At 36.0% G+C, this 46,302-nt stretch carries 44 protein-coding genes, 1 tRNA gene and 1 pseudogene (1 of these 46 cut by a window edge); 22 read left to right on the top strand and 24 right to left on the bottom strand.

Annotated features, from left to right (window positions below; genetic code table 11):
* Together BD809_RS13440 and BD809_RS13445 are read right to left on the bottom strand one after the other, a co-directional pair.
* A protein-coding gene (locus BD809_RS13440) for a 7-carboxy-7-deazaguanine synthase QueE (protein WP_148783502.1) crosses the window boundary here: on the bottom strand, nt 1-393 show its 5' portion. Its footprint begins 237 nt before the window's first position; only the first 393 of its 630 coding nucleotides appear in the window; its start codon is at nt 391-393; its stop codon lies off the left edge, out of view.
* A gap of 61 nt (nt 394-454) precedes the next feature.
* On the bottom strand, nt 455-910 hold the full coding sequence (locus BD809_RS13445; RefSeq protein WP_148783503.1) for a RidA family protein: 456 nt from the start codon (nt 908-910) through the stop codon (nt 455-457).
* Between the two features lie 109 nt (nt 911-1,019).
* Here BD809_RS13445 and BD809_RS13450 point away from each other — a divergent pair, with 109 nt between their 5' ends.
* The 10 genes from BD809_RS13450 (at nt 1,020) to BD809_RS13495 (ending at nt 9,485) form a co-directional block, all read left to right on the top strand.
* Nucleotides 1,020-2,549 carry a helicase HerA-like domain-containing protein gene (locus BD809_RS13450; protein WP_148783504.1) on the top strand — a complete coding sequence of 510 codons (1,530 nt, stop codon included), beginning with the start codon at nt 1,020-1,022 and terminating at the stop codon, nt 2,547-2,549.
* 6 nt (nt 2,550-2,555) lie between these two features.
* A complete protein-coding gene (locus BD809_RS13455; protein WP_148783505.1) occupies nt 2,556-3,125 on the top strand; it encodes a hypothetical protein in 570 nt (189 codons plus the stop codon).
* An 8-nt stretch (nt 3,126-3,133) separates the two neighbouring features.
* Nucleotides 3,134-3,502 carry a cupin domain-containing protein gene (locus BD809_RS13460; RefSeq protein ID WP_148783506.1) on the top strand — a complete coding sequence of 123 codons (369 nt, stop codon included), beginning with the start codon at nt 3,134-3,136 and terminating at the stop codon, nt 3,500-3,502.
* The gene (locus tag BD809_RS13465; protein WP_148783507.1) at nt 3,495-4,337 is read left to right on the top strand and encodes an alpha/beta hydrolase; all 843 of its coding nucleotides are present in this window, start codon (nt 3,495-3,497) and stop codon (nt 4,335-4,337) included. Before BD809_RS13460 ends, BD809_RS13465 begins: the two co-directional genes overlap by 8 nt.
* 78 nt (nt 4,338-4,415) lie before the next feature.
* Nucleotides 4,416-5,276: a 23S rRNA pseudouridine(2604) synthase RluF gene (gene rluF / locus BD809_RS13470; RefSeq protein WP_148783508.1), complete on the top strand. Its 861-nt coding sequence runs from the start codon at nt 4,416-4,418 to the stop codon at nt 5,274-5,276.
* A 101-nt stretch (nt 5,277-5,377) separates the two neighbouring features.
* On the top strand, nt 5,378-5,623 hold the full coding sequence (locus tag BD809_RS13475) for a DUF7218 family protein (protein WP_148783509.1): 246 nt from the start codon (nt 5,378-5,380) through the stop codon (nt 5,621-5,623).
* A gap of 9 nt (nt 5,624-5,632) precedes the next feature.
* Nucleotides 5,633-6,061: a VOC family protein gene (locus tag BD809_RS13480; RefSeq protein WP_148783510.1), complete on the top strand. Its 429-nt coding sequence runs from the start codon at nt 5,633-5,635 to the stop codon at nt 6,059-6,061.
* 168 nt (nt 6,062-6,229) lie between these two features.
* On the top strand, nt 6,230-7,051 hold the full coding sequence (locus tag BD809_RS13485) for a hypothetical protein (RefSeq protein ID WP_148783511.1): 822 nt from the start codon (nt 6,230-6,232) through the stop codon (nt 7,049-7,051).
* Between the two features lie 115 nt (nt 7,052-7,166).
* Nucleotides 7,167-8,096 (top strand): sterol desaturase family protein, encoded by a 930-nt coding sequence (locus BD809_RS13490; RefSeq protein WP_148783512.1) that lies wholly within the window; start codon nt 7,167-7,169, stop codon nt 8,094-8,096.
* A gap of 24 nt (nt 8,097-8,120) precedes the next feature.
* Nucleotides 8,121-9,485, top strand: coding sequence for an aldehyde dehydrogenase (locus BD809_RS13495; protein ID WP_148783513.1), 1,365 nt, complete (start codon nt 8,121-8,123; stop codon nt 9,483-9,485).
* 36 nt (nt 9,486-9,521) lie between these two features.
* Here BD809_RS13495 and BD809_RS13500 read toward each other — a convergent pair whose 3' ends face one another.
* Nucleotides 9,522-10,880: an FAD-dependent oxidoreductase gene (locus BD809_RS13500; RefSeq protein WP_148783514.1), complete on the bottom strand. Its 1,359-nt coding sequence runs from the start codon at nt 10,878-10,880 to the stop codon at nt 9,522-9,524.
* A gap of 318 nt (nt 10,881-11,198) precedes the next feature.
* On the opposite strand from BD809_RS13500, the pseudogene BD809_RS13505 reads away from it, so the two are divergent.
* The 7 genes and pseudogenes from BD809_RS13505 (at nt 11,199) to BD809_RS13530 (ending at nt 16,007) form a co-directional block, all read left to right on the top strand.
* Nucleotides 11,199-12,309 (top strand): annotated as a pseudogene (locus tag BD809_RS13505) (alkene reductase).
* Between the two features lie 182 nt (nt 12,310-12,491).
* Entirely contained in the window at nt 12,492-13,124 is a 633-nt protein-coding gene (locus BD809_RS13510) for a flavin reductase family protein (protein WP_148783515.1), read from the top strand.
* 110 nt (nt 13,125-13,234) lie between these two features.
* Nucleotides 13,235-13,390: a lmo0937 family membrane protein gene (locus tag BD809_RS13515; protein ID WP_148783516.1), complete on the top strand. Its 156-nt coding sequence runs from the start codon at nt 13,235-13,237 to the stop codon at nt 13,388-13,390.
* 24 nt (nt 13,391-13,414) lie between these two features.
* Entirely contained in the window at nt 13,415-13,546 is a 132-nt protein-coding gene (locus BD809_RS15975) for a hypothetical protein (protein ID WP_262712893.1), read from the top strand.
* A 270-nt stretch (nt 13,547-13,816) separates the two neighbouring features.
* Entirely contained in the window at nt 13,817-14,407 is a 591-nt protein-coding gene (locus BD809_RS13520) for a Crp/Fnr family transcriptional regulator (protein ID WP_148783517.1), read from the top strand.
* 102 nt (nt 14,408-14,509) lie between these two features.
* Nucleotides 14,510-15,202, top strand: a complete 693-nt coding sequence (locus tag BD809_RS13525; protein ID WP_148783518.1) for a type 1 glutamine amidotransferase domain-containing protein — start codon at nt 14,510-14,512, stop codon at nt 15,200-15,202.
* 94 nt (nt 15,203-15,296) lie between these two features.
* On the top strand, nt 15,297-16,007 hold the full coding sequence (locus BD809_RS13530; protein WP_148783519.1) for a hypothetical protein: 711 nt from the start codon (nt 15,297-15,299) through the stop codon (nt 16,005-16,007).
* Between the two features lie 124 nt (nt 16,008-16,131).
* Here BD809_RS13530 and BD809_RS13535 read toward each other — a convergent pair whose 3' ends face one another.
* From BD809_RS13535 to BD809_RS13595, 13 genes are all read right to left on the bottom strand, one after another.
* Nucleotides 16,132-16,830 (bottom strand): DUF2490 domain-containing protein, encoded by a 699-nt coding sequence (locus tag BD809_RS13535; protein WP_148783520.1) that lies wholly within the window; start codon nt 16,828-16,830, stop codon nt 16,132-16,134.
* 185 nt (nt 16,831-17,015) lie between these two features.
* A complete protein-coding gene (locus BD809_RS13540; protein ID WP_148783521.1) occupies nt 17,016-17,876 on the bottom strand; it encodes a mechanosensitive ion channel family protein in 861 nt (286 codons plus the stop codon).
* Nucleotides 17,877-18,089: 213 nt separating this feature from the next.
* Entirely contained in the window at nt 18,090-19,406 is a 1,317-nt protein-coding gene (gene creD / locus BD809_RS13545) for a cell envelope integrity protein CreD (RefSeq protein ID WP_148783522.1), read from the bottom strand.
* 291 nt (nt 19,407-19,697) lie between these two features.
* A complete protein-coding gene (locus BD809_RS13550; protein WP_148783523.1) occupies nt 19,698-21,155 on the bottom strand; it encodes an amidohydrolase family protein in 1,458 nt (485 codons plus the stop codon).
* Nucleotides 21,156-21,356: 201 nt separating this feature from the next.
* Complete coding sequence (locus tag BD809_RS13555; protein WP_148783524.1) at nt 21,357-21,896, bottom strand: cupin domain-containing protein; 540 nt, start codon at nt 21,894-21,896, stop codon at nt 21,357-21,359.
* Between the two features lie 99 nt (nt 21,897-21,995).
* Complete coding sequence (locus BD809_RS13560) at nt 21,996-22,409, bottom strand: GNAT family N-acetyltransferase (protein ID WP_148783525.1); 414 nt, start codon at nt 22,407-22,409, stop codon at nt 21,996-21,998.
* A gap of 142 nt (nt 22,410-22,551) precedes the next feature.
* A complete protein-coding gene (locus BD809_RS13565) occupies nt 22,552-23,214 on the bottom strand; it encodes an 8-oxoguanine DNA glycosylase OGG fold protein (RefSeq protein ID WP_148783526.1) in 663 nt (220 codons plus the stop codon).
* Nucleotides 23,215-23,726: 512 nt separating this feature from the next.
* Entirely contained in the window at nt 23,727-24,668 is a 942-nt protein-coding gene (locus BD809_RS13570; protein ID WP_148783527.1) for an HTH domain-containing protein, read from the bottom strand.
* 636 nt (nt 24,669-25,304) lie between these two features.
* Nucleotides 25,305-28,484, bottom strand: a complete 3,180-nt coding sequence (locus BD809_RS13575) for a type I restriction endonuclease subunit R (protein ID WP_148783528.1) — start codon at nt 28,482-28,484, stop codon at nt 25,305-25,307.
* Nucleotides 28,484-29,938 carry an ATP-binding protein gene (locus BD809_RS13580; protein WP_148783529.1) on the bottom strand — a complete coding sequence of 485 codons (1,455 nt, stop codon included), beginning with the start codon at nt 29,936-29,938 and terminating at the stop codon, nt 28,484-28,486. The genes BD809_RS13575 and BD809_RS13580 overlap by 1 nt, the downstream gene beginning before the upstream one ends.
* 118 nt (nt 29,939-30,056) lie before the next feature.
* Entirely contained in the window at nt 30,057-31,259 is a 1,203-nt protein-coding gene (locus BD809_RS13585; protein ID WP_148783530.1) for a restriction endonuclease subunit S, read from the bottom strand.
* Nucleotides 31,256-32,764 (bottom strand): class I SAM-dependent DNA methyltransferase, encoded by a 1,509-nt coding sequence (locus BD809_RS13590; RefSeq protein ID WP_148783531.1) that lies wholly within the window; start codon nt 32,762-32,764, stop codon nt 31,256-31,258. Before BD809_RS13590 ends, BD809_RS13585 begins: the two co-directional genes overlap by 4 nt.
* On the bottom strand, nt 32,765-32,929 hold the full coding sequence (locus tag BD809_RS13595) for a helix-turn-helix domain-containing protein (RefSeq protein WP_246131540.1): 165 nt from the start codon (nt 32,927-32,929) through the stop codon (nt 32,765-32,767).
* A gap of 793 nt (nt 32,930-33,722) precedes the next feature.
* Here BD809_RS13595 and BD809_RS13600 point away from each other — a divergent pair.
* On the top strand, nt 33,723-34,049 hold the full coding sequence (locus tag BD809_RS13600; protein ID WP_148783532.1) for a hypothetical protein: 327 nt from the start codon (nt 33,723-33,725) through the stop codon (nt 34,047-34,049).
* A 27-nt stretch (nt 34,050-34,076) separates the two neighbouring features.
* On the opposite strand, the gene kynU is transcribed toward BD809_RS13600, so the two are convergent.
* Complete coding sequence (gene kynU / locus BD809_RS13605; RefSeq protein ID WP_148783533.1) at nt 34,077-35,357, bottom strand: kynureninase; 1,281 nt, start codon at nt 35,355-35,357, stop codon at nt 34,077-34,079.
* 98 nt (nt 35,358-35,455) lie between these two features.
* Here kynU and BD809_RS13610 point away from each other — a divergent pair, with 98 nt between their 5' ends.
* The gene (locus tag BD809_RS13610) at nt 35,456-36,097 is read left to right on the top strand and encodes an O-methyltransferase (RefSeq protein WP_148783534.1); all 642 of its coding nucleotides are present in this window, start codon (nt 35,456-35,458) and stop codon (nt 36,095-36,097) included.
* A 64-nt stretch (nt 36,098-36,161) separates the two neighbouring features.
* On the opposite strand, the gene BD809_RS13615 is transcribed toward BD809_RS13610, so the two are convergent.
* The 6 genes from BD809_RS13615 to BD809_RS13640 all read right to left on the bottom strand — a co-directional run bounded on the left by BD809_RS13615 (nt 36,162) and on the right by BD809_RS13640 (nt 42,882).
* On the bottom strand, nt 36,162-37,658 hold the full coding sequence (locus BD809_RS13615) for a S8/S53 family peptidase (RefSeq protein WP_148783535.1): 1,497 nt from the start codon (nt 37,656-37,658) through the stop codon (nt 36,162-36,164).
* 294 nt (nt 37,659-37,952) lie between these two features.
* Nucleotides 37,953-38,246: a Sec-independent protein translocase subunit TatA/TatB gene (locus BD809_RS13620; protein ID WP_148783536.1), complete on the bottom strand. Its 294-nt coding sequence runs from the start codon at nt 38,244-38,246 to the stop codon at nt 37,953-37,955.
* 87 nt (nt 38,247-38,333) lie between these two features.
* A complete protein-coding gene (locus BD809_RS13625; RefSeq protein WP_148783537.1) occupies nt 38,334-40,646 on the bottom strand; it encodes a M1 family metallopeptidase in 2,313 nt (770 codons plus the stop codon).
* A gap of 61 nt (nt 40,647-40,707) precedes the next feature.
* Nucleotides 40,708-41,208, bottom strand: a complete 501-nt coding sequence (locus BD809_RS13630) for a DUF6702 family protein (RefSeq protein ID WP_148783538.1) — start codon at nt 41,206-41,208, stop codon at nt 40,708-40,710.
* Between the two features lie 65 nt (nt 41,209-41,273).
* Nucleotides 41,274-42,023 carry a peptidase associated/transthyretin-like domain-containing protein gene (locus tag BD809_RS13635; RefSeq protein ID WP_148783539.1) on the bottom strand — a complete coding sequence of 250 codons (750 nt, stop codon included), beginning with the start codon at nt 42,021-42,023 and terminating at the stop codon, nt 41,274-41,276.
* A 52-nt stretch (nt 42,024-42,075) separates the two neighbouring features.
* A complete protein-coding gene (locus tag BD809_RS13640; protein WP_148783540.1) occupies nt 42,076-42,882 on the bottom strand; it encodes a carboxypeptidase-like regulatory domain-containing protein in 807 nt (268 codons plus the stop codon).
* A gap of 90 nt (nt 42,883-42,972) precedes the next feature.
* Between BD809_RS13640 and pepE the strand changes: the two genes are divergently transcribed.
* Together pepE and BD809_RS13650 are read left to right on the top strand one after the other, a co-directional pair.
* Nucleotides 42,973-43,680, top strand: a complete 708-nt coding sequence (gene pepE / locus BD809_RS13645) for a dipeptidase PepE (protein ID WP_148783541.1) — start codon at nt 42,973-42,975, stop codon at nt 43,678-43,680.
* Nucleotides 43,681-43,685: 5 nt separating this feature from the next.
* Nucleotides 43,686-44,600: a glutaminase gene (locus BD809_RS13650; RefSeq protein WP_148783542.1), complete on the top strand. Its 915-nt coding sequence runs from the start codon at nt 43,686-43,688 to the stop codon at nt 44,598-44,600.
* Between the two features lie 108 nt (nt 44,601-44,708).
* On the opposite strand, the gene BD809_RS13655 is transcribed toward BD809_RS13650, so the two are convergent.
* Nucleotides 44,709-44,781: transfer RNA gene (locus BD809_RS13655), tRNA-Gly, on the bottom strand.
* Between the two features lie 283 nt (nt 44,782-45,064).
* On the opposite strand from BD809_RS13655, the gene BD809_RS13660 reads away from it, so the two are divergent.
* On the top strand, nt 45,065-46,302 hold a 1,238-nt coding region (locus BD809_RS13660), incomplete at its 3' end, for a hypothetical protein (RefSeq protein WP_211356723.1).

Here is a 46,302-nt window from a genome sequence, read left to right on the forward strand (position 1 = left end):
TTTCATTTTTTTCGGCGAAAGACATATCCAATCCCACTCACCTGTTAGTTTATAAGCTCCAGAGGTTTCAATATGTGTTTTGGCTCCGCTTGCGCGTAAACCTTTAGTCAACTCAGTCATATCCCACGTTAATGGTTCACCTCCTGTAACCACCACAACATTACTATGTTTGAGCGCATTTGAAATTATAATATCTGTAGAGGTTGGAGGGTGTAGCGCTGCATTCCAGCTCTCTTTGACATCACACCAGTGACAGCCTACATCACAGCCACCAATACGAACAAAATAAGCAGCCGTTCCCTTGTGAAAACCCTCTCCTTGTATCGTGTAGAATTCCTCCATCAATGGGAGCATTTCCCCTTTATCAACCAATTTTTGTACTCTCTCTTGCATAAGTTTGCAAAGGTACATAAGAATAAAGAAATATTACACTAAAAGTAACGAATAGAAATATTTACATTTTTGCTACAACACACTCAATCTCAATTTGTGCTCCGAGTGCCAAATTTGCAACTGCAAAAGTTGTCCTGGCTGGTTTTTGAGGGAAATATTGTTGGTAAATCTCATTCATCGTCTTAAAGTCCTCTATGTTTTTAAGTATCACTGTACATTTTACCACTTGATTCATAGTCAACTGATGATGCGTTAATACAGCCTTTATATTTTCTAAAGTTTGCTTCGTTTCTGCTTCGATTCCCCCATCCACCAATTGACGTGTTGTATGATCTAATCCTATTTGACCCGATAAAAAATACAGCTTACCAACCTCAACGATATCAGAAAACGGGGCCTGTTCTTTTTTTAATTCATGTGTTTTATGAAATATAATTTGTTGTCCTTCTTCTTGTGCATAAGAACTCCAAACACTCCCACTTATAAAGACTACTAAGAAAAAATATAATCGTTTCATATTTCTGTTGTTTTTAAAAAAATACTACTAACTGCTACTGGATTAAAATTAATCTTTAATTTCGATAGAAGAACTAAGATGCCTATTTTTATCAAAATTTAAATCCATTATGAGTAACAAAGCGTCATTTCTTGAGCACATAAATAAAGGGTATACCACCAAGGGTGAGTATATAACACTAGGAGCAGCAATGTATCAAGGAAATACCGAAGGAGAAGCTCACGTAAAGATTCCGTTGAAGACCTTAAACCGACACGGATTAATTGCGGGTGCTACTGGGACCGGAAAAACAAAAACGCTACAAGTACTCGCAGAGAATTTGAGTGAACAAGGAATCCCTGTGTTTTTGATGGATATTAAGGGGGATCTCAGTGGCATAGCTGCACCAAGTCCCGGACACATAAAAATTGACCAACGTCATGACCAGATAAACATTCCTTTTAAAGCCAAAAAATTTCCCGTAGAAATTCTATCTCTCTCAGAGCAGGAAGGTGTTCGTCTGAAGGCTACAGTTAGTGAATTTGGCCCTGTTTTGCTATCCCGTATTTTGGATGTAACAGAGACTCAAGCAGGTATAATGTCTATCATCTTCAAATATTGCGACGACAATCACCTTCCGTTACTTGATCTAAAAGATCTAAAAAAGGTGCTCCAATTTTCTACCAGAGAAGGCAAGGAAGCATTAGAAAAAGATTATGGCAGAATCTCGACAGCTTCAACCGGAGCGATTTTACGTAAAATTGTAGCATTAGAACAGCAAGGAGCAGACTTGTTTTTTGGAGAACGCTCTTTTGATGTACAAGATTTATGTCGGGTGGATGATGATGGCAGAGGTTATATCAACATTATGCGATTAACCGATATACAGGATCGTCCCAAACTTTTTTCAACATTCATGTTAAGCCTCTTAGCTGAAATCTATAGTACATTCCCGGAGCAAGGAGATTCTGGCCGACCTGAGCTTATTATCTTTTTAGATGAAGCACATTTGATATTCAAAGAAGCATCGAATGCACTGATGGATCAAATAGAAAGTATCGTAAAACTGATACGCTCCAAAGGGGTTGGGCTATATTTTGTTACTCAAAATCCAACCGATGTACCCGAAGGTGTTTTAGGTCAGTTAGGTTTAAAAGTTCAACATGCATTAAGAGCTTTTACTGCAAAAGATCGTAAGGCTATTAAAATGACAGCCGAGAATTATCCTATATCCGAATTTTATGACACCAAAGAAATCTTAACCTCTTTAGGTATAGGTGAAGCTTTGGTTTCTGCACTTGATGAAAAAGGACGACCTACGCCCTTAGCGGCTACTATGTTGCGTGCGCCTATGAGCAGAATGGATATACTTACTCCTACTGAACTTGACAAACTAATTTCAACATCAAAGCTTACTAAAAAGTACAACGAAACTATCGATAGAGAAAGCGCCTATGAAATTCTATCAGAAAAAATTGCTTTAGCTGAAGCCAAAGAAGCAAAAGCGGCCGCAAAGAAAGAACGACAAAAATTAGAAAAGACTGCCTCCAGATCTTCTTCATCTAAGACGAGTGCGACAGAAAAAGCAGTCATCAAAGTACTTACCAGTGCTACATTTATTAGAGGTGCCCTTGGTGTTCTTAATAAACTTTTAAAATAGAATTACATGATGTCTACACGAATTTTGATACTAATTAGCTGTATATTCCTTTGGGGATGTAGTCGCTCAGAACAAACTAACCCATTTAATTTTGGAAAAAATAAGGTAGGAAAATTGACACCTCAGACTTCAATTAGTGCGATAGATTCATTATACAAAACAGATTCTATTGTCAACAGAAATCATACTAATGCGTTACTATCAAACACTAATGAAATTGAAATCTATGACTCATCAGGCAAAAAATTGTTAATTATTGAACCTAGCACTGATGACACTAACAGTGCAATGATTAAAAGCATTCAAATTATTGATCCTCGATATACAACTGAAGAAGGTATTTCAATTAACAGTACATTTAAGGATGTAAGGGAAGCCTTTCCTATTTCAAAAATCAACAATACGTTGAGTACTGCTGTTGTTTTTGTCGATAGTTTGAACGCCTATATTACCATTGACAAAAAATTCTTACCCAATAATTATAAAAATAATGCCGACATAAAGATTGAAGCCAATGTAATCCCCGATTCAGCTACAATCAAACATTTTTGGATTCAGTGGAACCCTGTTAAATAAGAAAAATCATGACCAAGAAATTCACGATACAACGAACACCCTTTACTGTTCCCACCGACGATGGCAAGGTTATCAAAGAACATTTTGGTGAGGCTACCAATCAAAATAGCGACCTTAGTATAGCCCATATGATAGCACCTCCTCATTGGTCAGAACCGTTTCAAACTCCGGATTTTGACGAATACACCTTCATAATTAAAGGTAAAAAACAATTCACCATAGAGGAGGAAGTGGTTATTTTGAATGCCGGTGAATCTATAAAAATTGAAAAAGGCACTAAAATACAATATGCCAATCCGTTTGATGCGCCTTGTGAATATATTTCTATATGTCGCCCTGCATTCACAATTGATAGTGTACATAGAGAAGATGAATAACAAGATTAAAGAATACATGCCGATTCTCATCGGTAAGCAACTAAAGTTACTCTTTAAGATAGCGCCAACAAGAGCATTGCAAAAAGCATTTCTCTTGTTTTGCACGCCACGCAAAGGTCAAGTGACACCGGATCAGATGGACTTTCTCGATGCTGCAGAAGATGAAGTAGTAGCAGTCGACGACCTTTTATTACAAACTTATCGCTGGAAAGGTAGTGAAGAAACCATCTTATTAGTTCATGGATGGGAGAGTAACACCCACCGTTGGAAAGGTCTTATACAGGTTTTGCAAAAGCACAAGTACAATATCATTGCTTTTGATGCACCTGCTCACGGTTATAGCTCAGGCAACATTTTAAACGTACCCTTGTATGCAGAATGTTTAAAAAAAGTAGCCGATTTATATCGCCCCAATCACATCATCGGCCACTCTGTCGGAGGTATGTGTACTGCTTTTTACCAGCATACTTATCAAAATCCTGAATTAGATAAACTTATTTTACTCGCACCACCTTCAGAATTATCGATAATTATGAATGGTTATCAAAAAACATTACAGCTCACTGATGCTTTTATGAATGCGCTTGATTCTTATTTTAAAGCTCAATTTGGATATAGTTTTGAAGAATTTTCGATTGCAAAATTTTCTCAAAAAATAAAAAATTCCGGTTTGTTGATTCATGATAAATATGATGATATTGCACCCTATGCTGCCGCAACTGCAATAGATGCCAATTGGACAAACGGAACTTTGATGACCACAGAAAACTATGGTCACTCACTTTTTTATAATGAAGTAGATGAACGTATAGTAGATTTTCTAAACACTAAATAAAACTTTTATTTTACCATCAAGCATCGGGTAAAACTGGTGATATCTTGCAAACTATAAATTTTATAAGCACCTTTGCATGTGGAAAATTCTAAAGACATACGGCTTAATAAGTATCTTAGTGAAATAGGGTATTGTTCCCGTCGGGAAGCCGATAAATTGATTGATCAAGGTCGCGTTACTGTTAATAATAAAGTCCCTGAAATGGGAACTAAAATTACTCAGGATGACCAAGTAAAAGTAGATGGAGAACCAGTACACAAGAAAGAAGAGGATCATATCTATATAGCACTTAATAAACCGGTCGGAATTGTTTGTACTACAGCCGAACAAGAAAAAGACAATATTGTCAATTTTATTAATTACCCCAGAAGAATTTTTCCTATAGGTCGTTTAGACAAGCCGAGTGAGGGGCTTATTCTTCTTACCAGTGATGGTGATATTGTCAATAAAATACTACGTGCCAGAAATAACCATGAAAAGGAATATATTGTTACTGTTGATAAACTAATTAATCCTCTTTTTATTAAAAGAATGGGTAACGGCATTCCGATCCTGGATACAATGACCCGTAAATGTGAAATCGAGCAGTTAAGTAAATACGAATTTAGGATTGTTCTAACTCAGGGATTAAATCGTCAGATCCGTAGAATGTGTGAGTATTTGGGGTACGAAGTGGTGAAACTTAAACGCGTACGAATCATGCATATCAAATTAACCACCCCAGTGGGAGCATGGCGTTATTTGACTGAAGAAGAAATGAAAGTGCTTCAGTCAGATATTAAAGCATCGGGCAAAACTGAAAAATTTTCTATAGAAAAAACACCCTCACGAGATACGCGATCAAAACAATCTCGCAAAGAGAGATTTCAGATTAAAGACAAGAAAAAAACAGCCTCTAATAATCCAAGACGTTCTCGCAGAGATAGACCAAAAAAATAGGTATGCTTTCTTAAAACTGTGTTAGGTAATTGCAAAAAAGTATACATTGTATTCTGAAGATTTATATTTTGCAATACGTTCACTTAAAAAATTGAAGTATTATGCCTCAGAACCGTCCACGTATTAAAAATGAAGCGCAATATGAAGCGTTGAGAGATAAAGGTTATAGCCAAGAAAAAGCTGCAAGAATCGCTAATACCCCTGATTCCGGTAAAAAAGGAGGTAAAGCCAAGCCATATGAGGAGCGTACAAAAAAAGAACTCTATCAACAAGCAAGGGAGATTGGTATCTCTGGTAGATCAAAGATGGATAAAAAAGAATTAATCGCTGCACTTCGCAACAACTAAACACTACCTATGAACACGTTAAGCCCTTTTCATTTAGCTATACCCGTATCTGATCTCCCAGCCGCTAGGACATTCTACAGCACAACATTAGCATTAGAAGAAGGGCGAAGTAGTGATGACTGGGTAGATTACAACTTTTTTGGTCATCAATTGGTGATTCATCACGCTGCAATAACCTCTCCCCAAAAGAGCAAAGATCACAGTGAGGTTGATGGTAAACATGTACCTGTCCCCCATTTTGGGATTGTTATGGATTGGGATCTCTGGCACAAGTTCGCAGAAGAACTTAAGAGTAAAAAAGTGAAATTCGAAATCGAACCGCATATTAGATTTCAAGGAAAAGTAGGTGAACAAGCAACAATGTTTTTTTATGATCCTTCAGGAAATGCGTTAGAGTTCAAATCATTTAAAGATACATCTCAGATTTTTGCCAAATAAATTCGAATAACGTTAACTTTTATCCGATTAAAGACAATCCTCTATCTTACTCAGCAACAGTATTTTTACTATCTTAGTCGCAGTATTTAACAACAAACTTTCTTCACTTTAGTTTAAAGAAATGTATTTGTTGTCATTTATTGTTCAAACCCCTACAAAGAAAGTATTATGAAAAGGGAAATCCTTCTTTGTATAGTAATTAGTGTATGTTGTTTTAGTTGTAGCGATTCTCAAAAAGAGAACGAAGCACTTTATCAAGAAATCGAAGCATTAAAATCTCAACTTGCCGAATGCCGATTATCCCCGGCCGAACTTTATATGCAAGCTAATGAGTATTACGACGGTCAACATTTGATCGAATCAAAAACGAAATTGCTTACACTTCTTACAAAATATCCAAATGCGAATGAAAACACCAAGGCTCGATCATTATTAAAGAGGGTTAATAAAGAAATAACTAAACAAAAAGGTCAGTTTTCTCAATTAACCGGTGAGCGTTTGGCACATACGCTGGAAGAAATGGTGAAGAAGCACGATATTCTAAGTGCTACGGATTGGTATTATGACAAGTCATTTTCTTTGGATAAAACAGAAAATCTACTTTTTGCCTATGTTGGACAGCAAAAACATGCCATCCCCAAATTACATTATGCGATAAATCATTACACAAAAAATGATTGGCTATTCATTCAAAATATAATCATTGACGCCGATGGTAAAATTTACAATTTAGATGAACAAAAACTAGGCACTTTTGAAACAAGCGAATTATCAGGAGGTATGCGAGAATGGTTTGATAAGCGGTGTTCGATAAAAGAAATTGAAATGCTTCAGGACATAGCCCTGAGTTCAAAAACAAAAATTAGATATATTGGTAAACGCAGAATGGACGAACGTGTAATTTCTTCATCAGAAAAAAAATCTTTACAACGCATTTTGGGTCTCTATGAATCCTTAGGAGGTACATTAGAAGCCCATGGTGTTCCCTAAAATTTGAGGCTTGCTAACGTTAAAATTGCTGTCTTTCTATGCAATCCTCCGTATAACACGGTGATACTTAAAAATTATACTTATATTCTGCCACATTTTGAAAAATACTTATTAAATGGACTTTACAAATCCCCTCGTCTACGGAGTACCTTGCTTCTTAGGTTTGATTCTTTTAGAGCTAACCTACAGTAAAACGCATGATGACCATAAAAACCTTTATGATTGGAAAGATTTATCTGCCAGCCTAACAATGGGTGTAGGATCAGCGCTATTAGCACCGCTAATAAAAACCATTTCTGCTATTGTAATTTTTAATTATGTATATGAGATTTTTAATCCGGAAATTAACGGAGTCAGAACTAACATTATGGGTTGGGAGTCTTTCGGCTACGCCTGGTATGTTTGGCTAATTTGTCAGGTATTAGATGATTTTACATATTATTGGTTTCACCGACAAAACCATATGGTAAGAGCTCTATGGGCTGCTCATATCGTTCATCATTCATCTGATAATTTTAATCTGGGTACTGCGGTTCGTAATGGCTGGTTTACAATTTTGTACAAGCCTTTATTCTACATGTGGTTACCTGCACTTGGGTTCCCCCCAGCGATGGTAGTGGTGTGTCTGGGTATTGAGGCTCTTTGGCAGTTTCAACTACATTCGGTCTACATTCCAAAAATGGGAATCATTGAAAAAGTGTTCAACACTCATACCATGCATCAGGTGCACCACGCAAAAAATGTAGAATACATGGATAAGAATCATGGAGGATTCTTAAATATATTTGATAAGATATTTGGCACTTGGAAAGAGTTAGATGAAAACATAAAAGTTGAATACGGTGTTACGCACGCTCCCAACTCCTATAATCCATGGGTAATACTCACGCATGAATATAAAGACATCTGGAACGATACCAAGCGATCCAAGAACTGGTACCATAAGTTTATGTACATTTTTGGTCCTCCGGGCTGGAGTCACGATGGAAGTACACAAACGGTTAAACAAATGCAAAAAGCTTTAAAAGAAGGAAAAACTGTGTGATATTAGTGACTAATTTTAAAACCTATGAATTATCAGGCTATAGTTGATGCACAAAATGTTTTTTTTAATTCGAATAGCACCAAAGATATTCACTTTAGAAAAACAGTTTTAAAGCGCTTAAGAACAGTACTAAAGGAAAATGAAACTTTTCTATACGAGGCTATTTTTAAAGATTTTCAAAAATCTGAATTTGAAACGTATGTTACTGAGCTTGCACTGATTTATAGTGAAATAGAACTGACACTAAAAAAGCTGAACAAGTGGTCCGCTAAGAAGTCAATATCCACTAGTCTAGCTAATTTTCCAGCTAAAAGTTATATAATGCCAGAGCCCCTCGGCGTTTCTTTGGTTATCGGAGCATGGAACTACCCATATCAGCTTTCATTAGCTCCCGTAGTACCGGCAATCGCAGCCGGATGCACGGTAATTATAAAACCTAGCGAAATAGCTAAACATACCTCTGCAGCTATGGCGAAGCTTGTTAATGAAAATTTTGATCCAAGTTTTTTTAAAGTTATTGAAGGTGGGGTCGAAGAAACTACCGAACTCCTTAAAATTAAATTTGATAAAATCTTTTTCACAGGAAGTGTTGCTGTTGGTAAGATAATTTATAAAGCTGCCGCCGAACATCTTACGCCGATTACCCTTGAGCTTGGTGGAAAAAGCCCGGCAATTGTTACAGATTCTATTCAAGTTAAAACAACGGCTAAACGCTTAGTTTGGGCAAAATTCTTAAACGCAGGTCAAACCTGTATTGCACCGGACTATGTGTTGGTTAAAGATACCGTTAAAGAAGCTTTTTTGAATGCAGTAGTCGAAGAGATCAAAAGCGCTGATTATGCCGTGCGACATGATAACTATACTCAGATAATTAATACAAAGAACTTTACGCGACTTATCGATTTAATTGAGAAAGATAAAGTTTTTTATGGTGGTAAAATCGACGAAAACGAGCGAGTAATTTACCCTACTCTATTAACAGATATTGACTTTGATCATCCGGTGATGCAGGAAGAAATTTTTGGACCAATCCTCCCCGTCATTACTTATCAAAACATTAAGGAAGCTATTGAAGCGATCAAGAATTTACCTAAACCTTTATCCTGTTACGCTTTTACCAAGAACAAAAAAGAAAGAGAAGCTATCTTAAACGAGATATCATTTGGAGGTGGTGCGATTAACGATGCTCTGATGCATATTACCGAACATGATTTACCATTTGGCGGGGTGGGCAACAGTGGTATTGGCAATTATCACGGTAAATCAGGATTTGACGCCTTTTCTCATCAAAAAAGTATTCTACAAAAACCCTTCTGGTTGGAGCCTAGTCTTAAATATGCTCCGTATTCTAAGGGTAAGCTTAAAATTCTGAAATGGTTATTGGGTTAGTTTTAATGGGTTGCGCTATGTATCCTGTAGTATACCTTACCCCTTCTCATTCTTTAACAGATCTAAAATAAAAGTTTCCGTTTCAGCAGACTGCCAGGTAGACTCGATCTCGGGCAGTTGCATTACTTTCTCCATAATTTCCGCTTGACGATTACCGATATGCAAAGCTTCTGCATAGGGTTTATTGGTAAACGTTACACGAGAATATAATGGCAACCATTTATCCGGATATTTATTTGAAAAATGTTTCTCAATTTTTTTACGCAGTAAAAATGTAGCATCTGCTGTTTTACTACTCATCTCCATAAAATTACGATAGGAGAGTTCGGTAATGGCATCTGTATTTGGCTTGCGAGATTCCTGATACCGTTCAAATATATCTTGCCAATCTTCCTTACCTTCTTCAAATTCTTCAATGATCTCATTTAAAACAAAAATATCTTCAAAACCGGCGTTCATTCCCTGTCCATAAAATGGCACTACGGCATGTGCAGAATCTCCAACCAAGGCGACTTTATTCCAATACGTCCAAGGATAACATTTGATCGTAACCAAGGCACTGGTTGGATTGTTTTCAAAATCCTCTAACAACGTTGGCATAAGCGAAAGGGTATCGGGAAAATGTATATTCCAAAAGTTGAGTATAGCCTGCTCTGTATCCAACTGTTCAAAAGAGTTTTCGCCTTCATGTGGCATAAACAGCGTGCAGGTAAAACTGCCATCCAGATTAGGCAGTGCAATCAGCATAAATTCACCTCTGGGCCAGATATGCAATGAATTTTTATCCAATTTATAAGTCCCATCCTCATTTGGCGGAATACCTAATTCTTTATATCCGGCATCCAAAAAGTCTTGAGAATAATCGAAACGACTACGTCGTTGCATTTTATGTCGTACTCTGGAGAAGGCACCATCGCATCCAAAAATCATATCGTAAGAATACTCCTCCCACTCCCCTTTTTCGGTCTCCCCAGTATATATTTTGGCTGACGGAAGGTCTACGTCCCATACTTTTTCGTTGAATTTGAATTCTACACCCTCATTTTCTGCCAGAGTGATCATTTTACGATTCAACACTCCGCGAGAGATGGAATAAATTGCTTCACCTGCTTTTCCATACGGCTGGTGATAGGCCTCCTCACCGGTAATATGCATGGTTCGCTTGTGCATTGGGATGGCCAGTGATCTTATTTCGTCTCCGATACCGACTTTATCCAGAGCATTCCAACCGCGAACACTCATAGCCAAGTTTATTGATCGTCCGCTAAATTGTATTTGTCTTATATCAGGGCGGCGATCAAAAACAGTGACTTTAAAATTACGCCGACGTAAATAAATTGCTAATAATGAACCTACTAAACCGCTTCCGACGATTGCAATATTTTTTGTTTGCATAAAAACTACATTCTTAACTTTCGAAAATTCACAAGAATCGCCTACAGGCATTCGAGTTTTAATGCTTTCGAAAAAAATTGATAGTTCAAAAAAGACAGCTATACAAACATTAAAACCTTCAGTAAAAATAACAATTTAAAGTAAAGCGCTTTGCTTTAACAGGAAAATAACGCTCGCTTTTTCTTATTTTATCAGGTTCTTAACAGAGGTACGCTTCATGATACTCTAATTTTAAACAAAATTAAATTGCTTTCCAGTATTTTATAAATTCAGCATTCTGCTGAATGGAAATACTATAAATCTTAGAGAAAAATTATCATGAAAACAAATCAACCGTTACTAGAATCGTATCGCATGGGAGATCTCATGCTTAAGAATAGAGTCGTCATGGCACCGATGACCCGAAATCGGGCAACAAATGCAAGCAATGTTCCGACAGAAATTCATCAGGAATATTATCAACAAAGAGCCGGAGCCGGTTTATTAATTACTGAAGGATCTCAAGTATCAGAACGGGCAGTAGGTTATATCAATACTCCCGGCATACATACCAAAGAGCAAACTGAAGGCTGGAAAAAAGTCACCGAAGCTGTTCATCAAGAAGACGGTAAAATTTTTATTCAATTATGGCACTGTGGTCGCATCTCTCATCCAAAATTTCATGACGGAGATTTACCTATTGCACCAAGTGCGGTAAATCCGGACGCTCAGGCCTACACTGTTGATGGATTTGAGGATACCGTGACACCTAAAGAAATGACATTGGATGAGATCAAAGAGACCATTCAAGAATTTAAGAACGCTGCAATCAACGCCAAAGAAGCGGGGTTTGATGGCATTGAGATACACTCCTCAAATGGGTATTTGTTTCATCAATTTTTTAATAAAAATGCCAATACAAGAACCGATGAATACGGTGGTAGTATTGAGAACAGAGCTCGATTCTTGTTCGATGTTTTGGAAGAAGTAAAAGATGTTTTTCCCTGAAAATCGTATCGGAGTCCGTTTGAATCCTTCATTACACGAATCGTTTGGCATCATCGCAACAGAAGAAACGATTCCTACTTTTGATTATATTATAGAGCGCCTAAATGACTACAATCTTGCTTATTTGCATTTGTCTGAACCTTTTACTGATGTGAGCAATGTCTCCTTTTTGGTTTCTAACATTGCCGAACGATATCGTCCACGTTACAAGGGAACATTAATGATCAATAATGGTTTTACTCAAGAAACAGGTAATAAAATAATACTAGATGAGCATGCAGATCTGGTAGCTTTTGGTAAGTTATTTATATCAAACCCCGATCTACCTACACGCTTCGCATTAAATGCTCCGATGGCAGATTGGAACGAGGATTTGTTTTATGCTTCTACAAAAGAAGGCTATATAGATTATCCCGAATATAAAGAAACCATCGACAGCTAAATCGGGATAGTAATAATGAATAAAATAAGGCTTAGAATTAGAACCTTGAAAAAGTTGAAAGAGAAACAAGATACTTTATTAGAAAAAATCAATTTTTTACTACGCAAATATCAAAATAAAGATACTTTGAAATAAGTATAGTATTTTTATCTAAGATATCTAATGTTAAGCCTCTACATCCTATGAAATACTTTTCTAAAGCTCTACTATCCGAAAACTCCTCTCGATTTAATGCAAATTTAATTAATTCCTGCACCGGATATAAATCATGCAATATCATTGCCACAAAATCGAGTAAGGGAATTACGAATGCGGCTATTTTTAATTCCGTAATGCATATTGGAAGCAATCCCCCTATGCTTGGCTTTATAATGAGGCCGCTTACGGTTGCACGCCATACCTACGACAACATCAAAGAAACCGGTTGTTTTACGGTCAATCATGTGACTGAGGCACTAAGTATGGATGCGCACCAAACAGCTGCTAAGTATGGGAACAATGTGTCCGAGTTTTCTAAAACAGCGTTAAAAGAAGATTATTTACATGATTTTCATGCCCCGTTTGTAAAACATAGTCCTATTCGACTTGGATGCAACTATGTCAATGAATATGAAATAAAAGAAAATAGTACTATTTTAATGATAGGCAGTATAGAGCACATATATCTCGAGGATGATCTGGTAGATGCCAGCGGACATATTTTGTTAGAAAAATCAAAAACTTTGACTACCCTTGGATTGGATGGATATGCGCTACCTCAACACTTATATCGCCTTAGCTATGCGCAACCTGACACCCCTTTAAAAAAGTTATAAATACTAGTATAACAATCCTTTAACTTGAAATCGTTAAATACCGTTAAATGTAAGTTTAAATAATTAGATCAAAGCTAATTTAGATGTAACTAATCAAAATAATAAACAATATGAGAGATTTAATTTGGCTAATTGTGGTAATACTAATCATCGGATGGCTAGTTGGATATTTTGCTTTCCCAAGCATAGGAAGTATCATTCACATACTTTTAGTACTGGCAGTAATTGCTATCATTTATAGACTGGCAACCGGGCGTAGATTATAAACATTAACTAGTAAATTTATTATTATGAAAAAAACACTTTTAGTATTATTCGCAATGGGAATTCTCGGCACAAGCTTTATTAGCTGTAGAGAAGATAAGTCTACGAAAGACAAACTTGAAGATGTCGCTGACGATATTGAGGATTCTGTAGATTAATTCTTGAATAAGTATACAACAACTCCCTTATACATTTTTGTTTGAGGGAGTTTTTCTTTTATTTAATTTAGTAGGTTACGTGTTTCTGAACACTACTTTTACCTCAACCAGTTGGTGTTTTAATATACCATTTTTCGATTATTAAAAAACGATAAAGGTTATGAGCATTCCTTATTAACCTTTGAAAGTAAAAGAATAAGTCGAGCTGCCTACGCACTTCATTATTTCGTTATTTTTGTTATACTTTCGACCTAAATAAGTGCTACTCACATGAATTCTACTTTAAAAAAACATATTTTCTCTCATATAACCTTGACAGATGAAGAATGGTATCAGTTCTCTTCTGCTTTTGAGCATATTGCATTAAGGAAGAAGGAAAAACTTATCACCGTTGGAGACACTGTAGCTCATGAGTATTTTGTAATTAAAGGATGTCTCAAAGCTTATACTACAGACGCACAAGAAAATCAGCATATTGTTCAATTTGCCATTGAAGATTGGTGGATTAGTGATTTTAGAGCTTTTTTTAATGAGCAACCTGCAGAATTAACGATAGAATGTGTTGAGAACACTGAAGTACTAGCGCTTAAGAAAACAGATTTAGAAGCACTGTATCATGAAATTCCGAAATTAGAACGGTTTTTCAGAATCAAATTAACCAATGCTTTTGTTTCTATGCAGCATCGTATTCTATCCAGTCTTGAGAAAAATAGCACCGAACGGTATACCGAATTTTTGAAAACATATGCTACTCTTGAGCAACGCATTCCTAATTACCTTATTGCAAATTACCTAGGCATCAAACCTGAAAGCTTGAGCAGGATACGAAAAATACTCGTTACACCCAATTCAAATTCTTAGACACTATAATCTTAACAAACATTAACAGGCTAAGATAACATAGATCAACCCTTTAGCTCTTAGTATTTTACGATCTTTGTAAAGAAACAAAACTGAAATACTATGAAAAAATTAAATGTACTTTTTATAACAACATCGCATGACACCCTAGGTTCAACAGGAGAAAAAACGGGAGTTTGGTTAGAAGAACTTGCCGGACCCTATTATACCTTCAAAGATGCAGGTGCAAACGTAACTATTGCTTCACCAAAAGGGGGCCCAGTACCATTAGATCCAAAGAGTGAGGAAGAAGATTGGCAAACAGAGCATACGCAACGTTTTTACAAAGATGATACAGCTACTGAAGCTATAAAAGACACCCTGAATATTAGTGAAATTAAACCGGAGGATTATGATGTGTTATTCTTTCCGGGAGGACATGGACCTATGTGGGATATGGGAGATAATGACGAAATTGCCAAGATTGTAAAAGCTTTTGATGGTAAGCAAAAACCAATCGGACTCGTTTGCCATGGTGTTGCAGCTTTAAAAGGGATCAAGAATGATGACGGAACTATGTTCGTCAAAGGGAAACAAGTCACTTCATTTACCAATTCTGAAGAGGATGCCGTTCAATTAACCGATGTAGTGCCTTTTTTATTGGAAACTGAACTAATTAATGAAGGTGGTGTGTATACCAAAGCTGAAGATTGGAATGAATATGTGGTCCTGGATGGTAACTTAGTTACCGGACAAAATCCGCAGTCTTCTGTGAAAGCAGCAGAGAAACTATTGGAGATGACTTCATTAAACTAAAATTTGATGTAGTTATAATAATTTTAGAAAGTACTGAGTCTTTATAATCTATATCAATAAGGTTCAGTACTTTTACTTTTAAACTATCACATCTATGAAAACTTTTTTAACCATTCTAGTAATTGCATTGACAATTTCATGCAATACTACTACAAAACAAGACATCACCAGTGCAACTGATGCTGCTCAAACAAGTAATGAGACAGTAGAGATGCCTAAGGAACTTACGGAAGCCCAAAAAATAGCTAATGCTTATGGTCATGAACAATGGGATAACGTAAGTGAGATTTCCTTTACCTTTAATGTAGATCGCGACGGCAATCATTTTGAACGCTCTTGGCATTGGAATCGTATAAACAATGAAGTTACCTCTCACACGGCAACAGATACCATCACCTACAATCGAGCTAGCGTGGATAGTACAACTCAGAAAACAGATCAAGCTTTTGTAAATGATGTATATTGGTTGCTAACCCCTTTTAATATTGCAACAGATGAAGGAACCACGGTAAACTACACTACCCAAAAAATCGCTCCGATACGGAAAGACACGCTAAATCAACTGACACTTACGTATGCCAATGAAAGCGGTGGGTACACCCCAGGCGATGCATACGATTTTTTCTATACTGATGACTATAAAATTACAGAGTGGGTCTATCGGGCCAAAAATGGTAACGAGCCTTCTATGATAACTACTTGGGAAAACGAACAGAATTTTGAAGGTATTAAAATCCCAACCATGCATAAAAATGAAGCGGGTTCTTTTAAATTATATTTTACCAATATCAGTTTAAAAAAATAAGTAAAGAATTTTCCAATAAAAAAGCCATATCCGCTCAGATATGGCTTTTCTACTTTGGCTTGGCCATCATTTCGATAAAATAATATCAAAATGTAAGGTGAGCCTCCTATGCAGTACTTAACTTCTACAGACTATGATGTAAGCTTAATTGCAATTGATTTTTATTTAAAGCATCTGTAGTTTGGTTCATAACACCCAATTGCACTTTGAGTCCTTTATTAATAATATATCCCATAGCAGCATAAAATCTATTTCTATCAAAAATCTCAACCGATCGTCCATTACTAATATCACGTTGCCCATTTATAAATAACTCATTGTAAAATGCGAGGTATAATGTGTTTTTTTCCATTTCCGTTTTATTAAGGGCTACATTTAAAAATATATTATACCTATATCGCGTTCTGAAGTCCTGATCTTCTACAAATCTTTGTTCGAATCTAAACCTGTGATTCGTATAAAATCTTTTTCCGAAACGAACCGGAAATAATGCTTCCTGATAGATTCTGCTTTCCTGACTTGTCGCATCCGATGATCCAAACGTACCTGTGGAAATATTACCGTATCCTAAGGTAAATTTAATATTAGCACTTTTTGGTGTATAGGTTAACCCTCCTCTAATCAACAATTGTTCGAGATCGCCGCCCAAATTAAAGTTACGATATTGAATATCTCCTTGTGCTCCCCAGGAACTTTCTTTGAAGGTTGTATTGAAGAAGTACATATACCATGCTCCCATTTTATCTTCATCAATTTGAGCAGTTCCCGAGTTAGGAACTAGACAATACAGACATATAAAAGTTGCTAATAAATTTCTTCTCATAGTTAATACAGTAATTGCGTGATTTTACAAATGTTTGATATTTTTTCTTATCCTTCAAGAGCTCCAAAACTACGTCTTTTTTGAGGATTTAGTACTGAGCAAATTCATAAAACTCTTCTCAAAATCAAGAAACATAACGGAATTTTAATGTGAACAGGGAGTTCACAAACGTATCTTATATAATGCTATGATGTATCTTTTTTACCAATGTTGGTATGGTTAGATTTTAAGTGTAAATCCATTTGAGGAAATGGAATAGCGATCTTGTTTTGAAGAAATTTTTTGTTAATAATTCTGCGGATATCGCTTTTTACCTTATTGATTCTAAAAATATTCTTACTGAAAAATAACACTTGAAAATCCAATGATGAATTTCCAAAATTCACCAACCGCGCTTCAGTTAATTCCCTGTCAGAAATGTCCGGATGCTCGAACGCACTTTCTTCCAAAATTTTAATTACTAAATCTACATCGCTCCCATAGGCCACCCCCACATCAATTCTAAATCGAGTCTTCCTTGTTTGGTGACTCCAGTTTATTACTTTATTCGTGGTAATTAAGGAATTTGGAATGATAATAGAAATATCACTGGTATTCAAACCTTTAGAAGTTCGTAAACCAATACTTTGAATTTTCACAACATCTCCGTCAATTTCTAAGACATCATCTATTTTTATAGACTGTTCTGAAAGTAAGATTATTCCGGATATCACATCATTAAAAGTTTGCTGTAATCCCAATCCTATTCCCACAAGTAAAGCCGCCGAACCTGCGATTAGTACAGTTACTTTGACTCCAATGGTTTCCAAAATAAATCCGATGGCAATAACCCATAGCACATATCTTATAATTTGGAGTAACGCATACGCACTTCCTTTATTAAGCTTTTTAAATCTACGCTTTCTAAAGAGTGTCTTTTTAATTACCCATAAAATCAATTTGGTAGTTAGGTAAATTAATAAGACAATAACTATGGTATACACTCGTATTGTATACTCCCCGGCACTAATCAGCTCAAATTCTAAAAACTCTCTTAACGTTTCCATGTGATCGATTTAACACTACATAACGCTCTTGCATACAGCATGTAGCAAACAAAAGGTACTACATTTTTAGCTCAACTCATAGCCGAAGTTTTATATTTTCTGCTCGTCTTGATTTGTAAAAGTTCATTACGTGATATTGCATGTATAGTCTATCAAATAATAAAAGATCAGATCAAAAAACTGTTTGCCAGTAGTTGTTAGATTTTTGACTGCTTATTTACCAAGTTTGATAGTATACCAATCAATTTTACGAGCATAAAACATAATGATACACAGTATTATAAACATGCCTAGACTACCAATTAATAAAGCATAATCCTGAAGCTGAATGATTGTGAAAATAAAGGAATACATTATTAGTAAAATTCCGAATAGTAAAAACCCGATATGTTTTGATTTAAGAATTGCAATAGTATAAAGCGACACTAAAGATATGGTCAAAATGGAAGCCACAATATATGCCAGGTTGAATTTGATATGTTCACTGATGGACAGTAAGAGCGTGTAAAAAACTATAATTGCTATTCCAACTAGTAAATAGTGCATTGGGTGAATAAAAACTTTTTTCATGACCTCTACAAAGAAAAAAGTAATAAAGGTTAGCACCAAAAACAAAATTGCATACCTCGCTACACGGTAAGATTTTTTATAATTATCGACCGGTAGCAGTAGATCCGTTCCAAACGAACTCGCATCAATATTATATGTTCTTCCTGTCCATGCTTGAGGGTAGTTTCTATTTAAATGCAGTATATTCCAGCTAGAGGTAAAACCCTTCTCCGAGATCTCTCGTTCATCCGGCAGGTATGTCCCTGTAAAACTTGGAGTGTTCCAGTTCGAACGAATACTCACATCTGTGGTTTTGCCCACAGGAGTAAAGTAAAGATACTGACTACCTTTTAAATCAATTTCAGTTGTAAACGAGTGCGCAGTTATACTATCCGTGCTTATTGGAACAACAGCATGTATTCCGCTTAAAATAACCTCTTTTGTAGCTGTCCCCGAGTTAAATGAAATGTTCTTATTATTCCAGTTTACCGTTACTTGCTTTTCTATACCTTTCAAATCATTTATCCCAAAATTGAGTGTTGCTTTATCAAAGTGTACATCCTTTGATGAAATATCAAGTTTTTGAAAATCGAGATCCGTAAAATTCCCTTCAATTTTTAATTTGGAGTCATATACTACTACTTCATAAATTCCTCGATAACGTTTCTCAGGCATTATCCGTCCGGTAATCTTTAAGGTTTCCGGTAAAAAATGAACCCATTCTTTGAGTTTGATTAACTCCTCGATAGAATCTTTCTTATTATATTTTCTTACATATTTATCAAATGGAATCGAAAGAACAGGTCCTGAAACCGTTTGACCCTTTCCCCATTTTGCACTTACCTCCTGAATTGCTGTTAGCTGCACCCCCTCTCTTTCATGGATTAGGTTCTCAACCATAGACGTCGGGATCATTAAAATCAATATTAAGAAGATAATAATTCCTACTTTAAAATAAATGTTTGATTTCAAGTTTTTCATAATCGCGATGCTTAGTAATTGCGTGGGTACCTAAAGTGCTTCTCTTTTCAAATCACTCAAAAAGCACTATTTACCGAACATTATGTTAAAACTAAACTACGAATTAAAATTGAACTTCTCCGTTTTTAGCATATTTAACTGTCTATACCTTCATATATCACCTCGTACCTTTACCACTTTTTCCTACAGCATTTTAAACCATCATTTTTGTATTAATCATTTTGTCAATGAAATATAATATCAATTTTATACTGTAATCACTAAGCACTTAAAATAACGCTACCATTCTTCTTAATACTCCCTGCGCTTTTCCCATTTAAAGTTTTCTTTGTTTGCTTCATTTTTTTCAGCCAGATTTGAGAGCATAGTGTCTATTTTTTCTTTATTGAGCCATCGACCGTTTACAAAGACTCCTGCAATTTGACGCGTGTTCCTGATATCCTTCAGCGGATTGGCATCAAGCAATATCAAATCTGCAAACTTACCCGCTTCTACGGTTCCAATTTCCTTATCTATTTCTAACCATTCGGAAGGTAAGCGGGTTGCCGAAACCAGCGCTTCTTCGGGAGTTAATCCAGCATCCACTAATAGCTCTAACTCATCATGGAGTGCAAAACCGGTCACTATTCCTGATGTTCCTGCATCAGTACCCGCTACCATCGGAACGCCTTCCTTCTTAAAAGCTTTTACCAACTCTTTATGAAAAGAGATGATACTATCCAAATATCCTAAAAATTTTGGACTGTTGTGTTTATGATAATTATTTGAAGTTAACCATTTATCTTGTAGCAACGGATGGACATATTTTAAGGTTTCCATGAATCGAATCGAATCAAGGGATTGTACCTGGTCTCTTATCTTTACAATCGCCAATAAATTGGGAGTAACCCAGGTTTTATTTTTTTTAGTCATTTTAGCAAAGAGCTCAGCATCTTTCTTAGTTTTGGTTTTATTTCTTATCTGTTTAGAATATTCTTCTGCATGTGCTACTAATCCAAAATTAGGAATAAAAGCCTTTTCAGTAGCACCCTTAAACGCATCTGGTATATGCCCAACCACTTTTAAACCTTGTTTCTGAGCTTCATCAACGATGGCGGTAAATGATTCTCTGTTTAACTGAGAATACACCTTAATGAAATTATATCCTTCTGCTTTTGCGCTTCGAACAGCTTGTCGTGCATCTGATTCATTCGTTACTGTTCTGCCTCCTTCATTTGGGTCACCCCCATTTATAAGTGCAGCCAATGCCATACGAGGACCGATTACTTTTCCTTTTGCAATGTCGTTTCGTTGTCCAAAATGCTCCACTCTAGCTCCAAGTTCAAAAATTGTCGTTACGCCATTTGCTACATGTGTGGTCATAACCTCTTGTGTGTCCATAAAAAATGTAGCTCCTTGCGTCGGGTTATTACCTTTAAAATTGACATCCGAATTGGTATGCACATGCATATCGATAAGACCTGGTATCAACCATTTGTCTGTGCCATCAATAACCTCTGCTCCTTCCGGAATCACTTCATTGATCCCTACAATTTTTTTATTATCAATGATAACAGTTGCGTTCTCAATGACTTCATTGTCTTTTGTCATCGGAATGATATTCACATTTTGAATAGCAAAAAGTGTATCTTGTTTCACTTCTGAGTTTGTAGTATTGCTCGCTGAAGTTTTGGTTTCATTACCACATCCTATGAGCAGTAAAGAGGCAAAGAAAAGTATGTTTATGGCTGCGGTTTTAATTATAATCATATGGAATAGGTTTAGTAATTAGATGTATTTTTATGTGAATTGTTACAGTTTATGTTAGCATTCTAAACATCACATGATGCATTTACTATGATTTTTGAAGTATTGGCAAAGCACAAAGTGGTATATTGTAGTCTCATGGGTAGCTCTTAAGTGTGCTTAGCATAGCTGTTGCGGAACGCTATTTTTTGCCTGTATGCTAAGCTAAGAACAGTATCGCAGGAGCAGTTTCTTTTTCAGCCCAAAGGCTTCGCCAATTAGCGCAAGCGTCGTAATACCTAAGCGTTGCATACTTCTTGGAACATTGGGAATGTAAGCGTCCATCATATGCAACCCGATGGCCATATAAAAAATATTCTTTGGCAATCCATTGTTATAAACTTTAACATCTTTAGCTAGGCCATAAAATATTTGCAATGCTTTTTTTATTTGTAGAGAGGGTGTAATTTCTACTTCGAATACTACCGCAGCGTTTGATGTATTTACAAACTGATGCACGTCTGATGGATTAATAACTGCTTCTTCATTCGGTTTTAAAACGATTTTAGTTTTATTAATCGAAACTGTTAGTTCTCCGTCGATAACTTTAAATTTCTCAGTTATCTTGGTGTGGTAATGCAGTCCCGACTGACCTCCATCGGCGTGCAGGTAGGTTCTAAATACCAATTTTTCATCAGATTCATAGAGAATCTCTATTTCATCTTTTATAATAGGGTTCGAAAATCTCTTGTTAGTATTGGACATTAAAAATTACGTATTCCTACCGTTACTAATTAATACTTCTAAAATCGTTCCTTGTGCTAAGTACAGTTTGCAGTAGTTAAAGAGGCACATCAAACTGTTTTACGCAACTATTTTTTCCATAATCACAAATTGAATTCCGCCTTTTTCATACCGTTTATCTGTCTCGTTTAGACCAAACTTACGATAATACCCGGCTTTATCCACGCGCGCATTACACCATATTTTTCGCGCACCCTCTTGTGCTGTCAATTCTATAATAAATTTTAATAATTGGGAGCCATACCCATTACCTTGATAGGCATGTAAGGTAGCAAACTTTCTAAATTGAATCTCCTTTTTTTCTTCGAACAGAGAGATGATAGAAATCAACTTTTCGTCGATAAACAAACCGAAATGTCTTCCTTCGTTGTCATTGGGTACTTTTACATAATCCAAAGGCTTATCTGGCCACATCACCTTATGACGAATAGGTAAAGTCCAGTGCGATGTAATTTCTTTGATGATATGGTTCATAGTAATTAATGGGGATTATTTGTTGTTGGTATTATTTACTACTACGATTTGTGGATAAAGCCTATAGCCAAAATTGGATATAATTAACACAGTGTAAGTTAATGAAAGTTTTAAATTGGATTTAGTACGAAAGGATTGCTATCTATGCTATCGTATCCGTTGTTCTTAGATTATTGCCGAATAGAAAAAGAAACTGCTCAATATTTTCTCCTTCTGTTTCAATTTTTCTTGCATTCTGATTCATAACCTGCAAGAAGTCCAAGTATTTTTTTTCTGCATTATGGTAATTCATAGAACGCAAAAACTGGAAGTTTACATACATTTGACTTTTGAAAACGTCTATCAGTCGTCGATCAAGTATTAAGCAGGGAATATTATTAATTTTTAAATTGAAAAAATAAAGTAGTTTGCTATATGTCGAAAGTCCTATCCCTGATACGTTTGTTAGCGTCTTAGTTAGTTCTTTAAAATCGCAAGTTTTTATTTGCTCAGTTTGTTTTAATTTTAAGAATGCACTTTCAATAAATTCAATATCACTTAGAATATTTACAAAATGGTTTCCTCGCATTCCTCTTGCATATCCCCAATAAATTGTTTTAATAATAACTGCTCTTGTCTCTTTTGTTTCGAAAATATCTTGTCTACTAATTGTCAACGTTTGATTATCTTCGAACAACTTATCATTCAATAGCTTCAGCCATCTCACTTCGTTTTCGGCTTTCTTCCAAGTATTTCGATTTGTTGTAAAACATTGTTGTCTGATTGGCAGACTTAAAATTAATTCTTTGTAATTTTCTATATTCATTAGTAGAGTTTATCCTAACAGGGTATGCAAATGATACCAACTACTTTATTGATTAGTTTATTTTTTCATCTGTCTTTTATGATGAAAGCATTTGACGGATGCACTGTAAGAAGCAGATTCTATAATTATTTCGTCTAAGTAATAAATAATACGCTCTCTTCAATACATCAGACTTAAAGTTTATATTCAGATAATAATTCTGGCGACATTTATGTCTCCATTCAAAAATCAAATGCTGAATTAACTTTCATGATTAGGTTAATCAATATGTTTATTAAAATCTAAATTTTTAATATAGGGAGGCTTTTCGATTTTCATGTTACAACGTGTTACAAATGACTATAAATGTAACACATTGTAACAGGTAATTCAAATTTATTAAGAAACTACCCAACAGCATTTTTATTTTTGGGTATATATTAGGTGAAAGTAGCTATTTGAATATGTATTATAAAGAAGCTATTGAATTTCTAAACTATGACTTAGAAAAAGGTTTTGCACAGGATATGTTGTCATGACACGTTTTTTATTAATTTAATTAAATCTTCATCATCAAAAACGCGATCATATAATTCTTTCCTGATTTCGTGACTCTTCAAGTCAGTTTCAATTCTCTTTATAAACTCTTTAAAATCAGAGTTCATTAGTACTAGTTTATTAAGGGTATCCCAATCTAAGATTTCTCTATATTCGGGTTGTAATAATACTTTTGAATTATTAGGGTTTACTATATCTAGATGAATTACTCCAATTCCGAACCCTCTTGATAGTCTTTTTAACTCCTGCATAAATTCTTCATCTTCAGATATCTCGGCTGCTACAAGATAACTTTCATTTGCCCAAGATGAATTTGAAACAGTTTGAAAGAATTTTTCTCTCAAAGTTGTAAGATTAAGCTCTTTTTTTAATTCAAAAGACTGAATTATAATTGACGTATTACCAATAGAGCTACTAAGTTTTAATACATTATCGTCCCATTCATCTATTGGGAATTCACAACCCACCATATCAGGATGTACCCATTCACCATATTTTTTCTTGTCCGATTTGGAATGACTAATAGTTTTTGTGTAAGATTTAAGCGAAAAGAAGGCAAAATGAGTTAAAAAACGATGTAGATCCTTTTCAGAGTACTTATGGTTAAGTTCATTCTTGCTAATTATTGCGGTCTCCTCTTCTGTTTTTCCTACCTCATATTCGCTAAAGTCAATGTCATAATTTTTATTGGAAAGGTAAAATCTTTTTGGTCTACTTCCCACTGTTTTAAATATATCATCTGGATTGTCGCGTGCTATAATGTGAAGCCTTGCACCTAATGTAGCACTAGGTGTCTTACCTTGGCTGTTCAATTTTCTATCAAACCCTTTATTAACTGCTATCTTCCATATTTCTGAGACAGTCAACGGAATTTCTGAATCTTTGAGTACTAATTTTGCTAGCTTAAGGAATGTCATTTCGAATTTAGGTTTTTTGGGTACTTAGTTAATATTCGTTAAGGGACATCGTTTACACAAGTTAAAGATTAGACAATAAACTAAAATAGTATCTAACCTTGTTGATTGTTGTTTATTTCTTAGATGTCTCTCATCAAAGAAACTTAAAAGTACATTTCTATAAAACACTTTCCAAATGCTGTTTCCTATATCTTCAATAGCTACTAATTTTCCTTGCAGTGTAGCAGATACTTATATCAATAATAAGACTTCCACCTGACAGATTCATTCTTAGTCATTTTAAGCACCTTAAAGTTAGAAGAAGTACTTAAAAAATTATCAAGAAAAATCCAATAAGCAAAGCGGGAGTGTATTTAGCCCATATCTCGATTTGAATGTCTTCTGAGGCCTGAAGCAAAAGCGTTTAGAGCAATTTGTATTGTAGTAGTTATAGTATATCCTTATAAAAACCAGCACTTAGACCCAGAATTTTATATCGACTTTATCTTTTTAATGGGCTTGTGCAACTGTTACCATTTTTAGCCACTGGCTTTATTCCGCAAACTTGCTAGTGTTGGCGTGAAAGCTCTTTTAAATTTGTGAGGCACGAGCAAACTTTAAATGTGCTTGAACTTGCGTTGACTAAATTCAGTCAATTTAATTCTCCGATGAGAACATATCTGCAAGTGCTTCTCCTTGTCTTAAAACACGGTCAGCTTCCAGTTTCGCTAAATCTGGTGGATAACCGTATCTCATTAGTATTTTCTTTACTGTCAATCTTAATTTTGCTCTTACATCATCACGCTTGCTCCAATCAACAGTTGCATTTTTTCTGATGACATCAACTATCGTATGAATCAATTCTTTCATCTTGTCATCATCTAAAAAGCTGGTTGAATTATTTTCTTTCAACACGCTATAAAAAGCATATTCTTCTGGTGTTAATCCTAAATCTTCTGATTTACTATCTTCCAATCGCATTTCTTTTGCGATTTCTGATAGTTCCGCTAGTACTTGGGCTGAATCTATTTGATTGTTGTGATAACGTTTTACTACAGATTCTAACATTTCAGAAAACTTTTTTCCTTGTGCAAGGTTCTTTGTTTTTCTAATTCTTACTTCATCACTCAATAGCTTTTTCAAAAGTTCAAAAGCGATGTTTTTTTGCTGCATGTTTTTAACTTCCAGTAAAAACTCATCGGATAATATACCCACGGAAGGCGCCTTAATTCCTGCTGCTTCAAACACATCTATCACACCATCACTAGACAAAGCATCATCTACAATTTGCTTAATAGCTGTTTCTACTTCATAATCGGATTTAATTCCAGTTCCTGTAAACTTATTCAATCTGGCTTTTACAGCTTGAAAAAATGCGACACCGTCTTTTAAAACTTCTGCTTCTGGACTAGGAATAGACATTGCGAATAACTTCGACAACAACGTCACTTCTTTTAAAAAGCGGTCTTTTAATTTTTGGTCTGCTAAAATGAAATTTTGAGCACCCAACAATACTTGTAGCTTTTGTGCTGTATCAACGTTGAAATATTCCTTAAAATCAAAACCATTAAACATTTGCTCTACGATTTCAAACTTTTCTTTCATTCCTGCAATCGCTTCTTTGATATCAACAACTGGTGAACCTTCGCCACCACTTTGTAAATAGGTTGCCATTGCTTTTCGCAAGTCTTGGCCAATTCCAATATAATCTACCACTAAACCGCCTGGTTTGTCTTTATACACTCTATTAACTCTTGCAATAGCTTGCATTAAATTTGCGCCTTGCATTTTTTTATCCACATAGAGTGTATGCATACTTGGTGCATCAAAACCGGTTAACCACATATCACGAACAATACCCAGTTTAAGTTCGTCATTAGGATCTTTCATTCTGGTAGCTAACTTTTTTCTTTGGTTTTTAGTGGTGTGATGCGGTTGAAAATGTTCAGGATCATCGGACGAACTCGTCATTATAACTTTTATCGACCCTTTGTCTAAATCGTCATTGTGCCAATCTGGTTTTAAGGCAATAATTTCATTGTAAAGTAGTACACAAATATTTCTTGTCATCCCTACAATCATAGCTTTCCCTTCAAATACGTTTTGACGGGCTTCAAAATGTGTAACAATATCTTTCGCCACATCTTTTAATCGGTCTGGATGACCAACCACAGCATCGATGGTAGCCGTTTTCTTTTTAGCTTTTTCTATTTGCTCTTCGGTAGCACCTTCAATATCGTTTATTTCTTCATCTAATTGTTTCGATGTTTGCTCGTCTAGTTTAATTTTAATTAATCGAGACTCGTAACTAATAGGAACGGTTGCACCATCATCAACGGCTTGTTTGATATCGTACACATCAATATAATCGCCAAAAACTTGAGGTGTAGATTTATCTTCTTTCTCAATAGGAGTTCCTGTAAATCCGATGTAAGAAGCATTTGGTAAAGCATCTCTTAAATACTTGGCATTTCCATATCTTATTTCTGAACCCTCTTCGGTTTCAACCACACGACCCGAAAAACCATATTGACTGCGGTGTGCTTCGTCTGCCACTACCACAATATTGGTTCGGTCTGATAAGGTTTCGTAAACATTGCCTTCTGCGGGTGCAAATTTTTGAATGGTGGTAAATATTACACCACCACCAGATACTTTTAATAATTCTTTTATGTGTTCTCTGCTCTCTGCCTGTACTGGTGTTTGTCTTAACAAACCCACACAGTTACCAAAAGTTCCGAAAAGCTGGTCGTCTAAATCGTTGCGGTCTGTTAGTATCACAAGCGTTGGGTTTTCCATTTGCGGATGCGTAATAATTTGTCCGCTATAAAAAACCATTGATAACGTTTTACCAGAACCTTGTGTATGCCAAACTACACCAACTTTTCTATCGCCATCTTTAGAGTTTGTTGCTCGTAAGGTTTGAGCAACTGCTTTTTGTACGGCATAATATTGATGATAAGCACCAACTTTTTTGATATTAACTTGAAATATGATTCCTGTTTTATCATCTTTCTTTTCTTCTTTTTCAAAAACTGTACAATAGCGTATAAGCTCTACTAATGTTTTTTTGTTGAGCATCCATTTTGTTAAATCTTGAAGTGGAGTTGTGCTGTAAACTGTTGTAGGTTCTGCAGCTATACTTATGATTTCTCTCTCTTCTGATAAAGAAATGTTTTGATCTAGTTCTGGTTTCTTCCATTCTAAATATCTAGAAAATGGTGCTGACACGCTAGAGGTAGCTGCCTCTATACCATCTGAAATCACACAAATAGCATTGTAATAAAAAATACTTGGTACTGCCTTTTTGTAATTTTGTATTTGGCTGTACGCTTTCCGTAAGGTTGCTTTTTCGTTTGTGGCACTTTTAAGCTCTATAAACACTAATGGTAAACCGTTTACATAGATAACAACATCAAAACGTTTTTCGCTGTTGTTTTCTTTAACTACTAATTGGTTGACTACCCAAAAGTTATTGTTCTCAGGATTTTTAACATCAAGTAGTTTTACGTTAATACCTTTGGTTATGCCTTCTTTTGTGTATTCTACGGTAACACCATTGGTAAGTAAGGTATGGAAACGCTCATTGTTTTCCATAATATCATCCGTGCCTAAATTGATTATTTTTTGATAGGCTTCTACACGAGCAGATTCTGGTAAAGATGGGTTTAGTTTTTTGAGTGACTCCTTAAACTGATTTTCTAATAACACTGAACTGAAATTTTCACGTTGCGGATTTTCACCAATAGGCGAAATGTCTGTTCCGTTATAGTAGGTATAGCCTTGATTGACTAATTGGTCTATTAATGAGATTTCTATGGTGTTTTCGTTAAGCATTAATTCCAGTTATTAGATTTTAGTTCTATGGTATTTACACCTATATTATAAGCATAAACTGCTGCAGGCACAAAAGTAATATCGACATCATCTACTGTTTTATTATCCATCATATCTATGGTAGTTACAAGGGTTGCTGTAAAATTATTTTCTTTACAGAAATGACGTAAACTTTTTAACTCTTGCGGTTTATCTACAAAACGGTTACTCCATTTTATTTCTACACACCATTGTGGTTTAAAAAACTTATTATCTAGTAATACGATGTCAACTTCGCCCTCTTTACGTCCCATTTTCCAGCGTGCATATTTTAAATCTAGATGCTCTCTATGCATCCACTGCGAAAAAATAGCCGTTTCTATCATATTACCTGTTTCCTTATCAGTCTCAATAATTGGTGAAAACAAGGCGGTACGTAAAGATGAATTGGTTAAATAGACTTTAAAACTCGTAATGCGTTTTAGTTTTTTTGCGGTTTCATTTACTTTATGAATGACTTTTATTAAAAATGCTGCTTCTAGATATTCTAGATATTTTTTCAGTAAATCTTTTGTAATCCCGCTATCTTTTGCAAGACGTTCATACGAAAACTCATTACCAGAATTATAGGCTATATAGGTAAAAAAACTGTTGAGCTCTTGTACATCTTTAATACCGTATAAGCTAGGTAAATCTCGCAGTAATACTTTATCTACAATATCACTTTTTACATAGCGTCCCATATCACTTTGAATATGTTCTGATAGTACTACCTCTGGATAACCCCCATAATTTAAATAATGAAAAAACGCCTTGTTAAGCTCTTTTATATTATGTGTGGTGTGAAAAGGAATGTCTTGCCGGTTATACCGTATGGTTTTTTGTTGTACCAGGTCTTGCAAACCTTTAAGGTGTATATACTCGTGAAAAGTAAGCGGTGGCAACATAAAATCTGTAAACCTACCTGCGCCACTTTCTGTGCTTTGTAAACGCAGGGCAGCAGCAGCAGAACCCGAAACTACAAACTTGGTTTTAGGGTAGCTATCTACCAGTACTTTAAGGTGGCGCTCCCAATCTTTTAAATATTGTATTTCATCAAAAAATACAAAACAACCCTCTAAATGGTCTAACTGCACGGCTTTTTGTGCTAGTAATAATACTTCTTCTAGCCCAAGGTGCATATAAATAGGATTATCTATACCTATAAAAAACACATTTTTACGAGGCACACCTTCTTCTAGCAAGGCATGTATGCTATGATACATTAGTACAGTTTTACCCACACGACGCGGTCCCATAAGTACTACCGCTCGTTTTATATTGGTTTCTTTTACAAAGGGGTAGAACAAATCAAAATACAAGCGGCGCGACATATTTTGATATGCCTCTTGTACAGCACCTGTAACCCACCAAGGGTTTTCGTAACGTAAACGCTCTATACGTTTTGATGTAGGAATAACAGTATCAAAAGCCATAATATTTCTTATTTATAACACTAATGTAATAATAAGTATTTTTAAATAAGCTTATTTTTACATTTTTCATCTATTTAAGTGTTTTACTATGTTTCAAAACACTTATTTATACCACCAATTACTCTTTAAACTCATTTACCCTAATTTGCCCACTCATTAATTTGGGTAATAAGGTGTCTCTGGTTTGTTTTAGGGTTTGTATTTGATTATGGTTGATATTTTTTTTCGCAACCATCGGATAAACAAGAGAGTTAAATTTGTTCAAATCATTTTTGTTAGGTAAAACCAAGTTAATGTTGAATATGTCTTGAGGATTTACCCTTTGATGACTACTACTTGTTCCTTTAATATTTTGAGATAACTCTACTGTAAATTTTTTAGAATTAAGAAAGCAATGAACTAGTACAAATACTTCATAAAACTTTGGTTTGACAACTTGAAATTCTGTTGAACAAATATGATTATCTTCAGAATTAAAAACAGTCCAAATTCTTGGTGTGAATGGATTAAGTTTCGATATCAAAAAAGAATTATCAACGACTTTATATTTATTGCTTTTTATTGTAACTCCTTTTTCTATTTCAGGTACTAAACCATTGTCATAAGCAGGTAAACTATAATGTAAATAATCCTTTTCTGGGTGATTGAATGGTTTCATGTTGTTTTTTATGTGGTCGGCAATCTTTTCCAATTTTTCGAAAGTCCACCCATCAGGCAACTCATCACCAACTTGGTATTTGCCAAACCACGCTTTAAAAATAGTTTGTGCGGTTTCTTCTAGGGTTTTGTTTTGGGCTTGTAGGTTTTCTATTTTATCATCAAAAGCAGTAAGGATGTTAGCTATGGCTTTTTGTTCTTTTATATCTTTTGGATATTTAAATTCGGTCGTTTTAAATGCTCCGTGATTTAAATCCTTTTGAACTGAACCAGCAGCAACTTTTTGGACATAATTGTAAACACGTCCATCTTTTAAATACCAGTATAAATAACTCCAATGTAATTTTTCATTTGGTATAACTTTGAAACTATTGTTATGTAAAATCCCAAACTTGTTTTTAAAAACTTCGCCAACTTGTCCTGTTCTTGTGAAAATGACATCATTTTTATGAATAATACTTTGCTTTGGAACTAACTTTGGATTAGCATATTGGTCAATTGTATTATTTAACAAATTGTTGATTTTTAATAAAGGAATACCATTCTCTTTATCTGAAAGAACGTAGTTTGTCTTTGCATTAATAGCAACGCCTTGAGCAAGTTCTACTAACTCGCCAATTGTGGTTTGTAACCATCCGTTTGGTATATCATTTAACTCACTCATAAACTCATACCAATTTTAGCCAGTTGTACTGCAATTTCTTGGTTGAGCTCTTGCTCTTTATCCATTTGCTCTTTTAACGTAGCTGTAAGTGAAGCCATTTTATCCTCAAATGGGATACCATCATCTTCTTCGTCTGGTATGCCAACATAGCGTCCTGGTGTTAGCACGTAACCGTGTTTTTGAATGGCTTCTATTGTTGCAGATTTACAAAAGCCTTTTAAGTCTTGGTAGTTTTCGCTTTTTCTCCAGTTGAGATAGGTGTCTCGTATTTTGGCAATGTCTTCTTCTGTAAAATCTCTATGCACACGAGATTTCATATAACCCATTTCAGAAGCATCAATAAATAGCACATCTTTGCTATGGTTGCTTTTTTCTCTTCGCAAAAACCAAATACAGGCTGGAATGCCCGTGTTATAAAACAGTTGTTTTGGTAAGGCAACGATACATTCTACTAAATCGGCATCTACCAAATTTTTACGAATTTCACCTTCACCAGAGGTATTGGAACTCAAAGAACCGTTAGATAACACCGTTGCCATAACCCCACGTGGTGATAAGTGGTATAGCATATGTTGCATCCAACCGTAATTGGCATTTCCGTTGGGTGGTGTCCCGTATTTCCAACGGGCATCATCAGCTAAAATATCTATGCCCCAATCTTTTTGGTTAAAAGGTGGGTTGGCCAAAATAAAATCGGCTTTTAAATCAGGGTGTGCATCCTTTAAAAACGTACCCTCGTTGTTCCATACTACAAACTTGCTATTAATATTGCGTATGGCAAGATTCATTTTAGATAGTTTCCAAGTAGTATGGTTGCTTTCTTGTCCGTAAACCGTAATGTCTTTAATGTTTCCACTGTGTTCTGTTACAAATTTTTCACTCATAACAAACATTCCACCAGAACCACACGCTGGGTCGTAAACACGACCTTTGTAGGGCTCTATCATTTCAACCATTAGTTTAACAATGGCTTTTGGTGTGTAGAATTGTCCGCCTTTTTTGCCCTCTGCATTGGCAAATTCACCTAAAAAATATTCGTAAACTCTACCAAAAAGGTCTTTAGAGTTTTCGTTTTCCGCTTGTAATTCTGTGTTAGAAATTAAGTCAATGAGTTCACCCAATGATGTTTTGTCCAAATTGGCTTTTCCATAAACCTGTGGAAGTACATTTTTAAGGTCAGGGTTTTCTTTTTCTACTGCTTCCATTGCTTCATCAATGGTTTGTCCAATAGATGGTAATTTGGCTTGTGCGTGTATGTGGCTCCAACGAGCTAGTTTAGGAACGAAAAAAGTGTTTTCAGCAATGTATTCGTCTCTATCTTCTGGTTCAGACCATTCGTCCTCTTCCAGTTTATTATAGAGTTCTGTAAATGATTCAAAAATGTATTTTAAGAAAATCAAGCCCAAAACTACGTGCTTGTATTCGGCAGCATCTATATTTTTACGAAGTTTGTCTGCTGCTTTAAAGAGTTTTTGTTCAAAACTGCTATTGTCTGTTTTTGCCATTTATTTTTTTTCTTTGTTTGATATTATCAATTCTTTTATATCTACGTCTAAAATGTTCGCAATCTCCATCAACGTTTCCAGTCTCGGTTGTTGTCGGTTTTGAGCATATGCGTTGACCATGTTGTAACTCTTCCCGAATTTTTCAGCCAACCAAGTCTGCTTAATTCCTTTCTCTTAGTGTACTTTCTTTATTCGGTTCATGTCCGTCTAAAATTTTTTAGCCAAAATAATATTAATTGCCTAATCATCTCCTTTTTCAATATAAAAAGCGTTTGAATAATTATCTTCCTCCGAGCGCGGAGAGATTTTACTCTTTTGGTTTTTCATAGTTGGCTTAAGTTTATGAAAAACCAAATGCGTTGTTTGTGCGGTTGGTTTTTCATAGCTTGTTGCAAACAATTACACAAACGACCTATGTCCCTTGTATTTCTGATATAACTATTAAAAGGCAACTAAAAAAGTTACTCAAGCGGGGTAGTAATTTAGTTTTAAGATCACTAAGCTACATAAAATTTATAACTTCCTCCTACAATATCACTTCTTCCCACCCTATCTTACAACTTCGGTAGACATCTATAAATTGTTATACCTCAACCTGACATTGCTGCACCTCAAGACAATATTGTTATACTCAAAGATGATATTGTTACACCTCAACCTGAAATTGCCACACCTCAAGATGATATTGTTACACCTCAACCTGACATTGCGGCAGGTCAAGATGATGTTTCCGCACCCAAAGATGACATTGCAGCAGGTTACGATGCTATTTCCGTAGCTTAAAGCGTTATTTCCGTACCCAAAGACACCATTTCCGCATTTCAAGTTCATATTTCTGCGGTTTACGGCTATCATCATAGTTCATAGAACTATGTATTTCAGCTACTTGCGGCTGATATATATCATTGTTTAGGCGCTATCGTCAGTCTATCTTTAATTCTTATAAAACCATCATACCATGAATACTACCGCAAAAAAAGGCACGAATAAAAGAATTTACTGGACCTTCATTATGTTGGCAATTATTATCGGCGCAACGTTTTACGGTAACCTACAGGAACAGTTCAGCTTAGAATTTCTAGTATTCTTTTCGGGTGTTCCGTTTTTTTTATTCGTGATCGGTAGCTTTGGTTTGCTATGGCCAGTGATTAAGCCCATTGGTGACGAAATCTATATCAGCCATGCACTCATGATCGGAGCCCTTTTTATCATACTGTTCTTTCTTCATATCTGGGTGATATTACCACGTATATGTCCAGACTTTGGTGCCTGTTTGGGACTATAATTAAGCAGACTCTCCTTGATTTTGAAACTACGAAGTTGCTTCGATCCCTTTTTTGAGCAGTTGTCCAAAATTGTACATATCGACAAACGAACAGTAAAAAGGCGCCGGAGCTAATCGAATCACATTCGGTTCGCGCCAATCGGTCACCACCCCATTGTCCATCAAATAGGTAAACAACGATTTACCCGAACCGTGTAAGAATACCGACAATTGTGTCCCACGTTGCTTAGGATCAGACGGCGTTATTATCTCAAAGGAACCGGCTACTTGTGCATCGATGTCTTTTAATATAAATTCTAAGTATTGGACAATCAAGTCTCTTTTGGCAAATAACGGCTCCACCCCTACTTCTTCAAACAGCTGTAGCGAGGCCAAATACGGAGCTAATGCCAACACGGGTGCGTTACTTACCTGCCACGCATCTGCATTGGGCATGGGTTCAAATTCGGGCTTCATCAAGAAACGATCTTCCTTATTTGTTCCCCACCAACCCTCAAACCGCGGAATCTCCTTGGAGTTATGAAAACGTTCGTGGATGTAACATCCCGAGGCATTACCCGGTCCGCTATTCATATATTTGTAACTACACCAAGCGGCAAAATCGGCATCCCAATCGTGCAATTTTAATTCAATATTTCCGGCAGCATGCGCCAGATCCCACCCTACAAAAGCACCGATCTCATGTCCTGCTTTGGTGATCGTTTCCATATCAAAAACCTGTCCGGTGTAATAATTTACACCACCAATAAAAACCAACGCGCATGCATCCCCTGTCTCTTTGATCGTTCTTAAAATATCTTCGGTTCTAAAATTATGTTCTCCCTCTCGCTTCTTGATTTCGACAATGGCATCCTTAGGATCATAGCCGTGAAAACGTACTTGACTTTGTAATAAATACTGATCGCTGGGAAACGCTTTTTCCTCACATATAATTTTATACCGCTTAGCGGTAGGGCGATAAAAAGAAACCATCAACAGATGCAAGTTGATCGTCAGGGTGTTCATCACCGTAATTTCTGAAGGCTTCGCTCCCACGATTTTGGATAAGGGTTCGGCAAGACGCTCATGGTAATCCCACCACGGTTTATCAGCATAAAAATGACCCTCGACCGCCATCTGACTCCAGTCGGTCATAATTTCGTTCACGTATTCTTGAGCATTTTTGGGTTGTAATCCCAAAGAGTTTCCGGTGAAATAAATTACATCATTCCCCTTATGTTTCGGAAACAAAAAACGATCTCGATACGAACGCAACGGATCATTTTTGTCTAATTCTTCGGCAAACGCTTTGGTATTCTTAAACTGCATGCTTGTTTTTCAGTAAAAATATACAATTCTACATAAATCTAAAGCCAAAACCCTCTTAAGTATTGCGTTTATAATTAATTTTGGAAAAAAATAAACGCATGCATTTTATACCCGAAGCACTCGATGATTATGTCGTAAAGCATTCTGAAAAAGAACCTGAGTTACTGAAGCAATTAACGCGAGAAACCTATCAAAAAATCTTACAACCCCGGATGCTTAGCGGACATTACCAGGGGCGCGTATTGAGTATGCTGGCAAAAATTATCAATCCTGCTACAATTTTAGAAATCGGAACCTATACAGGTTATTCGGCGCTATGTCTGGCGGAAGGCATGAAGCAGGACGGACACTTACATACGATCGATACTAATGAAGAGTTAGTTGATTTTCAACGAAAATATTTTAATTTGTCCCCTTACGGAAAGCAAATAACGCAACACACCGGTGATGCAACAAAGATAATTCCGCAGCTGACTGAAACATTCGATTTGGTTTTTATTGATGCCGATAAGCCGAACTATCCCACTTATTTTGAATTGATTGTTGACAAACTAAATCCCGGGGGCATTATACTGTCTGACAATGTCCTCTGGAGCGGAAAAGTACTGGAAAAACTTGCAAAAGATGACTTCTCGACTGAAGCATTACTACGTTATAACACCTTACTGGCTACGGATGAAAGGGTAGAAACCGTGATTTTACCGATTCGCGACGGTTTGACAATAAGCCGAAAATTATAACCATAAAAAAAGAGAGGCAAGCCTCTCTTTTTTGAATTGATATGTATTTCAATTAGTAATTTCCCTATTGTACTGCTTTTAATACATCGATATTACCATATCCAAAATCGCCGTTACGATTAGGATAAAATTCTCCTGCTCTTTTTAGTTTATCCAACACCTGATCTCTTGTCATACTAGGATTGGTAGCCCATACAAGTGCAGCTGCTCCGGCTGTCATTGCCGTAGCCACCGATGACCCGCCTACATAACTGCGATCGCCACTGTTAAATCCTATGACCGGTACATTTTTACGTGATCCACTTGAACGTTCCATAACCATGGTGAAATCAATTTTATTACCATCATGGCAGATATCACATAATCTATATCCATTATCTTTAAGACCTGTCACCGCCACGGTTTCACTCATACTTGCCGGAAAGATAACACCATACCAGTTAGTAAACGTCGTGGATGTACCTCCTGCTGCGATGATCATCTTACCTTTACTATAAGCATAACGTACCGCGTCTTTTACATTACCAATGGACCAGGGATATCCTACTGACATTGAGATGATTTTTACATTACTTCTATTACCCAAAGCCTTAAGCGCATTACTTACCCCTTTTTTCTCATGGTAGTCATTTAAAACAACATCCTCTGTACCACGATAAGATACCAGATTAGCGTTGTATGCAACCCCTACCGGCATAAAATCATCATTACGAGGAGACGCTATAGCCGATGCCATCGAAGTACCGTGACCACATTTATCATTAGGTCCATCAGTTTTAGTCGACCAGAACCAAGGAGAATCAATAAAGGTTCCGAAACGTTCTACAGTTCTGCCGTTAGAAGCTCCGTCGTTAAAACCACTACCTAAGAGTGATTGATTAGACGAGATGCCCGTGTCAATTAATCCAACAGTAATACCGGCTCCTGTACTATAATTCCAAGCTTGTGAGATATTATGAATATCATAATTCCACGGTAACCATGCATTAGGTGTTATCACACGGTAGTCGGCAGCATTGATAGTTTCTCCATTTTGTGCACATCCTGAACCGGAGCGTTCCATTACAGGAGCTTCTTGTAAATATGAACCATATCCAATAGGTTCAAGATAGCGAATGTCATCTGCCTTTTGCAAAGCACTAATGGTTTTTAATTGTGTTACTTTAATATCTACAACGTTAAGAATTGCATCTTCATTCACCGTAGTGGATGATTTGGTTACACCCTCTTGTGCACCTACCAAAGCGTATATATTCTCTTTGATAGAATTAAGTCGTGGCGAACGCTGTTCGGTAAAGCTTTCGCCTTTGTCACCATAGCCAACGCTCAGTACTTCGTCTCCATGCATAACTGCACTCCAAAGTACTACAGAAGGAGCGGTAGTCCAATCTACATCTCCGGTTCGTTTAAGTTCGCCTTCAATAAAACGATTTACTTCTTCAATTGATAATAGTTTTTGCGTTTCCAGGTTTTCAGCTTCTACTTGTTCCACGATATCTTTGTCATTTGAACAGGAAGCGACCACCATTAATCCAATGATGGCCAGAGTAATTTTTTTCATTTGTAAGGGTTTAAGTTTGTGAATAGTTAATTGATTGTATCTAAAGAAATATCATTCAAAATGAGTATTCAATAAATTTTAATCTAAAGTATTAAATTATTATCAATTTTAAGTCCCCTAAATTACATTATAGATAATTATATAGTGTTTATTATGCAAGCATAACACCTTCAGCTCAATAATATTAAGGGAAGCAAGGGATTAAAAAAAATTGGAGAAATTTTAAACTTTAACAAATAGCATAGCTGTTACTTCATCGCAAGAACCTATATAGCAAATGATTATACTAGGAAATTAGAATTTTCTTTTGATCGGACCCGTTATCTCTTCGATATCTTTTTTAACCGAATCAATTTCTTTTTTAAAATTTGAAGTGACGGCATCTGTAGTATCCTTATTTAGACCCGTATCCTGTGCACTGCGCGTGATTTCAGATTTGATATCATTGGTCGCATCCTTGATTGTACGCATACCCTTCCCTAATCCTCTGGCTATTTCAGGAATTTTATCTGCTCCAAAAACCATCACCAAAATAAATGCTATAAAAGCAATCTCGGTCGCACTGATAAATAAAAAAGGTGTCATCATAGGCTACAAAGATACTAACAATTCTATGCAAGAAAAAAGCCAACTTTAAAAAGTTGGCTTTAGTTTATCTATTTTATGATTGGAGCACTATTCGCTCTTCATTTTGTTCTTGAACTGATCAAATTTGTTCATTTGCTTATCTTGAGGCCATGCATTATTGGACACATCAATATCAGCTGTTTCCATATTAGGATCTACCATAACTTGAGCTAGTTCCTTATCTGTTGCTAACGTTCTTTGTACTTCGTCATCATTCTTTCTCCAAATCTGAGCTGGATACGTGATCATTTCTGAAGTACCATCTTTGTATGTATATTTTACAATTAATGGCATTACCAATCCGCCTGGTTTTTCGAATGTGATTTCGTAAAAATACTTAGGCGTTTTCATTGACTTACGCTGCTCTGGTGTAAAGTTATCCATTAAATATGATTTTAATGTTTCAGAGTTTTCTGTCGTATTTCCTTTTTTCATATCTTCAGAAAAATCTTCGGCTCCTTCTTCAACCATATAAACTCTTGGTCCCAGGTCACTTTCAGTAATTCCTTTCTCCTTAACGAAAGCTTTCACTTTATCATTCATTACATTACTTACATAAAACTTCTTAACGGATTTTACACCGATATCAGTGTAATCGGTTGTATAAAACCAACCTCTCCAGAACCAGTCTAGATCTACGGCAGATGCATCTTCCATAGTTCTAAAGAAATCTTCGGGTGTTGGATGCTTAAACATCCAGCGTTGTGAGTAGGTTCTAAAAGCATAATCAAATAGCTCACGACCCATAACCGTCTCTCTCAAAATATTAAGTCCGGTAGCTGGTTTTGAATATGCGTTGGGTCCAAACTGATGTATATTGTTAGATTGCGTCATAATCGGAGACAAAAATGTTTGATCACCACTCATATACGGTACAATCTTATCTGCAGGACCTCTACGAGAAGGGTATTTTTCTAAAGGTGCTATCGCATCCGGATACCACTCACCAAAATCTTGCTCTGCTACATATTGCGCAAAAGTATTTAACCCTTCGTCCATCCATGTCCACTGACGCTCATCACTATTTACGATCATGGGGAAAAAGTTATGTCCAACCTCATGAATAATTACACTCATCATCCCATATTTTACACGGTCACTATACGTACCATCAGGATTAGGACGTCCGTAGTTCCAACAAATCATTGGATACTCCATTCCTTGATTTTTGGCATGTACCGATATAGCCTTGTGATATGGATAATCAAAGGTCATACGACTGTATGATTTTAAGGTACTTGCTACTGCTTTTGTAGACCAATCTTCCCATAATGGGTTTCCTTCTTTTGGATACATAGACACAGCCATAACATCTTTATCACCGATCTTAACAGCCATCATATCCCAAATAAATTTTCTTGAAGTAGCAAATCCAAAATCTCTAACGTTTTCTGCTTTTAACTTCCAGGTTTTCTTGTCTTTTGAAAATCCTGCTGATGCTTTGTCTGCTTCGTCTTGAGTAACTACAATCACCGGAGTGTCGTACGATTTTTTAGCTTTTTCAAAACGCTTCATCATTTCTTTGCTAAACACTTCATTGCGATTGGTCAGTTTACCGGTACCATCCAAAATATGATCTGCAGGTACAGTGATATTCACTTCAAAATTACCAAATGGTAACGCGAACTCTCCGCGTCCCCAAAATTGAGAATTTTGCCATCCTTCGACATCATTATAGACCGCCATACGAGGATAAAATTGTGCAATTACATAGGCACGGTTTCCGTCTTCAAACTCTTCATATCCCGATCTACCACGACCGTTCACGTGATCATTAATATTATACCACCAGTCAATAGAGAATACAAATTTTTCTCCCGGTTTAAGGTGCTTAGGCATCTCAACACGCATCATGGTTTGATTAATTGTATATGGTAACGGTTTACCGTTTGCATCTTTGACAGCCTCAATATTAAAACCTCCGTCAAAAGGTTCTTGCATATGAGTTCCTACAAATCGTTCTGGAGAATCAGCAATTCCAATAGGATTTTGCTGAATCAATGGTGTTTTTGAATCTTTTGCACGCATGTTTTGATCCAACTGTACCCAAAGAAATTCTAAATTATCCGGAGAGTTATTAGAATAAGTAATGGTTTCTTTACCTGATAACTTCTTGTTTGTGTCATCCAACTCGATATCCATTACGTAATCAGCTTGCTGCTGATAATAAGCCGACCCCGGAGCTCCCGAAGCAGTTCTATACATATTTGGAGTAGAAAACTCTTCATACATTTGTTTAAACTTATTCTGATTGGTATGTCCGGGTTGACGCGCTGTATTGTTAGTTTGCTGTTCTTGTGCCGACATCGTAAAAGTAACACCAAGAAACAACATCGAAAGTGCAATGTGTATTCTTTTCATTCTAGAAGTATTGATATAATTGATAAAAATGCAAAATAATTATTAAAAAAAATATTAGTATTTAATTACTAAAGTTTAACATACCTTTATAGTTTCCGTCTTCTAATACTATACTCTTACGGATTTCTTCTTTTTTGACATGAACAATATTTTGTTGTTCGACAAACTGATCCATGAGTAACTGATTGTCAACGGTGATTGTATTAAAATCCTTGACATTATTAATCTCAAGATAACACAACATCAAATCGTTATCAATCTCAAAGCCTAAAAATTTATAGTCTGCAATTTGATTGTCTATTTGAATACTGAGTTTCTTTTTAAAATATTTTGAAACCACCGGTGTAATAGTCGCTGCTTCTTTTTGAGTTATTATAAGTGACTCATCATACCTTGCCTGTAACACATCTTCAAGATCATCGATAAAAACTCTACTGATAATTTGTACATTCTGTTTGGAAGCTACATACTCTATTTGTGTCACACTTACATAAAATTTATGCGCTGTGATAAAGGAGGAACAAAGAACCAAAAGGACTAGTAATGCGCTTAATCTTTTCATACCTAGCAAATATTATAAAAAAGTACTGTTTTTACACTTGTAAATTTTATTATTTTTAATTTATTTCAAATATCCTTCCAAATTCTGTAGGGTTGAACTTTTTGTCTATAAAATTCGATCAATTTAAATCGGTCTTCGGTATCATTTAAAATTTTGAAGATGGGATCTTCTGCGCAATAGCGGATAAAGTCATACCTATAAAGTTCAGGAATAGCCAACTGTTTAGTAAAGAATTCTGTTCCCATTGTTTTTTCCGCTTTTTGCAGTGAAGCCTCAAATTTTTCTATTTGCTCTACACGACGCAGAAGTTTCAATTTTCCGTTGATCAAATTAATGGGCAGATCTAATATTCCTGATCTGGCTGTATAAATTTTACGTTCAATCGGTGTGGGTTGCTTTTTAAAAGATCGCTTCACACCCAGCATATCATCGGTTAGTGTCGGCTGTAAACGAATTTCGGTCAGATCTTCTGAAAGATATCCTGAAAACATGGAGCTACGAACGGTTACCGGATGCATTGACTGAACTGCAGGAATCAATTCAATTTTAGCAAACTTGTTCAATAAATCATTTTTTGTAACTACATATTCATACCGCTGATATTGAATAGATGAAAAAAGTATGGTGTCGCCAGTTTTAGCCTTTATAGTAAAATAACCATGCTCATCATTTGTCGTACCTGTTGACTGATTTAGGTTAATAATATTTACCGTGAACGCTGTTAGCGAATCTGCATGTATCTGCCCATGAAAATTCTCTGTTTGGCCATAGACTTGGCATGTTATAATGAATATGCAAAAAGTAATTGTTTTCATGGTATCAAAAAGACCATAAAATCCCTTACATGTTACAAGTAATCTTTTAGTATTATTGCTTTTGAACGTTGTACTGAAGTCGCTGTGTTCTTAAAAATTCGATCAAGTCCAATTCTTTCCCTTCTTTAAGATACGAATCATCAAGTCCGTTTTCTTTCGCGAAAGCGATAAAATCATTAATTTCATTTAACTCGAGATCAAACTCTTGTTTAAAAAATTCATCATTATACAAGTTTCGCAATCTATTCTCAGTAGCAAACGTTGACTTTTGCTCATCTTCATTTTGATCCCCGACTACCAATTTGAAAAGATTTACAAAATTAAGACCATTTTTCATCCTATTCTGCAGCATCACGTCGTTCTCAGGCGTAGTTAGCTGATCAGGCGTAAAATTATAGTCACTATCATTTATTCTACCCGAAGTTTCGTTTGCAACCTCGGCAATATTACCTTCATTTACAGGGATACGTTTTACATCGACATCTACATTACCCGCCAAATCGTAGGGTGAAACAACCACCTCGTCCAATTGATTGACAGCTTCATGAAGTACTATTTTTAAAGTTTTACGAGCAACAATACCTTTGTCAACAATCACGGTAAATTTTTGATACTGCATGGCAATGACATCAATTCTATCGTTTATACCGGCTGAAATCTGAAATTCTCCGTTTTCATTAGTGATCGTACCTTTATTCGTAGTGCGGTTGTAAATGGTTATACCTTCACTATTATCACCAATAGGAACATTGATTTCACCAGAAATAAGACTTCTGGTATCAATTTGAGCATTTACCACGCCTGAAAACCCAATGAATATTAAAAGTGTAATATAATATAGTATGTATAATCTTTTCATAATTGCTACCTGTGTTTGACATACAATTTCTATATTTTTCGTCGAATTTAGATATAACAAAACGTTAAACTACCTTTACTGAAAAAAAGAATGAAAAATTGCGTGATAGCAAGTACTTCTACGCTTCATGGAAGTACTTATTTGGAATATATAGAAAAAGAATTAATCGAACTTTATAAAAATGTGAATGAAGTTCTTTTTATACCCTATGCCAGACCCGGCGGAATCTCATTAGCGGCTTATACCGATTTAGCTAAAAAAGCCTTTGCCAAAATCGGAAAAAATATAACAGGAATTCATGAATACGATACGATAGAAAATGCCTTTAAGAAAACACAAGGTGTTTTTACAGGTGGTGGCAACACATTTTTGTTAGTTGACCAATTATATCGCAACAAGGTGATGGATGTGTTGCGAACTAAAATAGAAGAAGGCACTCCTTATCTTGGGACGAGTGCCGGAAGTAATATTTGTGGGTTGACCATGCAAACAACCAATGACATGCCGATAGTCTACCCTCCCAGTTTTAAAACCTTGGGCATTCTACCCTTCAATATAAATCCCCACTATTTGGATCCTGATCCAACATCAACACATAAAGGCGAAACCAGAGAGACAAGAATCAAAGAGTTTCACACCATTAACACCCCGCCTGTGATTGGCCTGCGAGAAGGCAGTTGGGTACGTGTCAAGGACAATGACATACTTCTCCAAGGAAAGCCAGATGCCAGAATTTTTGAAAAAAACAAAGCACCCTATGAAATGAGTGCCGGAACCTCTTTATCGAAACTATATTAAAGACTATGGATTATCAATCAATTTTAGACACAATAGAATCAGAAATAGAGAAAAGACCGGTTAGTGGTGTGGTTGCTTCTTACATTCCGGAACTAGCAAAAGTAGACCCAACCAAATTCGGAATGAACTTGTTTTGCATTAATTCCGGTCATTATAGTTTTGGAGCAAGCGATCAGCGATTTTCCATACAAAGTATTTCAAAAGTTTTTTCACTAACCATGGCGATGAACCTTTTGGGCGACGAACTTTTTGAACGCGTAGATGTCGAACCCTCGGGTGATCCCTTTAATTCTTTGGTGCAATTAGAGTATGAGCAAGGGATTCCGCGTAATCCATTTATTAACGCCGGAGCTCTTATTGTTGCTGATGTTTTGGTTTCTAAATTAAAAAATCCAAAAGAAGAATTCTTAAATTTTGTAAAAAAAATCACAGATTCACCTTCTATAAACGTTAACTATACAGTATATGAGTCAGAGCGTAAGAATAGTTACCGCAATGCCTCCTTATTGAATTTAATGAAATCTTTTGGAAACGTGTATAATGATATAGATACGATACTGGATTTTTATACTTTTCAATGTTCGGTTGAAATGTCCTGCAAAGAGCTGTCTCAAGCTTTTATGATTTACGCCAATGGCGGAAAAAAACTTGCGGATCAAACAAAAATCCTATCCCCGGAACGGGTTAAACGTGTTAACGCCATTATGCAAACTTGTGGGTTCTATGATGAAGCTGGTGAATTCAGTTTTAGAGTAGGTCTTCCGGGCAAAAGTGGTGTTGGCGGAGGCATTACCTCTGTGCATCCCGGGCAATATACCGTATCGGTCTGGAGCCCTCCTCTTAATCCAAAAGGTAATTCTGAATTGGGGATGTATGCGTTAGAACGCTTGACTACACTCACCGGATTTTCTATTTTTTAAAAAAAACCGAAGGTATTGTTCTTACGTATATAATAATAGAATTACTGAACTATGGAAACAAAAAACAGGAACCATAAAAAAAGCATCTTAGATTATAAGATGCTTTTGAGCGGGAGACCGGGTTCGAACCGGCGACATTCAGCTTGGAAGGCTGACGCTCTACCAACTGAGCTACTCCCGCAAGACGATGGCAAAAGTATACATTTTGCGGAAATATCAAAATATTTCTTCAAAAATTATCACTTGAAACTACTGCATTTACGGTTAAACCGTATAATTTCATCGATAAAATTTGCATTTAATCGAAAAAAAACATTATTTTTGATTACATAAGCAGTAATAATCAATTGGTTGACTATTTTTGCTGAAGAAACTTTAGTTTTCACTATCAATTACATATAGCAAGGATTAAAGAATCAACACACACAAATTTATTAAACTATTCATAAGAAATTTCTTACAATATGAAATTTAACACTACCCTTCTTTTACTTATCTTTTTGAATCTTACCGCGGCTGTGGCTCAGGTAAAAATTGGAGATAATCCAAATCAAATAGATGCTAATTCCTTGTTAGAACTAGAAAGTTCAAATAAAGTTTTGGTGCTGTCTCGAGTAAGTACTACTCAGATGAACGCAATTACTCCTTTAAACGGGGCGTTAGTTTATAATACGGATCAAGATTGCGTGTATCAATATACCGGTTCCACATGGGAATCTTTGTGTAGTATTATTGAAACCACAACCTTGTTGCTCGATAACAATGACGGTACATTTTCATATACGAATGAAGCTGGAACCACTGTAAATATTAATAAGGCTTTTCTTACTAATAATGGAGATGGTACTTTTACGTTTGATAATGGTAATGGAAGCCCAGTTAATTTTGTTGGCACTGATAGTCAAACCGCTGTTCAAGTAGCCTTTGATGATACAGCTTCCACCTTAGGAGCTACCGATGTACAGGGTGCCATAGATGCCTTGGCCGCTAGTAATGCTGCTGATGGTGACACAAACTCTACTAACGAAATTCAAAATATTAATCAAGTACTTACCGTAGACAACAATGCAGGGGGATTAGTAATCGATAATATCGGAGCACCAATTGATGGAAACGATGCCACTAACAAAACATATGTAGATACTGCAATCACTGCAGCTGCTGCTGATGGTTCTGAAACTATCGTTACTGCTGGAACTGACATCAGTGTAACAGGAACTGGTACTACTGCCAATCCATACATAGTAAACAGTACATTTACAGAAGTGGATGGAAGTACTACTAACGAAATTCAAAATTCAGCTCAGGTAAATCTTAGTACTCCTTTAGACGTTGACGGGGATACTGTAAACGAAACTACTGTGCAAGAAGCTATCGCTGATCTTTCAACTGCCGTAGCTGCCGATGGAGATACAGACGCAACTAATGAAATTCAGAACATTAATGAAGTACTTGCTGATGGAAATAATGCAGGGGGATTAGTAATCGATAATATCGGTGCTCCTATTGATGGAAACGATGCTGCTAATAAAAATTATGTAGATACTGCAATCACTGCTGCTGCTGCTGATGGTTCTGAAACTATCGTTACTGCTGGAACTGACATTAGTGTAACAGGAACTGGTACAACTGCCAATCCATACATAGTAAACAGTACGTTTACAGAAGTGGATGGAAGTACTTCTAATGAGATTCAGAACTT

This window comes from Aquimarina intermedia (assembly GCF_008124785.1).
In the GTDB taxonomy this organism is placed as follows: Bacteria; Bacteroidota; Bacteroidia; order Flavobacteriales; family Flavobacteriaceae; genus Aquimarina; species Aquimarina intermedia.

Excerpts from the sequence above, each read along its gene's own strand:
- creD (WP_148783522.1), bottom strand. The coding sequence starts at position 19,406 with ATGAAAAACTTGAAATCAAACATTTATTTTAAAGTAGGAATTATTATC.
- BD809_RS13445 (WP_148783503.1), bottom strand. The coding sequence starts at position 910 with ATGAAACGATTATATTTTTTCTTAGTAGTCTTTATAAGTGGGAGTGTT.
- BD809_RS13575 (WP_148783528.1), bottom strand. The coding sequence starts at position 28,484 with ATGCTTAACGAAAACACCATAGAAATCTCATTAATAGACCAATTAGTC.
- BD809_RS13610 (WP_148783534.1), top strand. The coding sequence starts at position 35,456 with ATGCATTTTATACCCGAAGCACTCGATGATTATGTCGTAAAGCATTCT.
- BD809_RS13510 (WP_148783515.1), top strand. The coding sequence starts at position 12,492 with ATGAAATACTTTTCTAAAGCTCTACTATCCGAAAACTCCTCTCGATTT.
- BD809_RS13535 (WP_148783520.1), bottom strand. The coding sequence starts at position 16,830 with ATGAGAAGAAATTTATTAGCAACTTTTATATGTCTGTATTGTCTAGTT.
- BD809_RS13635 (WP_148783539.1), bottom strand. The coding sequence starts at position 42,023 with ATGAAAACAATTACTTTTTGCATATTCATTATAACATGCCAAGTCTAT.
- BD809_RS13475 (WP_148783509.1), top strand. The coding sequence starts at position 5,378 with ATGCCTCAGAACCGTCCACGTATTAAAAATGAAGCGCAATATGAAGCG.
- BD809_RS13515 (WP_148783516.1), top strand. The coding sequence starts at position 13,235 with ATGAGAGATTTAATTTGGCTAATTGTGGTAATACTAATCATCGGATGG.
- BD809_RS13580 (WP_148783529.1), bottom strand. The coding sequence starts at position 29,938 with ATGGCTTTTGATACTGTTATTCCTACATCAAAACGTATAGAGCGTTTA.
- BD809_RS13565 (WP_148783526.1), bottom strand. The coding sequence starts at position 23,214 with ATGAATATAGAAAATTACAAAGAATTAATTTTAAGTCTGCCAATCAGA.
- BD809_RS13485 (WP_148783511.1), top strand. The coding sequence starts at position 6,230 with ATGAAAAGGGAAATCCTTCTTTGTATAGTAATTAGTGTATGTTGTTTT.
- pepE (WP_148783541.1), top strand. The coding sequence starts at position 42,973 with ATGAAAAATTGCGTGATAGCAAGTACTTCTACGCTTCATGGAAGTACT.
- BD809_RS15975 (WP_262712893.1), top strand. The coding sequence starts at position 13,415 with ATGAAAAAAACACTTTTAGTATTATTCGCAATGGGAATTCTCGGCACA.
- BD809_RS13630 (WP_148783538.1), bottom strand. The coding sequence starts at position 41,208 with ATGAAAAGATTAAGCGCATTACTAGTCCTTTTGGTTCTTTGTTCCTCC.
- BD809_RS13530 (WP_148783519.1), top strand. The coding sequence starts at position 15,297 with ATGAAAACTTTTTTAACCATTCTAGTAATTGCATTGACAATTTCATGC.
- BD809_RS13455 (WP_148783505.1), top strand. The coding sequence starts at position 2,556 with ATGATGTCTACACGAATTTTGATACTAATTAGCTGTATATTCCTTTGG.
- BD809_RS13460 (WP_148783506.1), top strand. The coding sequence starts at position 3,134 with ATGACCAAGAAATTCACGATACAACGAACACCCTTTACTGTTCCCACC.
- BD809_RS13555 (WP_148783524.1), bottom strand. The coding sequence starts at position 21,896 with ATGTCCAATACTAACAAGAGATTTTCGAACCCTATTATAAAAGATGAA.
- BD809_RS13520 (WP_148783517.1), top strand. The coding sequence starts at position 13,817 with ATGAATTCTACTTTAAAAAAACATATTTTCTCTCATATAACCTTGACA.
- BD809_RS13490 (WP_148783512.1), top strand. The coding sequence starts at position 7,167 with ATGGACTTTACAAATCCCCTCGTCTACGGAGTACCTTGCTTCTTAGGT.
- kynU (WP_148783533.1), bottom strand. The coding sequence starts at position 35,357 with ATGCAGTTTAAGAATACCAAAGCGTTTGCCGAAGAATTAGACAAAAAT.
- BD809_RS13625 (WP_148783537.1), bottom strand. The coding sequence starts at position 40,646 with ATGAAAAGAATACACATTGCACTTTCGATGTTGTTTCTTGGTGTTACT.
- BD809_RS13540 (WP_148783521.1), bottom strand. The coding sequence starts at position 17,876 with ATGGAAACGTTAAGAGAGTTTTTAGAATTTGAGCTGATTAGTGCCGGG.
- BD809_RS13620 (WP_148783536.1), bottom strand. The coding sequence starts at position 38,246 with ATGATGACACCTTTTTTATTTATCAGTGCGACCGAGATTGCTTTTATA.
- BD809_RS13465 (WP_148783507.1), top strand. The coding sequence starts at position 3,495 with ATGAATAACAAGATTAAAGAATACATGCCGATTCTCATCGGTAAGCAA.
- BD809_RS13585 (WP_148783530.1), bottom strand. The coding sequence starts at position 31,259 with ATGAGTGAGTTAAATGATATACCAAACGGATGGTTACAAACCACAATT.
- BD809_RS13570 (WP_148783527.1), bottom strand. The coding sequence starts at position 24,668 with ATGACATTCCTTAAGCTAGCAAAATTAGTACTCAAAGATTCAGAAATT.
- BD809_RS13550 (WP_148783523.1), bottom strand. The coding sequence starts at position 21,155 with ATGATTATAATTAAAACCGCAGCCATAAACATACTTTTCTTTGCCTCT.
- BD809_RS13495 (WP_148783513.1), top strand. The coding sequence starts at position 8,121 with ATGAATTATCAGGCTATAGTTGATGCACAAAATGTTTTTTTTAATTCG.
- BD809_RS13615 (WP_148783535.1), bottom strand. The coding sequence starts at position 37,658 with ATGAAAAAAATTACTCTGGCCATCATTGGATTAATGGTGGTCGCTTCC.
- BD809_RS13590 (WP_148783531.1), bottom strand. The coding sequence starts at position 32,764 with ATGGCAAAAACAGACAATAGCAGTTTTGAACAAAAACTCTTTAAAGCA.
- BD809_RS13650 (WP_148783542.1), top strand. The coding sequence starts at position 43,686 with ATGGATTATCAATCAATTTTAGACACAATAGAATCAGAAATAGAGAAA.
- BD809_RS13480 (WP_148783510.1), top strand. The coding sequence starts at position 5,633 with ATGAACACGTTAAGCCCTTTTCATTTAGCTATACCCGTATCTGATCTC.
- BD809_RS13450 (WP_148783504.1), top strand. The coding sequence starts at position 1,020 with ATGAGTAACAAAGCGTCATTTCTTGAGCACATAAATAAAGGGTATACC.
- BD809_RS13600 (WP_148783532.1), top strand. The coding sequence starts at position 33,723 with ATGAATACTACCGCAAAAAAAGGCACGAATAAAAGAATTTACTGGACC.
- BD809_RS13525 (WP_148783518.1), top strand. The coding sequence starts at position 14,510 with ATGAAAAAATTAAATGTACTTTTTATAACAACATCGCATGACACCCTA.
- BD809_RS13560 (WP_148783525.1), bottom strand. The coding sequence starts at position 22,409 with ATGAACCATATCATCAAAGAAATTACATCGCACTGGACTTTACCTATT.
- BD809_RS13500 (WP_148783514.1), bottom strand. The coding sequence starts at position 10,880 with ATGCAAACAAAAAATATTGCAATCGTCGGAAGCGGTTTAGTAGGTTCA.
- BD809_RS13640 (WP_148783540.1), bottom strand. The coding sequence starts at position 42,882 with ATGAAAAGATTATACATACTATATTATATTACACTTTTAATATTCATT.